The organism is Streptomyces sp. NPDC057543 (assembly GCF_042801895.1).
Classification (GTDB): domain Bacteria; phylum Actinomycetota; class Actinomycetes; order Streptomycetales; family Streptomycetaceae; genus Streptomyces.
The window spans coordinates 1-47,044 of record NZ_JBHVFF010000022.1; the positions used below are offsets into that span (position 1 = coordinate 1).

Annotated in this window: 38 protein-coding genes, 1 tRNA gene and 1 pseudogene; 23 read left to right on the forward strand and 17 right to left on the reverse strand. The window is 70.6% G+C overall.

Annotation, left to right across the window (positions count from 1 at the left end):
- Positions 1 to 56 precede the first annotated feature (56 nt).
- From rho to ACFU8Q_RS06510, 7 genes are all read right to left on the reverse strand, one after another.
- On the reverse strand, positions 57 to 2,081 hold the full coding sequence (gene rho, locus ACFU8Q_RS06480) for a transcription termination factor Rho (RefSeq protein WP_384448641.1): 2,025 nt from the start codon (positions 2,079 to 2,081) through the stop codon (positions 57 to 59).
- Between the two features lie 387 nt (positions 2,082 to 2,468).
- A complete protein-coding gene (gene thrB, locus ACFU8Q_RS06485) occupies positions 2,469 to 3,386 on the reverse strand; it encodes a homoserine kinase (protein ID WP_384448643.1) in 918 nt (305 codons plus the stop codon).
- A 403-nt stretch (positions 3,387 to 3,789) separates the two neighbouring features.
- A complete protein-coding gene (gene thrC, locus ACFU8Q_RS06490) occupies positions 3,790 to 4,860 on the reverse strand; it encodes a threonine synthase (RefSeq protein WP_384448646.1) in 1,071 nt (356 codons plus the stop codon).
- Between the two features lie 6 nt (positions 4,861 to 4,866).
- Positions 4,867 to 6,213 carry a homoserine dehydrogenase gene (locus ACFU8Q_RS06495; protein ID WP_384448649.1) on the reverse strand — a complete coding sequence of 449 codons (1,347 nt, stop codon included), beginning with the start codon at positions 6,211 to 6,213 and terminating at the stop codon, positions 4,867 to 4,869.
- A gap of 126 nt (positions 6,214 to 6,339) precedes the next feature.
- On the reverse strand, positions 6,340 to 7,731 hold the full coding sequence (lysA, locus tag ACFU8Q_RS06500) for a diaminopimelate decarboxylase (protein ID WP_384448652.1): 1,392 nt from the start codon (positions 7,729 to 7,731) through the stop codon (positions 6,340 to 6,342).
- Positions 7,732 to 7,757: 26 nt separating this feature from the next.
- Positions 7,758 to 8,753, reverse strand: coding sequence for an ArgS-related anticodon-binding protein NrtL (gene nrtL, locus ACFU8Q_RS06505; RefSeq protein ID WP_384448655.1), 996 nt, complete (start codon positions 8,751 to 8,753; stop codon positions 7,758 to 7,760).
- 55 nt (positions 8,754 to 8,808) lie between these two features.
- Positions 8,809 to 9,291, reverse strand: coding sequence for a PleD family two-component system response regulator (locus ACFU8Q_RS06510; protein WP_384448657.1), 483 nt, complete (start codon positions 9,289 to 9,291; stop codon positions 8,809 to 8,811).
- A gap of 174 nt (positions 9,292 to 9,465) precedes the next feature.
- Between ACFU8Q_RS06510 and ACFU8Q_RS06515 the strand changes: the two genes are divergently transcribed.
- Both ACFU8Q_RS06515 and ACFU8Q_RS06520 read left to right on the forward strand, forming a co-directional pair.
- Positions 9,466 to 9,537, forward strand: a tRNA-Arg gene (locus ACFU8Q_RS06515).
- Between the two features lie 340 nt (positions 9,538 to 9,877).
- Positions 9,878 to 10,348: a GNAT family N-acetyltransferase gene (locus ACFU8Q_RS06520; RefSeq protein ID WP_384448660.1), complete on the forward strand. Its 471-nt coding sequence runs from the start codon at positions 9,878 to 9,880 to the stop codon at positions 10,346 to 10,348.
- 119 nt (positions 10,349 to 10,467) lie between these two features.
- Here ACFU8Q_RS06520 and ACFU8Q_RS06525 read toward each other — a convergent pair whose 3' ends face one another.
- The 7 genes from ACFU8Q_RS06525 to ACFU8Q_RS06555 form a co-directional block, all read right to left on the reverse strand.
- Positions 10,468 to 10,860, reverse strand: coding sequence for a hypothetical protein (locus ACFU8Q_RS06525; protein WP_384448662.1), 393 nt, complete (start codon positions 10,858 to 10,860; stop codon positions 10,468 to 10,470).
- Positions 10,860 to 13,355: a DUF4132 domain-containing protein gene (locus tag ACFU8Q_RS06530; protein WP_384448665.1), complete on the reverse strand. Its 2,496-nt coding sequence runs from the start codon at positions 13,353 to 13,355 to the stop codon at positions 10,860 to 10,862. Before ACFU8Q_RS06530 ends, ACFU8Q_RS06525 begins: the two co-directional genes overlap by 1 nt.
- Positions 13,356 to 13,845: 490 nt before the next feature.
- The gene (locus ACFU8Q_RS06535) at positions 13,846 to 14,331 is read right to left on the reverse strand and encodes a phospholipase (protein ID WP_384448668.1); all 486 of its coding nucleotides are present in this window, start codon (positions 14,329 to 14,331) and stop codon (positions 13,846 to 13,848) included.
- 179 nt (positions 14,332 to 14,510) lie between these two features.
- Positions 14,511 to 15,143 (reverse strand): LuxR C-terminal-related transcriptional regulator, encoded by a 633-nt coding sequence (locus ACFU8Q_RS06540; protein WP_384448743.1) that lies wholly within the window; start codon positions 15,141 to 15,143, stop codon positions 14,511 to 14,513.
- Positions 15,143 to 16,438, reverse strand: coding sequence for a sensor histidine kinase (locus ACFU8Q_RS06545; protein WP_384448671.1), 1,296 nt, complete (start codon positions 16,436 to 16,438; stop codon positions 15,143 to 15,145). Before ACFU8Q_RS06545 ends, ACFU8Q_RS06540 begins: the two co-directional genes overlap by 1 nt.
- A gap of 250 nt (positions 16,439 to 16,688) precedes the next feature.
- Positions 16,689 to 18,068, reverse strand: coding sequence for an MFS transporter (locus tag ACFU8Q_RS06550; protein WP_384448674.1), 1,380 nt, complete (start codon positions 18,066 to 18,068; stop codon positions 16,689 to 16,691).
- A complete protein-coding gene (locus ACFU8Q_RS06555) occupies positions 18,065 to 18,709 on the reverse strand; it encodes a helix-turn-helix domain-containing protein (RefSeq protein ID WP_384448677.1) in 645 nt (214 codons plus the stop codon). The genes ACFU8Q_RS06550 and ACFU8Q_RS06555 overlap by 4 nt, the downstream gene beginning before the upstream one ends.
- Positions 18,710 to 19,037: 328 nt before the next feature.
- On the opposite strand from ACFU8Q_RS06555, the gene ACFU8Q_RS06560 reads away from it, so the two are divergent.
- Entirely contained in the window at positions 19,038 to 19,184 is a 147-nt protein-coding gene (locus tag ACFU8Q_RS06560) for a hypothetical protein (RefSeq protein ID WP_384448680.1), read from the forward strand.
- A gap of 187 nt (positions 19,185 to 19,371) precedes the next feature.
- Positions 19,372 to 21,276: an exo-alpha-sialidase gene (locus tag ACFU8Q_RS06565; RefSeq protein ID WP_384448683.1), complete on the forward strand. Its 1,905-nt coding sequence runs from the start codon at positions 19,372 to 19,374 to the stop codon at positions 21,274 to 21,276.
- A gap of 339 nt (positions 21,277 to 21,615) precedes the next feature.
- On the opposite strand, the gene ACFU8Q_RS06570 is transcribed toward ACFU8Q_RS06565, so the two are convergent.
- Positions 21,616 to 21,993 carry a hypothetical protein gene (locus tag ACFU8Q_RS06570; RefSeq protein WP_384448685.1) on the reverse strand — a complete coding sequence of 126 codons (378 nt, stop codon included), beginning with the start codon at positions 21,991 to 21,993 and terminating at the stop codon, positions 21,616 to 21,618.
- 297 nt (positions 21,994 to 22,290) lie between these two features.
- Here ACFU8Q_RS06570 and ACFU8Q_RS06575 point away from each other — a divergent pair, with 297 nt between their 5' ends.
- The 5 genes and pseudogenes from ACFU8Q_RS06575 to ACFU8Q_RS06595 form a co-directional block, all read left to right on the forward strand.
- Positions 22,291 to 22,464 (forward strand): DUF397 domain-containing protein, encoded by a 174-nt coding sequence (locus ACFU8Q_RS06575; RefSeq protein ID WP_384448688.1) that lies wholly within the window; start codon positions 22,291 to 22,293, stop codon positions 22,462 to 22,464.
- A gap of 273 nt (positions 22,465 to 22,737) precedes the next feature.
- Positions 22,738 to 24,687: a protease pro-enzyme activation domain-containing protein gene (locus ACFU8Q_RS06580; RefSeq protein ID WP_384448691.1), complete on the forward strand. Its 1,950-nt coding sequence runs from the start codon at positions 22,738 to 22,740 to the stop codon at positions 24,685 to 24,687.
- Between the two features lie 456 nt (positions 24,688 to 25,143).
- Entirely contained in the window at positions 25,144 to 26,100 is a 957-nt protein-coding gene (locus tag ACFU8Q_RS06585) for an NAD-dependent epimerase/dehydratase family protein (RefSeq protein ID WP_384448694.1), read from the forward strand.
- Positions 26,101 to 26,296: 196 nt separating this feature from the next.
- The gene (locus ACFU8Q_RS06590; RefSeq protein ID WP_384448697.1) at positions 26,297 to 27,211 is read left to right on the forward strand and encodes a phytanoyl-CoA dioxygenase family protein; all 915 of its coding nucleotides are present in this window, start codon (positions 26,297 to 26,299) and stop codon (positions 27,209 to 27,211) included.
- 74 nt (positions 27,212 to 27,285) lie between these two features.
- Positions 27,286 to 27,664: pseudogene (locus ACFU8Q_RS06595) on the forward strand (transposase); the annotation flags it as partial.
- A 71-nt stretch (positions 27,665 to 27,735) separates the two neighbouring features.
- On the opposite strand, the gene ACFU8Q_RS06600 reads toward ACFU8Q_RS06595, so the two are convergent.
- The gene (locus ACFU8Q_RS06600; RefSeq protein ID WP_384448700.1) at positions 27,736 to 28,866 is read right to left on the reverse strand and encodes a Ku protein; all 1,131 of its coding nucleotides are present in this window, start codon (positions 28,864 to 28,866) and stop codon (positions 27,736 to 27,738) included.
- Positions 28,867 to 28,927: 61 nt separating this feature from the next.
- On the opposite strand from ACFU8Q_RS06600, the gene ligD reads away from it, so the two are divergent.
- The 10 genes from ligD (at position 28,928) to ACFU8Q_RS06650 (ending at position 40,167) form a co-directional block, all read left to right on the forward strand.
- Positions 28,928 to 29,824: a non-homologous end-joining DNA ligase gene (gene ligD / locus ACFU8Q_RS06605; RefSeq protein WP_384448703.1), complete on the forward strand. Its 897-nt coding sequence runs from the start codon at positions 28,928 to 28,930 to the stop codon at positions 29,822 to 29,824.
- Between the two features lie 246 nt (positions 29,825 to 30,070).
- Entirely contained in the window at positions 30,071 to 32,275 is a 2,205-nt protein-coding gene (locus ACFU8Q_RS06610; protein WP_384448706.1) for a HEAT repeat domain-containing protein, read from the forward strand.
- Positions 32,272 to 32,601, forward strand: a complete 330-nt coding sequence (locus ACFU8Q_RS06615; protein ID WP_384448709.1) for a zinc-ribbon domain-containing protein — start codon at positions 32,272 to 32,274, stop codon at positions 32,599 to 32,601. The genes ACFU8Q_RS06610 and ACFU8Q_RS06615 overlap by 4 nt, the downstream gene beginning before the upstream one ends.
- Positions 32,602 to 32,864: 263 nt before the next feature.
- Entirely contained in the window at positions 32,865 to 33,392 is a 528-nt protein-coding gene (locus tag ACFU8Q_RS06620) for a hypothetical protein (RefSeq protein ID WP_384448711.1), read from the forward strand.
- Positions 33,393 to 33,469: 77 nt separating this feature from the next.
- Positions 33,470 to 34,780, forward strand: coding sequence for an ATP-binding protein (locus tag ACFU8Q_RS06625; RefSeq protein WP_384448746.1), 1,311 nt, complete (start codon positions 33,470 to 33,472; stop codon positions 34,778 to 34,780).
- A 167-nt stretch (positions 34,781 to 34,947) separates the two neighbouring features.
- Entirely contained in the window at positions 34,948 to 36,327 is a 1,380-nt protein-coding gene (locus ACFU8Q_RS06630; RefSeq protein ID WP_384448714.1) for an FtsW/RodA/SpoVE family cell cycle protein, read from the forward strand.
- Positions 36,324 to 36,470: a hypothetical protein gene (locus ACFU8Q_RS06635; protein ID WP_384448717.1), complete on the forward strand. Its 147-nt coding sequence runs from the start codon at positions 36,324 to 36,326 to the stop codon at positions 36,468 to 36,470. Before ACFU8Q_RS06630 ends, ACFU8Q_RS06635 begins: the two co-directional genes overlap by 4 nt.
- The gene (locus ACFU8Q_RS06640) at positions 36,467 to 37,924 is read left to right on the forward strand and encodes a peptidoglycan D,D-transpeptidase FtsI family protein (protein ID WP_384448719.1); all 1,458 of its coding nucleotides are present in this window, start codon (positions 36,467 to 36,469) and stop codon (positions 37,922 to 37,924) included. Before ACFU8Q_RS06635 ends, ACFU8Q_RS06640 begins: the two co-directional genes overlap by 4 nt.
- 4 nt (positions 37,925 to 37,928) lie before the next feature.
- The gene (locus ACFU8Q_RS06645; protein WP_384448722.1) at positions 37,929 to 39,053 is read left to right on the forward strand and encodes an amidase family protein; all 1,125 of its coding nucleotides are present in this window, start codon (positions 37,929 to 37,931) and stop codon (positions 39,051 to 39,053) included.
- Between the two features lie 232 nt (positions 39,054 to 39,285).
- Positions 39,286 to 40,167 carry an alpha/beta fold hydrolase gene (locus ACFU8Q_RS06650; RefSeq protein WP_384448725.1) on the forward strand — a complete coding sequence of 294 codons (882 nt, stop codon included), beginning with the start codon at positions 39,286 to 39,288 and terminating at the stop codon, positions 40,165 to 40,167.
- Between the two features lie 32 nt (positions 40,168 to 40,199).
- Here ACFU8Q_RS06650 and ACFU8Q_RS06655 read toward each other — a convergent pair whose 3' ends face one another.
- Positions 40,200 to 41,318 carry a ferritin-like domain-containing protein gene (locus ACFU8Q_RS06655; RefSeq protein ID WP_384448728.1) on the reverse strand — a complete coding sequence of 373 codons (1,119 nt, stop codon included), beginning with the start codon at positions 41,316 to 41,318 and terminating at the stop codon, positions 40,200 to 40,202.
- Positions 41,319 to 41,497: 179 nt separating this feature from the next.
- On the opposite strand from ACFU8Q_RS06655, the gene ACFU8Q_RS06660 reads away from it, so the two are divergent.
- From ACFU8Q_RS06660 to ACFU8Q_RS06675, 4 genes are all read left to right on the forward strand, one after another.
- Positions 41,498 to 42,433 (forward strand): diiron oxygenase, encoded by a 936-nt coding sequence (locus ACFU8Q_RS06660; protein WP_384448731.1) that lies wholly within the window; start codon positions 41,498 to 41,500, stop codon positions 42,431 to 42,433.
- A gap of 47 nt (positions 42,434 to 42,480) precedes the next feature.
- Positions 42,481 to 43,236, forward strand: a complete 756-nt coding sequence (locus ACFU8Q_RS06665; RefSeq protein WP_384448734.1) for a TetR/AcrR family transcriptional regulator — start codon at positions 42,481 to 42,483, stop codon at positions 43,234 to 43,236.
- Between the two features lie 17 nt (positions 43,237 to 43,253).
- Positions 43,254 to 43,520, forward strand: coding sequence for a hypothetical protein (locus tag ACFU8Q_RS06670; RefSeq protein ID WP_384448737.1), 267 nt, complete (start codon positions 43,254 to 43,256; stop codon positions 43,518 to 43,520).
- A gap of 81 nt (positions 43,521 to 43,601) precedes the next feature.
- A complete protein-coding gene (locus ACFU8Q_RS06675) occupies positions 43,602 to 46,352 on the forward strand; it encodes a PQQ-binding-like beta-propeller repeat protein (protein WP_384448740.1) in 2,751 nt (916 codons plus the stop codon).
- Positions 46,353 to 47,044 lie beyond the last annotated feature (692 nt).

The following is a 47,044-nucleotide window of genomic DNA, read 5'->3' on the forward strand; positions in this document are numbered from 1 at the left end:
CGTCACCGAAGTGGCGGGGGCGGCCCTGTGGGGAATCAGCCGATCCGGTACGGCGGTCAGTCGTTGCCGTTGCCCGGAGACGGCGTCGTCTTCTGGATCTGGAGCAGGAACTCCGCGTTGGACTGGGTCTTCTTCATCCGGTCCAGGAGGAGCTCGATCGCCTGCTGCTGGTCGAGCGCGTGCAGCACCCGGCGCAGCTTCCAAACAATCGCCAACTCGTCGCTGCCGAGCAGGATTTCTTCCTTACGGGTGCTGGACGCGTCGACGTCCACCGCCGGGAAGATGCGCTTGTCCGAGAGCTTCCGGTCGAGCTTGAGCTCCATGTTGCCGGTGCCCTTGAACTCCTCGAAGATCACCTCGTCCATGCGCGAGCCGGTCTCGACGAGCGCGGTGGCCAGGATGGTCAGCGAACCGCCGTCCTCGATGTTGCGCGCGGCACCGAAGAAGCGCTTCGGCGGGTAGAGCGCGGTCGAGTCGACACCACCGGACAGGATGCGGCCGGAGGCGGGGGCCGCGAGGTTGTACGCGCGGCCGAGGCGGGTGATGGAGTCCAGCAGGACGACCACGTCGTGACCCAGCTCGACGAGACGCTTGGCGCGCTCGATGGCCAGTTCGGCGACGGTGGTGTGGTCCTCGGCGGGGCGGTCGAAGGTCGAGGAGATGACCTCGCCCTTCACCGACCGCTGCATGTCGGTGACCTCTTCCGGACGCTCGTCGACCAGGACGACCATCAGGTGGCACTCGGGGCTGTTGACCGTGATCGCGTTGGCGATGGCCTGCAGGATCATGGTCTTGCCGGTCTTCGGCGGGGCCACGATCAGGCCTCGCTGGCCCTTGCCGATCGGGGCGACCAGGTCGATGATCCGCGTCGTCAGGACGTTGGAGTCGGTCTCCAGACGGAGCCGGTCCTGCGGGTAGAGCGGGGTCAGCTTCTGGAACTCCGGGCGGCCGCGGCCGGTTTCGGGCGCCATGCCGTTGACGGAGTCGAGGCGGACCAGCGCGTTGAACTTCTCGCGGCGCTCGCCGTCCTTGGGCTGGCGCACCGCACCCGTGACGTGGTCACCCTTGCGCAGGCCGTTCTTGCGGACCTGGGCGAGCGAGACGTACACGTCGTTCGGGCCCGGCAGGTAACCGGACGTCCGGATGAACGCGTAGTTGTCGAGGATGTCCAGGATGCCCGCGACGGGGATCAGGACGTCGTCGTCGGAGACGGGGACCTCGCTGGCGAAGTCCTCCCGGCCACGGCGGCCACGGCGGTCGCGGTAGCGGCCCCGACGACCGCGACGGCCGCCCGCCTCGTCGTCGTAGCCGTCGTCCTGCGGACCGCCGCTCTGCTGGCCCTGGCGCTGCTGGCGCTGGCCGCCCTGCTGGCCCTGGCCGCCGCCCTGCTCGTCGCCCTTGCCGCGGCGGTCGCGCTGCCGGTCGCGGCGCTCCCCGCGCTCGCCACGCTCCTGGCGGTCGCCCCGGTCGCCGCGCTGACCGCGGTCCTGGCGGTCTCCCCGGCGGCCCTCGGCCGTGTCGGCCGCGGCCTCGGCCTTGGCGTCGGTGCGGTCGTCACCCTTCGGCTCGGCCTGCGTCTCCGGCTTGGCCTCGGCGGCCGGCTTGCTCTCCGCCTTGGTCTCCGGGCTGCCCGCCTGAGCGGTGGCACGGCGCCGACGGCGCTCGCCCGTGGGCTGGTCGTCGCTGGCCGGCTGGCCGGGAATGTCGATCTGCTGCTGGGCAGCGGCCTTCTCGGCAGGCGCGGCGGCCGCGGACTCGTCCCCGGTGCGCGCCTTGGAGGTGGCACGGCGCTTCGGCTTGGTCTCGGCTTCCGCGGCGGGTGCGGCGGCCTTGGGCGCGGCGGAGTTACCCGCCTGCGCCTCCTTGATGACCTCGATCAGCTGGCCCTTGCGCATCCGCGCAGTGCCCTTGATGCCGAGGCCGGACGCGACCTGCTGCAGCTCGGCCAGGACCATGCCGTCAAGGCCGGTGCCGGAGCGGCGGCGCCGTGCGGTGGTGCCAGTGGCAGCACCTTCGGCGGGCGCGGCGCTGTCGACAGTCTTGTCGGCAGTCACGCCCATCAGATCGGTGGTGTCGCTCACGAAGGGTCCTTCCCTGGAGCGGACGTCGGCCTTCTGGCTCGGCGACCGGTTGTGCTGTCCGACTGCGGTCTTTTTCTTGCGGACCGGGCCGGGGCGGTGGTCCGCCGCGGGTACGGCGGAGAGATGAAAGTGTGCAAGGGTCCGGCGCGAGCATCCCCCTGCTCGGCCCACTCCTGGACAAGCGAGGGGTGTCGTGCCGGTTCCGGAGCGTGCACGAAACTGCTCAGGCAGGCTGCTCAGGCAGTTGGGGAGGCTCCCGGAAGAAATGGTGGTCCCGGAAAGGGACACGAAGCAACGCGCCACGTAGACGTCGGTTGCAGACTTGAGGTTAACACTACCGGCTCCAACAAACATTCCCCCTCTCACTCACCGGCAATCAATCCTCGGCTACGGGGCGAGCGGCAGCACACTCGCGCCCGGGGCGTCGAGAGCGAGCCGATTGGCCGCCCATCCCTCGCCCGCCAGCCGTGCGACCTTGTCGGCCGCACCGTCCTCGGCCAGTGCGAGCACGGTCGGCCCGGCACCGGAGATGACTGCGGGTACGCCGTCGGCGCGCAGTCGGTTCACGAGTTCCACGCTCTGGGGCATCGCCGGGGCGCGGTACTCCTGGTGCAGCCGGTCCTCCGTTGCGGTGAGCAGCAGTTCGGGACGGCTGGTCAGAGCCTCGACGAGGAGTGCGGCGCGGCCGGCGTTGAAGGCCGCGTCAACATGCGGGACCGTACGCGGCAGCAGTCCGCGGGCGGTCTCGGTCAGGACCGGCTTACTGGGGACGAAAACCACCGGAACGATGGAATCTGCGGGATCCATCCTGATCGCACGGGCGGATCCGCCGTCCATCCAGGCCAGGGTGAAACCGCCGAGCAGGCAGGCCGCGACGTTGTCGGGGTGGCCCTCGATCTCGGTGGCGAGCTCCAGCAGCGCGGCGTCGTCGAGCCGGGCGTCACCGCCGGTCGTCACGGCTCGGGCGGCGACGATGCCGGCGCAGATCGCGGCGGAGGACGAGCCGAGGCCGCGCCCGTGCGGGATGCGGTTGGCGCAGACGATCTCCAGGCCGCGGGGCTGTCCGCCGAGCAGGTCGAAGGCGGTGCGCAGGGAACGTACGAGAAGGTGGCTCTCGTCGCGGGGCAGCGTGTCCGCACCCTCACCCGCGATGTCGATGTGCAGTCCGGAGTCGGCTACGCGGACGACGACGTCGTCGTACAGCCCCAACGAGAGGCCGAAGGCGTCGAAACCCGGGCCCAGGTTGGCGCTGGTCGCAGGGACGCGCACCCGGACGGCGGCGGCTCGGAAGGCGGGACCGGCCATCGGTTGGACGACTCTCCTTGTGAGGCGGCGGGGGTGGTGAAGCGTTTTCTCGACGGTGGTGGGACGTCGTGACGGCAGGGAGTGGGATTCCGGGGAAACCGACGGCCACAACGACCCATGCGCCGCAGCAGATGCGGCGGGGTGGATTGAGTACAGCTTATCGAAGGAAGGTTCTGTCGCGACATAGGGCGCACAGGAGGCGCACGATGCGTGTCGCCCGCCTCCTATGCGCTCTCCGCCCCGAAAAGGGACGGTTGAGCTGGGTTCTTACCGGCGGACGACCGGGATTGACGCGACAGTGGGCCGGGGCGTCGGGGGCGTGGCGTCGGGGGCGTACGGGCAAGCGGTGATGCCGCCCGCGTCCTCCGTCCCACGCCCCCGCCCGGGGCCGGGGTCCTGGTGGTTACACGAGGCCCAGCTTCTGAGCGGCGGTGGCCGCGTCGACCGGGACCGTGACCGGCTGCGGGGCGCCCGCGACGGCCCAGTCGGGGTCCTTGAGGCCGTTGCCGGTGACCGTGCAGACGATCTTCTGGCCCGGGTCGACCTTGCCCTCTTCGGCGGCCTTCAGCAGGCCGGCGACGGACGCGGCCGACGCGGGCTCCACGAAGACGCCCTCCTGGGAGGCCAACAGCCGGTAGGCGGACAGGATCTGGCGGTCCGTCACCTCATCGATGAATCCGCCCGATTCGTCCCGCGCGTCCAACGCGTACTGCCAGGAGGCCGGGTTGCCGATCCGGATCGCGGTGGCGACGGTCGACGGGTCCTTGACGATCTCGCCGCGGACGATGGGCGCGGAGCCGGAGGCCTGGAAGCCCCACATGCGCGGGGTGTGCGTGGACATGCTGTCCGCGGCGTACTCCTTGTAGCCCTTCCAGTACGCGGTGATGTTGCCCGCGTTGCCGACCGGGAGGACGTGGACGTCGGGGGCGTCGCCGAGCGCGTCGACGATCTCGAACGCCGCGGTCTTCTGGCCCTCGATGCGGACCGGGTTGACCGAATTGACCAGCGCCACCGGGTAGTTGTCCGACAGCGAGCGGGCCAGCGTCAGGCAGTCGTCGAAATTGCCGTCGACCTGGAGGATCCTCGCGCCGTGCACGAGCGCCTGGCCCATCTTGCCGAGCGCGATCTTGCCCTGCGGCACGAGAACGGCGCAGACCATGCCGGCCCGTACCGCGTACGCGGCGGCGGAGGCGGAGGTGTTGCCGGTGGAGGCGCAGATGACGGCCTGCGCGCCTTCCTCCTTGGCCCGGGTGATGGCCATCGTCATACCGCGGTCCTTGAAGGACCCGGTGGGGTTGGCGCCCTCGACCTTGAGGTGCACCTCGCAGCCCGTGCGCTCGGAGAGGACCTGAGCGGGGACGAGCGGCGTACCGCCCTCACGGAGCGTGACGACAGGCGTCGTGCTCGTGACCGGAAGGCGGTCCCGGTACTCCTCGATGATGCCGCGCCACTGATGGGTGCCCTTGCTGGTCATGGGTCCTTACTCCCCTTCAACACGCATGATGCTGGCGACACCGCGCACGGTGTCGAGCTTGCGCAGCGCCTCGACGGTCGCCGAGAGGGCGGCGTCGGGCGCGCGGTGGGTGACGACGACGAGAGAGGCCTCGCCGCCCTCCCGTCGCCCGCCGCCTTCGACGGAGGCGACCGCGTCGCCACTGATTACATTTCTACCCTGCTGACGGACGGTATCGATCGATACGCCCTGTTCGGCGAAGACCGTCGCGACCTGGGCGAGTACGCCAGGCTTGTCGGCCACGTCGAGGCTGATGTGGTACCGCGTGACGACCTCACCCATGGGGCTGACCGGCAGGCGTGTGTACGCGGACTCGCCGGGGCCGGTGGACTCGTTGAGTTTGTTGCGGCAGACCGCGACCAGGTCACCGAGGACCGCGGACGCGGTCGGCGAACCTCCGGCGCCGGGGCCGTAGAACATGAGCTGCCCGGCCGCCTCGGCCTCGACGAAGACCGCGTTGTACGCCTCGCGGACGGAGGCCAGCGGGTGGCTCAGCGGGATCATCGCGGGGTGCACCCGCGCGGTGACGGACTGCCCGTCGGCGGCGCGCTCGCAGATGGCGAGGAGCTTGACGGTGCAGCCCATGCGGCGGGCGGAGGCGATGTCGGCGGCGGTGACCTCGGTGATGCCCTCGCGGTGCACATCGCCGATCCTGACCCGGGTGTGGAAGGCGATGCCGGCGAGGATCGCGGCCTTCGCGGCGGCGTCGAAGCCCTCGACGTCGGCGGTCGGGTCGGCCTCCGCGTAGCCGAGGGCGGTGGCCTCGTCGAGCGCCTCGGAGTATCCGGCTCCGCTCGTGTCCATCCGGTCGAGGATGAAGTTGGTGGTGCCGTTCACGATGCCGAGGACCCGGTTGACCTTGTCACCGGCGAGGGACTCGCGCAGCGGCCGTACGAGCGGGATGGCACCGGCCACGGCGGCCTCGTAGTAGAGGTCCCGGCCATGCTGCTCGGCGACGGCGTGCAGCGCGGCACCGTCCTCGGCCAGCAGTGCCTTGTTGGCGGAAACGACGCTCGCGCCGTGCTCGAAGGCGGTGGTGATGAGGGTACGGGCGGGCTCGATGCCTCCGATGACCTCGATGGCGACGTCGATGTCGCCCCGTTTGACCAGGGCTGTCGCATCGGTGGTGATCAGCGCCGGATCGATGCCTTCCCGCACCTTGGAGGGCCGGCGCACGGCGACACCCGCGAGCTCGACCGGGGCGCCGATGCGCGCGGCGAGGTCGTCGGCGTGCGTCGTCATGATGCGCGCCACCTCTGAGCCGACCACTCCACAGCCCAGCAGCGCCACCTTCAGCGGACGCGTACGCATCATCCGACCTCGTTTCCTCTACCTCTTGATGTGTGGTCCAGTCTCACTCACCGGACGGGCGTTCCTGCCACCCGTCCGGATCCTGAGACATCTATGGGGGTCCGGGGGCATACCCCGGGAAAAACGGCATCAGCCGACATCCAGACGCAGGAGATCTTCCTCCGTCTCGCGCCTGACGATCACGCGCGCCTCCCCGTCGCACACGGCGACGACGGGCGGGCGCAGCGCGTGGTTGTAGTTGCTCGCCATGGAGCGGCAGTACGCACCCGTGGCGGGTACGGCGATCAGGTCGCCGGGCGCCAGATCGGACGGCAGGAACGCGTCCTTGACCACAATGTCGCCGCTCTCGCAGTGCTTGCCGACGACGCGGACGAGCATCGGTTCGGCGTCGGAGGTGCGCGAGGCGAGCACGACGCTGTACTCGGCGTCGTACAGCGCGGTGCGGATGTTGTCCGACATCCCGCCGTCGACGCTGACGTACGTACGCAGCCCCTCCAGGGGCTTGACGGTGCCGACCTCGTACAGCGTGAAGGCGGTGGGGCCGACGATGGCGCGCCCCGGCTCGACGGAGATCCGGGGGGTGGCGAGGCCGGCCGCCTCGCACTCGCGGGTGACGATGTCGCCGAGCGCCTTGGCGATCTCGTGCGGCTCGCGCGGGTCGTCCTCGGAGGTGTAGGCGATGCCGAGACCGCCGCCGAGGTCGATCTCGGGCAGCTCGACGCCGTGCTCGTCGCGCACCTCGGCGAGCAGTTGCACCACGCGCCGGGCGGAGACCTCGAAGCCGGCCATGTCGAAGATCTGCGAGCCGATGTGCGAGTGGATGCCGATGAGTTCCAGGCCGTCGAGGGTGAGGGCCCGGCGCACGGCCTCGGCGGCCTGTCCGCCGGCCAGGGCGATCCCGAACTTCTGGTCCTCGTGGGCGGTGGCGATGAACTCGTGCGTGTGCGCCTCGACGCCGACGGTCACCCGGATCTGTACGCGCTGCCGCTTGCCGAGCCGCTGCGCGATGTGCGCGACCCGGGCGATCTCCTGGAAGGAGTCGAGCACGATCCGCCCGACGCCGACGGTGACCGCCCGCTCGATCTCCTCGACGGTCTTGTTGTTGCCGTGGAAGGCGATGCGCTCGGCGGGCATTCCGGCGTCCAGCGCGCAGGTCAGCTCGCCACCGGAGCAGACGTCGAGGTTGAGTCCCTCCTCCTTGAGCCAGCGCACGACGGCGCGCGACAGGAAGGCCTTTCCGGCGTAGAACACATCGGCGTCCCGCCCGAAGGCGTCGGCCCAGGCCCGGCAGCGGGCCCGGAAGTCGCTCTCGTCGAGGAAGTAGGCGGGGGTGCCGAACTCCTCGGCCAGCCGCGTCACTTCGATCCCGCCGACGGCGACCGCACCGTTCTCGTCGCGGGTGACGGTACGGGCCCAGACCTTCGCGTCCAGGACGTTGAGGTCGGCGGGCGGGGCCGTGTAGTGCCCTTCCGTCATGACGTCGGCGTGACGGGGCCCGGCGGGGTGTGCGGATCGGCTCATCGTGTTGCTCTGCTCTCTCGGGTCTCTCAGAGGACTTCGGGTGCGCTGATGCCGAGCAGGGACAGGCCGCCTGCGAGCACCGTCCCGGCGGCTTCGGCGAGGGCGAGCCGGGAACGGTGGGCGGCCGAGGGTTTCTCGTCACCGACGGGGAGCGGGCGGGCGCGGTCGTGGAAGTCGAAGAAGGCCTGCGCGAGCGCTTCGAGATGCCGGGCGACCCGGTCGGGCTCGCGGTGGCGGGCGGCGGCGGCGAGCACCTCGGGATGATCGGCGAGGAGCGTCCCGAGTGCGGGCGCGTCCACGCTCTCCTCGTACGCGGCACCGAACCCGAGCTGCTCGGCGTTCCGGCTCAGGGCGCGGGTCCGGGCGTAGGCGTACCGCACCCGGAACAGTGGGTTGCTCTCCCCCTGTACGAGGAGCTCGTCGCTCCCCGTGCACCGGGCGCGGTCGTGCGGGGCGGCCCGCAGCAGCGCCCAGCGCGCGGCGTCGCTGCCGAGCCGCTCGAAGAGATCACGGTCGGCGGCGGGCACGGGCAGCACATGCAGCGCTTCCCCACCGGCCGTCCGCTCCCCGACCTCGGCCCCCTGGGCCCGGAGCAGCCGCTCGACGGTCTCGGTGACGACCCGGGCGCGCAGTTCGCCGACGGGTGCGAACGAGGCGGTCACGCCGAGGAGGCCGTCCCCGTGCCCGTAGCGCCTACCGCCCGCTTCGACGGCCCGGACCACCGCGTCGACGGGGTCGGGGCCACGGAGGGTGAAGTTCAGGAACCCCGGCCCGGTGACTTCGACGCCACCGATTCCCGGCGCCCCCTGGACCCGTACCCGAAGGATCTCGGCCACTTCCCGGGCCGGCAGCGCGGCGGGCCCGGCCAGTTGGAGAGCGACGGCGCAGGCGTACTCCCCACGCCCGCCGGGCCGTGTCCGCTCCACCCGCACGCGCGCGGGCACCGGCGCGCGCAAGGCGTTCTCGTCGACCGCGCGGCGCACGGCGTGCAGCACGGCCCTGGAGAGATCGGCGGGGGTCACAGGACAAGCGTATGGGAGGACGGGGGCTGCCTCGCGACCCGGTTTCGCCATCCGGTCACCCGGCGGCGCTCTCCGCCTTCCCGGCGCCCTGTCTGCCGGCGACCGACGGCGGGTCCTCCCGGACCATCAACTGCCGTACGAGCCGCAGCAGCTCACTCGGCTCGAACGGCTTCGCCAGGAACGCGTCGACCCCCGCGGTCACCCCGCTGTCCACCTCGTAGGGCGTGCAGGCGCTGATGATCGCCACGGGCACATGTCTGGTCCGCGGATCGGAGCGCAATCTGGTGGCGGTCTGCACACCGTCCAGCCGGGGCATCACGACATCGAGCGTGATCACGTCGGGACGGACCCGATGCACCAGATCCAGACACTCGACACCATCGGCCGCGGTCACGACCTCGAAGCCCTCAAGCTCAAGATTGACCCTGATCAACTGCCGGATGACCTTGTTGTCGTCGACAACAAGCACGCGGCCACATGCCCCTGACACACCTCGAGAGTAGGCGGGGTGTAGGGGCTGCGTCCGGGTTTTGCCCATTTCCGACCCCGGACGAGTGGCACGGCGAGGTGGCCGGATGTACGCACGACGTTCCCGCCTTCCCGCTCCCCCGGAGCCCGCACGGCCACCCCCCGGGAGCGCCGAAATACCTGTTCACGGACACCCGGCGGAAGCTGGTAGTGTTTCTCCCGTCGCCGAGCAACACAGCGATACGCCCCCGTAGCTCAGGGGATAGAGCATCGGCCTCCGGAGCCGTGTGCGCAGGTTCGAATCCTGCCGGGGGCACTTCGATGGAAGTGCCTGAAGACCCCGTCATCAGCGGAAGCGCTGAGGCCGGGGTCTTCGCGTATGCGCGGGCATGTGCAGCGCTGCGCGGCCCCAGGACAGCGTCTGTGGACTATTCGTGGACAGGATCTTGGAGCGTCTGCCCAGGTCAAAGCAGCTGCCTCGGACGCGGGCACAGCCCGGCGTGCCAGTCCCGCTCCGGATCCGCTGCGTCGAATACGCTGCGAAGGCGTCCAACCTGACGCCTTGATATTGCGTACACACGACGGACTGCCGCGCGGCGGCGGCTCTTCACGTCGGCCCGGACGGCGCAGCTGCCGAATGCAGGAAGGGGTGTGGCATGCGGTCTCCAGGCGTGCAGCTTCGGGAGATCACCGACGACAACCGGGATGCCGTTCGTGCCCTCCGCGTCCGACGTGACCAGAAGCAGTTCGTCGCCTCCGTGTCCAAGTCGCTCAAGGAGGCGACAAAGAAACCAGAGGCCAATCCCTGGTACCGCGCCCTGTACCGCGATGACGAGCCGGTCGGCTTCGTGATGCTGTCGTGGAAACCGCCGGCTGGTCCTTACAAGGGGCGGCACTTCATCTGGCGCCTTCTCGTCGACAAGCGGTACCAGGGGCGAGGGATCGGCCGAGAGGCGCTCACGCAGATCAGCGCCCTGGTCCGCACGGACGGCGCCACCGAGCTGCTGACCAGCTACGAGCCCGGCGACGGCGAACCGTGGCCCTTCTATCAGAAGTTCGGGTTCGAGCCCACCGGGGAGATCGACGACGGCGAGATCGTTCTGCGGCTCACCTTCCCCACGCGGTGAGCTCATACGGAAAGCGATCGCCCCGGACCGACGTCGAATGATCACGCCTTCACGGAAGAGTCGCCCCGGTCTGATGGGCGCGGACAGGCTTGGCCTCGTCGCTGAGAAGTGCCGGTCTCTCAGCCGCCGGCGAGGGCGACGAGCTTGATGAAGACCAGGCCGGGATCGACGGTGAGATCCACGACTTCGTCCGGGTCCTCGACCTGGCGGTCGCCGGCCAGCACGAAGAACCCGTTGGCCAGGAAGGCACGCTCGGCGATCTCGGCCTGGCGCTCCCAGTCGATGTGGCGGGGCTCGCGGAGACGGTAGCCGTTCAGCTCCGCCTCGGCGTCGTCGGGGCGAACGAGACCGTTGAAGCGATCGCTCGGGCGGGCGTTGTGCCGGGCGACCTCCTCGCGGACCCGGAGCTTGATGAGCTCCCGTACGGTCATCCGTTCCGGCAGCCCGGCGACCTCCCACTCGGTGACCGGCTTGCCCGTCGCGGTCTCGTCCCGGAACGTCACGGTGGCCATCAGGCACCTCGCTCGATCTGTATGAGGATGGACTCGTCGGTGATCTCGGTGTCGGCGGCGAGCAGGAACGCCTTGCTGAGGATGAGGGAGAGCCGTTCGTCCTCGAACGGCAGAAAAACCTTGGCGTCGCCCTTGCCGCGCGACGGGACGATGCACAGGTAGGCGTTGTCCGGTTCCATCAGGATGTTGGCCGACCCGAGATGGATCTTGTACGTGCCCAGGTCCCCGCGGACGATCAGAAAGCGGCCGTCGAGCGTGCAGCGGTCGGCGATCTTCAGGCGCGGCAGGATCCGCTCCAACGCCTCGCGGCGGACCTCGGCGCTCGCCGTCAGAGCACCGAACGTGGCCGTCCGCCAGTACACGGCATAGCGGTCCTCGCCCCGGTCGGCCCAGTCGGGATCGGCGGCGATCGAGGTCACGCCCACGAACAGATCGACGTCCCGCATCGCCTCGCTGAACACCAGCGGGGGCACCTCCGCCAGCGGAACCTCCCGCCAGCGCCGGCCGTCCCTCCGCTCGAAGCGGACCTGGTCCGTCGCGGCGTGCTCGGGCGCGTAGCCGCCGTCGTCCTCCGCGGCGGGCTCGTGGTGGAAGCAGGCCCGCCACTCGCCGTCGCCGAACTCGGCCCGCGCCTTCCCGTCGTAACCGCCGTCGTGCCGGCCGAGGAAATTGGCCTGCCAGCCGCGTTCCTTGAACAGCGCGTAGAGCTGCCGGTAGTGGACGATATGCGCGGCGAACCGGTTGGAGTAGACGCCGGTCTCCTCCTCCGCCGGGGTGAGCAGGTAGATCTCCCGGAAGGCCTGTTTGAACGGCTGCCGCAGCTGCTCGGCGACGAGCCGCTCCCGCCACGCCCTCATATCGTCCGTCGACGCCCGGATCGGATGCCACAACCGGACGCGCTCGGGCCGGCCGGGCGGCTCGGCCATCGGTGCCACCGCACGCCACTCGCCGTCCGCGTCCTGAAACTCCCAGATCAGGCTGCGGACGAGAACCCCGGTGACCGGATGGTCGCGGTAGTAGCGGCACCACTCGTCGTACGGCCACTCATGCCCGGCCGACATCAGCGCCTCGACGCGGGCCCGCTCACCCGACAGCGTCCCCCGCACCTCCTTGGCCAGGGCCTTCAACTCCTGGAGCTCCTCCGGGAAGCGGTCCTTCACCGCCGCCGGAGGCGTGCGAGACGTCCCCCCGTCGGGGCGCACGAAGGTGAGCCGCACGGTCGCCGCTTCCTCGATCGCCACCCGTACCCGGTGTCCGCCCAACTCCCTTTCCAGTGAGCCGTCCGGCGCCAGGCCGTGGTCAGGCACGCTGCGCTCGATGAGCTGCTCCGCCGTGATGCCCTGCTTCCCGGCTGCCGTCACCAGCGCGGTGTCGAGCTGCTTGCGCAGAGCGCGGTGCTTGATTCGGGACTGAAGCCGCCACAGGGCCTCCAGGGCGGCCGGACCACCGGTCTCGGCCAGCGCGTTGATCGCGGCGGCCGCGAGCTTGAGGTCCACGATCACGCCGCTTCCGAGGTCGCCGGTCCGCAGAGCGAGCGCGGCGAGGTGCTGCACCGCGGCCGGGCCGCCGGTCAGCGCGGCCGCCCAGACGGCGCCGCGGGCCAGGTCCCCGTCGTTCTGGTGGACGACGTAGTGGTAGTGGTAATCGTCGTGGAGCCAGCCGGTGTGCGCACCGCTTCCCCTGCTGCACAACGGATCGCCCCCGGCCAGCACCCGCAGGACGTCGGCCACGAGGTCCCGCGCCGACGCCGCGTCCGCGAGTTCGAGGCACGTCCGCCGCCACCTCTGGGCAGGACGCGGCCCCGACAGGATCACCAAGTGCCGGACAAAGCAAGCCAGTTCCGGTGTCGGAGAGGTCTTCGCACGGTCGCTCAGCAGGGAGGCCCAGGGAGCGTCGGCGGGGATGAGTCCCTCGGGGATGTGCGCCTCGTCCACGCTCGCGAGCAGCGCGCGGAGGCGCTGGGCCAGCGACGCGCGCAGGCGCGCCTCGACAGTGGTGTCCATGAGCTTCGTGTGTGCGTACCGCAGCCAGGGCATGACCGCACGGCGGCCATCGACGTCGAGCCGATCGGCGGCGTTCAGCACCAGCCCCAGCGAATCGGCGAACCAGAAGCCCTTGTCGTACTCGGTGGCACGGAGCAGCATCACCGCGACCTCGTCGGACATCCAGCCGCGCACCCCCGAGATCAGGGGCCCGATCTCGGCGCCGTAGTGCCACAAGCTCGTGTCGTCGAAGCAGGCGGCCAGCATGAGGCACAGGACCGCGGCCCTGCCCTCCTCGTCCGTGCATGCCGCGAGCCGCTCGTCGATCTCGGCCTGGGTCGCCGCGCCCGTCGCCCTGAAGCGGCGGTGCTCGTGCCCCATGGACCGCCGGAGCTCGGTCCGCTGACGTTCCAGGAGGTCGACGAGCCAGTGGACGCGGTCGAGCGCGGCGGACCTCGCATCGTCGAGCGAGTCGTTCCTACGGGATGCGGCCACCAAGGCGTCGTACAGCATGGCGGGATGATGGCAGAGAGGACTGACAATGCGATCAACTCAAAGGATCCACACGTCTGCTCATGCGACTTCCGGGTCCAAGGACCGGCGGCCCGGGAGTGGTCCACGCACAGCGTCCGGGGCGCGAGCCGCGTCTCGTCCCGCGGCGCCCGACGTCCACACATTTCGGAAGCCGGACAGAAGCCTCCACGGGCACGACCATGCTGCCGCCTTCGCCCATCTTGGGCTGGCCGAGCCGGAGACGTTCGTCCAAGGACTACGGAAGACCAGCCTTTGCCCCGATGAACTCAAGACCCCTGAAGGCAAGTACCTCCGGCGTTGCATCGACCTGTTCATGCACGAATTCAGGCCCGGTACCACTCGGATCCATGTCCGGTCGACCATCGAACCGGCCGTGACACCGCCTCCGGCGAGCCCCGGTCCGTAGAGCACCGCGGACCGGGGCGCCGGTGGTGTCCGTGCCCCGGTCCGCGGGGCGTGCTCACACATTTCAGCGCTTGGCCGCGGCGGGAAAGGCGGCGAAGCCGAATTCGCCGACGGCCTTGTAGTAGGTCCAGGCAGTGGCGTCGCAGGAGGTCTTCTTCAGGCCGTTGTAGCCGGCGCAGACGCGCTTGAGGTCGGCGTAGAAGGCGTCGTCCAGGCGCGCCTTGTTGGCAGTCAAGGCGCCGACGGCCTTGTAGTTCCGGTAGCCGAAGTCGTGGCGGGCGCAGGAGTTCCGGAAGGGGAAGCCGAAGGGGTTGTCGGGGGCGCCCGTGCAGTAGTCGGTGGACCAGTCGAAGCCGTACGCCCTCCACGCGGACCGGTTCTGGCGGGCGGCCAGCCAGGTGTTGTAGCTGCTCGCGCTGGTGCGCGTGAAGCTGCTCAGTACCCGGGGCTTGTCGGCGGGGGCGGCCGAGGCCGGGGAGGCTGACACGCCGAGCACGAGGGGCAGGGCGAGAGCGGCGGCGGTCAGGGGGGTGGTGGGACGACGGTGCATCGGACTCCTCCGTACGGGCTGCTGAACGGTGCCCGGCGGAGGCTCCGCGGGGCTGCCCCAGCCTTGCGGAGGGTGCTACGACGCGCCCATATCGGCCGGGTGCCCGAGGGGTTGAGCCAGCCGGTCGGAGTAAGGGTGTGCGCACGGACGTTCGCCGCCGACCGTGGACGTGCCGGGCCTCACGAGCGCAGGAACGCCAGCACCGCCAGCACCCGTCGGTGCGTGTCGTCCGCCGGGGGCAGGTCCAGTTTTGTGAGGATCGAACCGATGTGCTTGCCCACCGCCGCCTCGGAGACGACCAGTTGGCGTGCGATCGCCGCGTTGGACTTGCCCTCCGCCACCAGGCCGAGCACCTCGCGTTCGCGGGCTGTCAGGCGCTCCAGGGGATCGCGGCGGCGGCGCAGCAGCTGGCGTACGACTTCGGGGTCGACGACCGTGCCGCCCGCCGCGACGTCCTGGAGGGCGGTCTGGAACTCCTCGACCTGGCCGACCCGGTCCTTGAGCAGGTAGCCGATGCCCGAGCCGTCCCCGGAGTCGAGCAACTCCGAGGCGTACGTGCGCTGGACGTACTGGCTGAGGACGAGGACCGGGAGCGCGGGCCGGTCGGTGCGCAGGCGCACGGCCGCGTGGAGACCCTCGTCCTGGAAGCCCGGTGGCATCCGGACATCGGTGACGACGATGTCGGGTCCGTGTTCAGTGGCCGCCGCCACCAGGGCGTCGGCGTCGCCGACCGCTGCGACGACCTCGTGACCGAACCGGCCGAGCAGGCCGATCAGTCCTTCGCGCAGCAGCACACTGTCCTCGGCCAGCACTACGCGGAGCGCTCGGTCTCGGTCCACTCGCAAGGAATCTCCATACGCAGCAGGGTCGGTCCGCCGGCGGGGCTGGACAGCGCAAGTCTGCCATCCAGTACGGCCACCCGGTCCGAAAGTCCGGTCAGTCCGGTGCCCTTGCCGACGTCCGCCCCGCCCCGGCCGTCGTCGCGCACTTCGATGGTCAGGCGGCCGTCCTCATGGCGGCCGGTCACTTCGGCGCGGCTCGCCCCGCTGTGCTTGCCGACGTTCGCCAGTGCCTCGCAGACCACGAAGTACGCCGCGGCCTCGACGGCTTCGGACAGGCGTCCGGGCAGGTCGATGCCCACATCCACGGGGACGGCGGACCGGTCGGCCGCGTCGGCGATCGCCTCACCGAGGCCTCGGTCGGCCAGGATCTTGGGGTGGATGCCCTGGATCAGGTCGCGGAGTTCGGCGAGGGCCGTGCCCGCTTCGTCGTGGGCCTTCGCGAGCTGGTCCGCGAGAGGGCCGGGCGGGGCGTCGAGGCGGGCCAGGCCGAGCGTCATGGTGAGGGCGACCAGGCGTTGTTGCGCACCGTCGTGGAGGTCGCGTTCGATCCGCCGTCGCTCCGCCTCGAACGCGTCCACCAACCGGACGCGGGAACGTACGAGTTCGGTGACCCGCTCCCCCAGTTCCGGCTCCAGGGGGGCGATGAGCATCCGGGTCAGTTCGACGCGTGCGACGGCCACCACGCCGAGCACGTATCCGCACACCCCGAGCATCGGCAGCCCCACGAACGCGACGCCGATCGCCTCCGGCCAGGAGGTCACCGTCCAGAGCTTGAGTACGGGTGCCTCGGTGCCGTCATAGAGCATGCCCATCGTCACGGGCGTCGCCAGCAGGCCCAGCGGCACGCTCAGCGCCATTGCGACCGCCAGCAGGTCCAGCGGCCACAGCAGGGTCGCGAACGCCAGTGTGTAGCCCAGTTCCCGCCAGGTCGCCTGCTCGCGGAAGCGGGTCCGGGCCCAGGGCAGGAGCCCCGGTTCGGCCGGTTCGTGGTGCGGGGTGGGGGCGGGCCTGCCGTCGACCAGCCGCAGCCTGCGGCGCTCCAACGCAGCCACCGGCACTCCGGCGAACGCCAGCAGCGCGAGCAGCGGCAGCCCGATCAGCACGATGGCGAGCGCACTGCCCACCGCCACCCCGATGACGATCGCCAGCAGCACCACGACGCCGACCGGCGTGCTGCTGAGCAGATAGCCGGCCGACCGCCAGGGCCAGGCGGAGAGCAGGTATCCGGGTCGGGCCATGGCCTGCCACACGTTGCGTGAGCGCATGCCACCACCGTAGAAGCCCGTTCTCTGCTCGAACCATCCCTCCAGGCCGAGGACCTGGGGTATGGCCTGCCCCACCCCAGGACTCGGTCCAGCGGTCGTGATCGGCGCGGCTCCGCACGAACCGGCCGGCGGCGAGCGGTGGCGGCGACGCTGCCGGGCGCCGTGCGAACGGGCCGTGTGTTCGCGAACAGGCGCGGCACCCTTCGGTCACCCATGCGCTTGTGCGGTCTTCCGGTTGTTGGTCCCGGCGCTACTGATCGGCATGTTGCCGACGGGAGTCGGAGTCGACGGTGCTCGGGGAGGACGACACGGTGTGCGGGTGTGGCTGAGGCATTGCCGCCGGAGTCGGGGGTGTGGGCCCGCTGCGGTGCATCCACAGGAGAGCTCCCGCAAGCAGTGCGGTGCCTCCCAGCAGCCACGGCAGCGGGCCTGACGGAAGGACACCAATAACCAAGCCTGTTAGCGCTGCCACCAGTTGCAGAGCGAGAGACTGGACGGACAGCGCGGTGGCCCGGCCCGAACGTGTGACACGGTGGTGCAAGAGGTCGTTCTCACTCGGCCCGGCTGCGCCGAGCCCGAGGTAGACCAGGCCGTAGCCGATGGCCGCGAGGACCATGGAGCCCACTCCCGTGAACGCCGCGGTGACGCCGAGCAGAAGCAGGCCGCTCGCGCTCGCGCCGAGGCAGACCGTGATCGCACGCTCGCCACTGCCCGCAAGCCGGGCGGTCAGCGGTGAGAGGTGGCTGCCGATACCCGAGCAAATGAATCCTGCGCAGGCGAGTGTGGCAAAGAGCACCGCCCCCGACTCCGACGCGCCCGTGAGGGCCGCGGCACGGCCCGGCGTGAGCAGTTCGATCACGGCCAGGGCGCTGCCGGCGGCCCCTGCGCTGAGGAGCACCCGGCGGACCAGCGCATCGTGGCCCCCCAGTCGCAGTCCGCCCACGACGGTGGCCGGGATACCTCGGAGTACCACGCGCAAGGTGGCCGCCGGTCGGGGCGGCTCCCGCAGAGCGGTCAGGACATACAGCACGAAGGCGATCTCTACTGCTGCACCGAGCAGCATCGGAACGGAAAGGGGCAGCACCAGCTCGGACGTTGCCTCGCTCAGTCGGGCGCCGAGGTCGGGGCCGAGTCCGAGCAGCCAGGGAAGGGCACCGCCGAGCAGGGTGCCGGTGGCGAGGGCGGCGGATGTCGCGGTGCCGCCGCGGGCCAGCCCGGTGTGCAGTTCGGCGTCGGGGCCGGAGTGCGCCTGGACGGTGTCGACGTACCAGGCTTCGGCCGGTCCGCTGGACAGGGCACGGCCCGCGCCCACCAGAGCCATGCCGAGGCCGAGCAACCAGGGGGCGGTGCCCAGGCCCACGAGGATCAACGCGGCCAGGTTCAGCAGGCCGGCGGAGGCCAGAACAGCGCGGCGTCCGAGGACGTCGGACAGTCCTCCGGTGGGCAGTTCCAGCGCGGCGGCGGTGAGGGAGTGCGCGGCGAAAAAGCCCGCGATGGCCGCCATGGTCATGCCTCGCTCGGTGAACAGCAGGATCTGGGGAGCGACGCTCAGCCCCAGCGGCAGCCAGAACAGAACGCAGACCGTGATGTAGCGGCGGCGTGCGGTGCGTATGTCCAGCGGGCCGGTCACGACGCGTCCTCGGCATCTGTCCCCGCAGGGGCAGAGGTGTCGGCCTCAGTGCCGGGGCCGCGCGGTGCCAAGGGCAATCCGGCGGTGAGGAGTATGACCTGCGCAGCGCGCGGATCTTCTGCGTCGCGGGTGGTCAGTTCCTCCAGCTTCCGATCGAGCACGTCCCAGAGTTCGGTGAGCGACTCGGGGGTCAGACGGGGCATCAGGTCGCTGATCCCGGACGGTTCCACCCACTCCTGGCCCAGCCGCCCATCGGCGATGTCGGCCTCGTACCGGACGAGAGAAGCCTCCAGGTGCTCGATCTGGGCCCTGCGCGACAAGCTGACGTAGGCGCGGCTGCCCGCTGCGGCTTCCATTGCCTTGCTGCTCCAGGAAGTCACGGAGTGCACCGCCTGCCAGCGGCGCTCCCGCCCGTCATGGTGCTCGGCCTCGGCGACGAACGCGTACTTCGCCAGAACCCGCAGGTGATAGCTGGTGGAAGCGGACGACTCCCCGGTCCTGACCGCGAGTTCACTCGCGGTGGCTGGGCCGTCCTGCCGCAGCAACCCGAGCAGTCGGATGCGTAGCGGGTGTGTGAGGGCCTTCAGGGCTGCTGCGTCCCGCTCGGGATCGAGTACGCGTCTCTGCTCGTCGCTGACCATGACGGGAGAGTAGAACCATCAGAGGCTTTCCAAAAGTATTTTTGCAGAAATTATTTTGGAAAGTTGGATGTCGCCAGTACGTTGGATGTCGCCAGTACGTTGTGCGGTGGTATCGCACCGCCGTCGACCTCGATCTGCCCGCGGCGCCGACACCGAGGTGAGGCTGCGCATCGAGGACGCCTCCGCGCGAGCGGCGAAGTACCGGGCCCAGACCTTCGTCAACGGATAGAACACAGGCCCATACGTCAACAACGTCGGGCCGTAGGGCGAGTTCGCCATCCCGTCGGGCTTCCTCAAGGCCCGCGGAACCGACACGGTCGCCCTCGCCGTGACCGCCGAAGAAGCCGGCGCCGGCCCGGACGCGGTGCGGCTCGTCGACCAAGAAGCCGTGCTCGGCGGGGTCGGCGGCGAACAGAACGCCTCTCCGGGCTGCCGGGCTGTTCACGGCAAGACCACATCGGTCAGAGAGGGCTGACTCGCGTTCCGTCGCCGGTGTCACCCTCGCCACCAACTCCCCCACATTCCCTGATCTTTCACGGTTCCAGCCATTGACGTGCACCCCAAGCACATCTACGGTCCGAGACATCAGACCTCCGACATCTGATGTCTAGTCCAATAGGGCCGCCGCCCATCAGTAAGCTTCCGAGGAAGGCATCTCCGGCATGAAGAGAACCGCTCCGGCCACCGTGGCAGCAGCAGTCGCCCTGGCATTGGCGACGGGCACCGCATTGGCAGCGCCCGCGCATTCCGACACGGGGACCCTCTCCCAGCAGGACCTGGCGACCGCAGGCACCGGCTCCCCCTACTACCGCATTCCCGCGCTGACCACGACGGAGTCCGGAACCGTTCTGGCGGCCTACGACGCCCGCCCGACCCTCGGCGACCTGCCCAGCAACATCGGCATCATGCTGCGGCGCAGCACCGACGACGGCCGGACCTGGCAGTCGCAGCAGATCGTCCGCAAGGACCCGGCCCCGCGCGGCTACGGCGACCCGAGCCTGCTCGTCGACCGACAGAGCGGCCGGATCTTCCTCTTCTACGCTGCCGGACAGAACCAGGGGTACTTCGGTAGCGCCACCGGCACGGACGAGAACGATCCGAACGTGCTCCAGGCCGATTACAGCTTCTCCGACGACGACGGCCGCACCTGGAAGCACCGCCGCATCACTCACGAGATCAAGGATCCCGCCTGGGCCGGCCTGTTCGCCGCCAGCGGCCAGGGCATCCAGATCAAGCGTGGCCCGTATGCGGGGCGACTGGTTCAGCAATACTCCGTCCGGTACAAGAACGGCAACTGGGCGGCCAGCGCCTACAGCGACGATCACGGTGAGACCTGGCACATGGGAGAGCTGGTGGGCCCCGGCACCGACGAGAACAAGAGCGTGGAGCTGGCCGACGGCCGTCTCATGCTCAACGTCCGGTCCAGCCCCCATCGCCTCGTCGCCTACTCTTCCGACGGCGGTGCCACCTGGTCCGGACTGCACGCCGACCCGAACCTGATCGACCCGGGTGACAACGGTTCCGTCATCCGTTGGAACCCCAATGCCTCTCCGCGCAGTCCGGAGGCCCACAAGCTGCTCTTCAGCAACAACGAGAGCACCACCGACCGCGCCAACACCACCGTCAAGATGTCCTGCGACGACGGCAGGACCTGGCCGATCCGCCGCACCGTCGAGGCGGGCCCGTCCGCCTACTCCACCCTCGCCCGTCTTCGCGACGGCTCCCTCGGACTGCTCTACGAGCGCGGTACGTCCCACCCCTACGAGAAGATCACCTTCGCCCGCTTCGGCGACGACTGGCTGAACGGCGTCTGCGCGCCTCTCACCGTGACCCCGCCGGAGTCGCTTCCCGCGGGCCGGACCAGCGGCTTCACCGTGATGGTCACCAACCAGGAACGGAACCGCCTCACGGGCGGCGAGCTTCGGCTCGACCTGCCCGACGGATGGTCGGCTCCGGCGGTCAAGGTACCCGCGGTGCCCAGCGGGGGGCAGATCTCGGTCACCGTCCCCGTGACCGTCCCGGACACGGCGATCGCCGATGCGTACCCATACACCGCCCACCTGACCACCGACAAGGGCAGGTCGTACGCCGGCGGCACAGCGACGATCAAGCCGGGCCTGAGTGGCCAGGTCCCGGTCGATCGCAAGAACATCACGATCGCCTCAGTGGACAGCGAGGAGACCGCCGCGGAGAACGGCCGCGCCGCCAACGCCATCGACGGCAACCCGGCCACCAAGTGGCACACGGCGTACAGCCCCTCCGTCGCCCCCATGCCCCATCAGCTGACCCTCGATCTCGGCACCACCCAGCCCGTCTCGGGTCTGCGTTATCTGCCCCGCCAGGACAGCGGCGCCAATGGCGACGTGGCCCGCTTCACCGTAGAGATCAGCGACGACAACGAGTCCTTCCGCCAGGTCTTCGCGGGCACCTACAGCGGCTCGAAGAATGAGAAGGAGGTGACCTTCGCCGCGCAGCAGGCTCGCTACGTACGGTTCACCGCATTGAGCGCCGTGAACGGCCAGCAGTTCGCGGCCGCCGCGGAAGTGACCGTACTCCGGGCCCCCTGACCTTCTGCGCCCACGCTCATCGACAGCGGTTCTGCCCGGTGTTCCCGTGTCGGCCACGGGAACACCGAGCAGGTCGGTCCGCTGGACCAGCAAACGAGCCGGCCCGACCCGGGGCGACCACGGCGCTGCCCAAGGCGTTCCCCCACCAGATCACTGGTCACACTGCCTCTTGCAGATCAGGCAGCACCATGCGCAGGTGCTCCGCGCCGATGGCGCCGGCGCGCCTGAGGAGGGGAACCGGGCCGGCGGGCTCGCCACCGTCATCAAGGTCTGACCGTCGCAGGTCGACGAGCCTGCGCGCGCGCCCGCCGATTCGGTGACTCGATCAATCTCGGCGGGCTACGAGTCCAGGTCGTCCGGTCCGCCGGAACCGATCTGTTCCGCTCGCAGCGCCAGATCCTGCAGTACGTCGGCGGAGGACACGTCCGTCTGCCCGGAGTCGTGCACCTGGGCCAGCATCGCGAAGGCCAGCGTGAACGCGCCGACCAGCTGCTCCACCGCACCACCGACCTCCCGGCCGACCAGGACCGCGACCTCTTCGATCGAGGCGTCCTCGGGGATCGTGATCCGGGGCATCGTCTCGTTCAGGAGTGCGGTCACCACGCTCGAATCGGTTTCCACGTCGTCACGGTCGATGTTCTCTTCGAGGAGCCGACGGATCTCCCCCGCCTCCGTGAGGATTCCCACCACACGCTTCACCACTTCGCTCTGCTCCATCCAGCGAGCATAGGCGCGGAGACGTGCGGTCGGTGATCAGTCCGCGTTTCCCACTGCCGCCGGTCCGAAACAATGAGGCCCGACTCGACCGGGTAATCGAGGAAACGGTGCCGATCCGGCCATGGCGTGTCCTCAACGGCCGCCGGGTCGGTTCGGACAGGCATGGCCTTGACGTCGTACCGCGGTGATCCCGGCGCCGTCGGGGCCTGGTCCACCACGCGCTCAGCACGGGAACACCTGGCCCGCGCGCGTCGTCGTCCCGTTCCAATGACCCCTGCAACAGGTCCAGCATCTGACATGAACCGGGCGGCGTGGCGCACAAGCAGCTACAGCGGCGGCCAGGGCGACTGCGTCGAAGTCGCCACCGACCTCCCCCGCCTCGTCCCCGTCCGCGAAAGCAAGCGCCCCGCCGGGCCCGTGATCGGGTTCGGGCAGGGCTCCTGGCAGGCGTTCGTGAGGGATCTCGGGTAGTTCTCGCCCTCGGCATCGCGTGCGGCGGACAGGAAACCCGGCCCCCGCCCCGCGGTTCCCTCTGCCTGGTCCGGCAGCGCACACGAGTGCGATACGCCCTGGTGCGTAATCTTGGAGAATCCACACCAAGTGCCCCATCGTCACGCTCACTTGGTCGATTCTTGGTGAATGCATGCCCCCTGCATGAGGCGTTCCTCGCCAAAGTGGCGCATTACATGTGCACATCATCCGGCACATGCTCCACACGCGAAGAACCACATCGCAGGGGGTTATATGAGAACCAGCCGCGCGAGAAGTCGCGCCGCGCTGAGCATGGCAGCGACACTGCCGCTGCTCGCCGGTGCGCTCGCCCTCGGGATACCGAACGCCAACGCGGACTCCGCGCCGAACGGGCGGAACGCGCTGCAGGGCACCAAGCCGGCCTGGGCGACCGCCGCGGCCGACCAGGGGGCCACGGCCGACAGCGGGAAGGTCGGCGTCCGGGTCCATCTGGCCGGGAGGGACGCGAAGGGGCTGGCCGACTACGCCGCCGCCGTGTCCGACCCGCAGTCCGCGTCGTACGGGAAGTACCTGAGCGCCAAGCAGGCGCAGGCCCGGTTCGGAGCCACGCAGGAGCAGATCGACCAGGTCAGCCGATGGCTGAGGTCGAACGGGCTGACCGTCACCGGAGCCAACCAGCACTACGTGTCGGCCACCGGTGACGTCGCCGCCGCCGAGAAGGCGTTCGCCACTCAGCTGCGCAACTACCGAAAGGGCGGGCACACTTACCGCGCCCCGGCCTCCACCGCCTCCGTGCCCGCCGCGCTGAGCGATGCCGTTCTCGCCGTCTCCGGCCTGGACAACGCGCCGCACAAGTCGACCCACGACGAGACGCTGCCGCCGCCGGACGCGGTGTTCCGCAACTCCGGCCCCTTCTCCTCGTACTTCGGCTCGAAGACCGCGTCGTCGCTGCCGAGCGCCTACGGATCGAAGGTGCCGTACGCCGTCAGGGGGTACACCGGCAAGCAGCTGCGCGCCGCGTACGGGGCGGGCGACTGGACCGGCAAGGGCGTCACCGTCGCCATCACCGACGCCTACGCCTCGCCGACCATCGCGAAGGACGCCGCCGAGTACGCCAAGCGCAACGGCGACGCCCCGTACCGTCGCGGACAGCTCAGCCAGGTGCTGCCGGCCGACTACACGAAGACCGAGGAGTGCGGGGCCTCCGGCTGGTACGGCGAGGAGACCCTCGACGTCGAGGCCGTGCACGCCGTCGCGCCCGCCGCCGACATCCTGTACGTGGGCGGCGCGTCCTGCTACGACGCCGATCTGCTCGACTCGCTGAACAAGATCGTCGACCACCGGCTCGCGGACATCGTCTCCAACTCCTGGGGCGACATCGAGGCCAATGAGACCCCGGACATCGCGGCAGCGTACGACCAGGTCTTCAAGATGGGCGCGGTCGAGGGCATCGGCTTCTACTTCTCCTCCGGCGACGACGGCGACAACGTCGCGTCCACGGGTACGAAGCAGATCGACGTCCCGTCCAACTCCGCCTGGGTGACGTCGGTCGGCGGCACCGCGCTGGCCGTCGGCAAGAACGACAAGTACCAGTGGGAGACCGGCTGGGGCACGCTGAAGGCCAACCTCGCCGGCGACGGCAAGAGCTGGACGGGCTTCCCCGGCGCGTACACCTCCGGCGCGGGCGGCGGCACCAGCTCGACGGTGAACCAGCCGTTCTACCAGCGCGGCGTCGTCCCGGACTCGCTCGCGCGGGCGAACGGGAAGAAGCGGATGCGCACGGCCCCGGACATCGCGGCCGTCGCCGACCCGAACACCGGCTTCCTGGTCGGCCAGACCCAGACGCTGCCCGACGGATCGCTCGGCTACGACGAGTACCGCATCGGCGGTACGTCGCTGGCCGCGCCGGTCATCGCCGGTGTCCAGGCGCTCGCGCAGCAGGCCCGGCACGGTCTGCCCATCGGGTTCGCCAACCCGGCGATCTACGCCCGGTACGGCTCGAAGGCATACCACGACGTCACCGACCACCCGTTGGGCTCGAAGCGTGATCTCGCGGTGGCCCGGGTCGACTTCGCCAACGGCTTCGACGCGGCGGACGGCGTACTGACCTCGGTGCGCAGCCTCGGCAAGGACGCCTCCCTCAAGGCCGTCAAGGGGTACGACGACGTGACGGGGGTCGGGACCCCGGCGCCCGGATATGTGAACTCGTACCGTCTGCGCTGACCTACGGGTTGACGCCCTGGCTGCCCCGGAGCCGCCGCTCCGGGGCAGTCGCACAGGTCCAGGGGGCCACCCCCGTCCATACAGTTGCCTTGGCTCGGCGAGCAACTGCTGCGACGTGTGCGGTTTCAAAGCTCTGGCAGAGGGATTCCGCCGCTACATCCCGTAGAGACCTCGCCGCTGGGGTAGTGGCAGGGTCTGTGCTGTCTTGAGTGCGGGTCTCCCGGCCCTTCGGCTGCTCTTCCGCTTCTTGGTCTGGTTGAGGAATCAGCGGCCAGGCTCGACTGCGTCCCGGCCGGCACGCTCCCACCAGCGCGGTCTACGGCACTGGTTGGGCAAGTAGCTGCGTCAGAAGCCGAGTTCACCACTGTTGCGGTTGCGGCGGATCACCGACCCTGCCAGTGAGATCAGGGTCAATGCTGTGGAGGCTGTGTGCACAGACCGTTACTGTGGGGTGCCATGCGAATCCTTGTACTTGGCGGCACTTCGTTCGTGGGCCGGGCCATCGTGGACGATGCTCTCCATGCGGGCGCGGAGGTGACCCTGTTCGGTCGGGGCCGGACAGGATCCGAGCTGTTTCCGGATGTGCCCAGGCGTATCGGCGACCGGGACACCGGTGACTACACGGCCTTGCGCGACGGTAGTTGGGACGCGGTCGTCGATGTCAGCGGATACGTTCCGCGCCACGTCAAGCAGGCGATGGAGGCGCTCGGCGACCGAGTCGGCAGATACCTGTTCATCTCCAGCCAAGCGGTGTATGAACGGGCAGGTGTGGAGCCGGGCTCGGACGAGGACACACCGCGTCGGCCAGCGGTCCGTGACACCGAGGAATTGACCGAAGAGACCTACGGGCCGCTCAAAGCAGCCTGCGAGGACGACGTCTTGGCCCAATACGGCTCACGGGCGACGATCGTGCGGCCGGGAAAGGTAGTCGGGCCACACGACGTGCAGGATGGGCTCACGTACTGGGTGCGCCGGGCCGCGCGTGGCGGCCGGGTGGCCCTCCCGGGCAGTCCCGAGCAGCCGGTTCAGGTGATCGACTCGCGTGACCTGGCCCGCCTTGTGGTGCAGTTGCTTGTGGACGACAGACCTGGTGCGTTCCATGCCGTCGGTCCAGCCGAGCCGACCACGATGGCCGATCTGATCAACACCTGCGCGCGGGTCGCAGGCAGCCAGGTCGAGGTCGTTCCGGTGCCCGCCGAAGCGGTGCCACCTTTCTTCCCGCTGATCCGCCCCGAATCGATGTGGTCGACGCAGCAGCGCAGCCCGGCTCGCGCCCGAGCCGCCGGTATGCCCGCGACTCCGTTGGCGGTGACCGTCGCTGACGTGCTGGCCTGGGACCGCGAACGCGGCGAGCCACCGCTGGGGCACGCGTTGTCCCCGGAAGAAGAGGCGAAACTGCTCGCTGGAACCTGATCACCGACGCGGGCCAGGCTGCCCAGCCACATCACGATCGGCTGGATCAGTGGTCCGGTCGGCTGACGGCCCGTCGGGCGTCATGGTGTAACGATGGCTTCAGCTCGATGCTGAGCGGGCAACTGCCCGGCCCAAAGTTCTACTTCGTACCGGAAAACCGCTTGCCTGCGTCGCCCGCCGTGATCAGCCTGGCCCGATGGACCTCAAAGAAGCGGCTCAGGCGTGGCGTGAAGACGGCTTCGTCATCCTCCCTGGCTTCATCCCGCACGATGAGCTGAAGCCCGCGGCGGGCGAACTGGACTTGCTCTTCCCGTCCGCCGAGGGGTTCCACGACTCAACCGATCCGCGACGCGAGCGCTTCATCGGCGACCAGTTCGCCGGGATCGACTACTTTCCGTTCGCCAGTACGGAGATCAGCCTGCTCACTGTGAACCACCGGATCCTGGCGCTCGCCGAGACGCTGCTGGAAGACGACGGTTTCCAGATCTCCGGAGCGGAGGCTTGGGCGAAGTACGCCGGCGCCAGCGACTACGACCAGGACCTGCACCGCGACTACCTGGGCCATACTCTCCTGGTGCCCAGCACGGCGCCCGGCTTCCGCCAGCTGGAGATGTTCGTGTACCTGGCGGACGTGCCCGAGGAGTTCGGCCCGGCGCACCTTGTCTCACGGAGACACACAGTTGACCTCCCCGCCGTGCCCGACAGATATCTGCGGCCAGGTCTCGAAAGCAAGAGCCGCTTCCACGACGGCAGCGGAAGCCCGCATCTGTACGGAGCGCAGGTGCCCGCAGCCGGTCCCGCCGGGACAGTCGTCGCCTTCGAGATCGGCACCGTCCATCGCGGAACGGCCATGACCGCGCCACGGGGCGCCCGCTACACCATGCATGTGAATTTCCGTCCCTCCGGCGTCCATTGGGGTCAGCGCCGGGGCTGGGCCTACTCCGCCGCACAAGAGAACTGGTTCAAGTTCGTCGAGCGGGCCACCCCGCGCCAGCTCCAGGTATTCGGGTTCCCACCGCCCGGGCACCCCTACTGGACACCGGAGACGCTGGCTGGGATGGCGCTGCGGTATCCGGGGCTCGACCTCACGCCTTGGCGCCGGTCCGGCTGATGCCCTGCCGCATTGCGCGGGGATTGTCGGTGGGGCCGGGTGCGGACATGAGCGCAGCCACCGCTGATGGCCCGATGGGGCGGGTGTCGGGCCGGTTCTCGCGGGTCGAGCCCGACGCCGGTCCGGCAGTTGGTGCCCGGGCTCCTGTCGGGCCTGTCGCGCAAGAACTTCTGGACGATCGCCGAGTGGGGTCGGGACACCACACCGGACGGCAGGCAGCACCTACTGGGACGGGCCAAGTGGGACGCCGACGCCGTCCGTGACGACGTGCGCGGCCATGTGGTGGAGCATCTCAACGATGACCAGGCGGTGCCGGTCGTCGACGAGACCGGCGACGTGAAGAAGGGCACCGGCACGTTCGGCGTCCAGCGCCGGTACACCGGCACCGGCGACGGGATCGAGAACGCCCAAGTAACCCTCAGGCACAGAGATTTACGCCATTCGGCGGCCCGACTTCCTTGGGCGCAGCCCCTGTTCCGACCGGCCCCGGCAACGTTGCGGACGTCCTCTGTGAGCGAGCCTCGTCAGGCCGAGGCGCGCTTACGGGGGGATGCCTTCTTCGCCGTCGGCTTCGCATCCGACTTGGTGCCCGACTTCGCGGTGGACTTCTTCGCCGAGGCCGCCGAGGCCGGGGAATTCCTCGAAGTCCCCGAGGTAGCCGAGGACTTGGCGGCCGACTCCTTCGTCGTCGACCGCGCGGCGGGCTTCTTGGCGGGCGCCCTGCTCGGCGTCGACTTCCTCGCGGCCGTCTTCCTGGTTGACGCCGTGGCCTTCTTCTTCGCTCCGGTTCCGCCCGACTTCTTCCGGCCGGTGAGCGAAGTGACCTTGGCAACGGGGGCGTTCGCCGATTCTTCCTCGGACTCCACCGACGGCTCCTCGCCCCGGGCCTCCTTCGCCGCCCGGACGCTGCTCTCCAGCGCCGCGATCAGGTCGATGACCTTGCCACCGGCTTCCGCCGCCTCCGCCGGCGCCACGCTCCGGCCTTCCGCCTTCGCCGCGATGAGCTCCTCGACCGCCTCGCGGTAGTCGTCGTGGAGCGAGTCCATGTCGACCTCGCCGAGTGTGTTCATCAGCGCGTCGGCCAGGTCGAGTTCGGCGTCGCGGACCTTGACCTCCGCGTCCGGGGCGACACCCTCGGGGCTGCGGATCTCGTCCGGCCACAGGAGGCCGTGCATGGCGATCACATCGTCGACCACCCGCAGCATGCCGAGCCGTTCGCGGCCGCGGAGCGCGTACTTCGCCAGGGCGACCTTCTCGCTCCGCTTCAGCGCCTCACGCAGCAGGACGTACGGCTTGGCCGCCGGGACCCCGTTGGCGGAGAGGTAGTACGCCGCGTCCATCTGGAGCGGGTCGATCGAGGCGGCCGGCACGAAGGCGACGATCTCGATCGTCTTGGCCGTGGGGAGCGGGAGCGCACTGAGGTCCTCGTCGGTGATCGGGACCACCGAGCCGTCGGCGTCCTCGTACGCCTTGCCGATCTCGGCCGCGGTGACCTCCTCCTCGTCGATCTCGCAGACCTTCCGGTAACGGATCCGGCCGCCGTCGGCGAGATGGATCTGACGGAAGGAGATCGAGTGGTTCTCGGTGGCGTTGACCAGTTTGATCGGGATGCTGACCAGCCCGAAGGAGATGGCGCCGTTCCAAATGGACCTCACCGTTCACCCCTTGTGTCCACATAGATGCCTATAGATCCATGAAACATGTGATTCTTATCGTATGACGCCGATCACAGAGGTGGAGGGGCGGCGGCTGGCGCTCAGCAATCTCGACAAGGTGCTGTATCCGGCCACGGGAACCACCAAGGGAGAGGTGCTCCACTACTACGCGACCACCGCGGCACAGGCCCTGCTGGCGCATCTGCGCGACCGGCCCGTGTCCTTCCTGCGCTATCCGGACGGGCCGGACGGGCAGCTCTTCTTCACCAAGAATCCGCCGCCGGGTACGCCGTCCTGGGTGCGGACCACGCCGGTGCCGCACCAGGAGGACAAACAGGCCAGACAGGTGGTCGTGGAGGATCTGGCCTCGCTGATGTGGGCGGCCAACCTGGTGGTGGAGTTCCACACTCCGCAGTGGCGGGCCGAGGCGCCGGGGATCGCCGACCGGATGGTGTTCGACCTGGACCCCGGCGCGCCCGCGACCGTCGTGGAGTGCTGTGCGGTGGCGTTGTGGCTGCGCGAGCGGCTGGCGGCGGACGGGTTGCCCGCGTACGGGAAGACCTCCGGGTCGAAGGGGCTGCACCTGCTCGTACCGCTGGAGCCGTCCCCCGCCGATCGGGTGTCCGCGTACGCGAAACGGCTGGCCGTCGAGGCGGAAAAGGAGCTTCCGGCGCAGGTCGTGCACCGGATGAGGCGGGCGCTGCGACCGGGGAAGGTGTTCGTCGACTTCAGCCAGAACGCGGCGGCGAAGACGACCGCGACCCCCTACACGCTGCGCGCCCGGCCCGAACCGACCGTCTCGGCGCCCGTCACCTGGGCGGAGATCGAGGCGTGCCGGACGCCGGGGACGCTGGTCTTCCTCGCCGCCGACATGGCGCCGCGGCTGGAGCGGTACGGGGATCTGCTCGAGCCGCTCGTCGATCCGGACCGGGCGCGCCCGCTGCCGGCTGCGCGGTAGTTGTAGTGGTAAGGGTGCTCCGTGGCGGGCATGGGTGTTCTGCGCCAGGGTTCGGGGCTGGAGCGGGTGGTGTGTCGTACCGGCCGTCGAGGCGGCCGGAATTCGCCCCCGCGGCCTCATAGCCCATGGCGGACGATCTTGTCGTGTCCGTAAGGAAATGACCGCATGTGGCGGGCGGAGCGTCCGAACCGTGGTGCACACTCCTCGCAGACACTGCTTCGTGGAGTTGCGTGGGGAGGCGATAGCGTGTTCGCAGGGATCGACGAGGTCGACTGGGCCTCGATGGAGCATGCCTACGGGCCTGCCGATGATGTGCCGGCGATGCTGCGGGGCCTCGCGTCCGACGATCCGGCGGTGCGCGAGGCGGCGCTGGACGGTATGTACGGGGCCGTTCACCACCAGGGCGATGTGTACGCCTGCACGCTGGCCTGCATTCCTTTTCTGTTCGAGCTGGTCGTGGATCCGGGGATTCAGGACCGGGGCAGCATAGTCGAGCTGCTGACCAGCATCGGCGGCATCGATCTGGACGGGGACGACGACGAGATCGACGAGGAGGAATTCGACGAGGAGGAGATCGAGGGCGCGGCGAACTACGCGATGGCGGCGACCGCCGTCACCGCGGGCGCGGGGGTGTTCTGCGAGCTGATGGCCGACGAGGATCCTGGGGTGCGGCTCTCCGCTCCCCTGGCGCTCGCCACCCTCCACAACCGCCCGGCGCGGGTGCTCGCGCTGCTGCGGGAAAGGCTGCCGGTGGAACCGGCCGAGGAGGTGCGGCTCGCCCTGGTCGAGGCCGCCGGGCGGGTCGCTCTGCGCCACCGCGGGCTGGCCGGGCAGACGGCCGGCTGGCTGTCCCGGCTCGCCGGTGAGGGGTTCCCGGCGGGGCTGCGGCTCGCCGCCCTGGCTCAGTTGGCGCGGTGCGCGCCGGACGCGCTGCCGGGCGATGTCGTACGGGTGGTGACGGGGCTGCTGCGGCAGCTGCGCTCCGCACCCGCGCGCCGGTCCGGGGCGGCCACCACGACCGACGACCGGAACGACGCGGCCGGCGCCCAGGCCGAGGCGGTCGCGGCCGTCGACGCGCGCGCCGAGTCGGCCGGGGCCGGAGAGCCGCCCGCCGAGGAGCGGGCCGCGCCGGTGACGCTGGTGGGGCAGTTGCGGGCGCTGTCCGACGAGGAGACCTCGGGGCGCACCGCCCCGTGGACGGCTGATCTGCTGCGGACGCTGCACGTCGGGCTCGACGACCGGGTCGCCGAGCGGACGGCACTGCTGTCGGACCAGCTGCGCAGCCCCGACCGGTGGCAGCGCATCGACGCGCTGCGGATGAGCAGCGGGCTGATCCGGGCCTGGCGCGGCTCGTACGAGGAGCTGGTCCGGCTCGTCGGTGAACAGCTCGCCACGCCGGAGCCACAGCTGGCGAGGGCGGCCGCGCATGTGCTGGAGGAGCTCTTCGGGCTGGCCGCGCCCGCCGCCGACGCGCTGGCCGCGCGGGTGGTGGCGGACCTGGATTCCGGGGTGCAGGCCTGGCCGAGCGGCCCCGACGGGCTCGGCAGCGCGGTGAAGGCGCTGGCCCGGCTGGGCGATGCGCGAGCCGTGCCCGCACTGGCCGCGGCACTGGAGCGGCCCGAGGTGCCGCACGACCTGGGGTTCACCATCGGCCACCTGGGCGCGGCGGCGGCCCCGCTGGCCACGGCGCTGCGCCGCAGGCTGGGCGAGGTCCGTCTCGACGAGGCGGCGTACGACCTGGCGGGCCCGCTCCTCGCGGGGCTGACCGCGCTGCGGGCGGGCGAGGCGACGCCGGAGGTGCTGCGGGTGCTGCGCGGCGCGCCGGAGTACCGGGGCGAGTGGCTTCGTACGGCGGCGCTGCGGGCGCTCGGCTCGTTCGGGCCCGCCGCGCACAGCGCCGTACCGGAGCTGCGTGCGCTGCTGCGCCGTCCCGGGTCCACCTCGGCGACCGAGGCGGCTCAGGCGCTGTGGGCGGTCGACGGGGATGCCGACGCCGTGCTGCCGGTGCTGATCGAGGGCCTCCAGGCGGAGCGCGTCCACGAGCGGCGCTCCGCGGTGAACGCGCTGGGCAGGCTCGGGACGCGGGCGGCGGTGACCGCGCCCCGGCTGCGCGCGCTGCTCCGGCACGAGGAGCCGTGGTTGCGGGTGGACGCGGCGGTCGCGCTGTGGGACGTGTCCGGACGGGCCGACGAGTCCGTGCCGGTGCTCCTGACGGCCTGGGAGCAGCATCGTCATGTTCGGGTCCGGGTGGCGGAAGCCCTGGCGCGGACGGGGGTCACTGGTGCAGGGTCGGACGTGGCGCACACGCTGCGCGCCGAACTCGCCTCCGTACGCCGTCACAACGCGATGGACGGCGGATACGGCAGCCACGACACATACGAGGACGAAAAGCTGCTGGCGCTCTGTCGGCAGGCTCTTCTGGGTGATACGGGGAAGGGACCCACAACATGATCATTTTCGGTACGCGGGGTTATCTGTACCAACTGGCCATCCTGACGATGGTCTGCGGCTGGTGCGGAAACCCGGCCGCGCACACGCTGCGCAAGCGGGTCACCAAGTTCACGCTGTTCTTCGTGCCGCTGTTCCCGTTCTCGACGAAGTTCGCGACGCAGTGCACGTTCTGCGGCGGGGAGCAGCAGATCCCGAAGGAACAGGCCGAACAGCTGCTGGCGCAGCATGCCGCCTCGCAGCACGGCAACCCGTTCGGGCAGGGGCAGGGACCGGCGCAGGGGCAGCCGGGGTACGCGCCGGGTGGACAGGGCCAGAACCGTTCCTAGCCGGTGTGCATGAGTACATCCTGCGGTGCGGGTGGCCAGTGGCTGCTGCCAATGCTGGGCACCCCGCACAGAGGTGTGGGCCCGGTGCCTTCGACCGCAACGCGCGGCCAGGATTCGGCAGTGCGCGCGCTCAAAACGCACTTCGGTTCAGCAAACCGACAGCAGCTCACAACTCCACCAGCACCAACCAAAACTAAATGCGCATAACGGACTTCCCTCCGAATAAGGTCTATGGGGTATGGACCGCGGGAAGGAGGGCTGTCATGCGTCCGCAGCGCGGGGTGCGGTGCCGCACGGCGGCGGCCCTCGGGGTCGTCGTCGGCGCAGCGCTGTCGGCCGGCTGTGGTGTCGGCGGCGGACTGCGGAGCACCGGACCTGCCCCGAACGCCGTCGGGCCCGCCCGGCTCCAGCCCGAGCTGCCGCCCGCCTCCGCCGCTCCGTACGACTACGGCGAGGGCGAGACCGCACACATCCCCGGCATCGAGGCGCCGCACGACGATGTGCACCGGGTCTACATGCCGGAGGGAGGCGGTCCGACCCGGATCCTGTCGACCGCGGACGCCGTGATCAGCGTCGAGCCGGCCGGGCGGGACCTGATCCTGCGGGTCCCGTCCGCCATCACGGGGTGCGAGTACCGCACCGCCTGGTCCTGGGACGACCGGCGGCGCGCGATGCTGCCCACCCAGGACGAGATCCTGCGGATTCCACCGACCCGGACCGCGCAGCCGCGCCCCACCGCCACCCGGCCGGCCGCCACCCCGTCCGCCCGTGTGTCCGCGGAGCGCCGATGAGACGGCACCGGACCCAGCGGCAGCGAGCCGATCAGGGCGGGCCCGGACAGCGGAGCAGCGAGCGGCGCGGGCCGCGGATGCCTTCCTGGACCGCGACGCTCACCTGGAAGTCGGCCGTCTTCATCACCGTGATGTGCTGCGCCCTCGCCGCGCTGCTGAGCGTGCTGGTCCACATCGAGGTGACCCGTGCGACCGTCGGCCAGGCGCGCGAGGAGGCGCTGTCGCGACTGGCGGACGTCAGTGCCGCGTACGAGGCGGGCGAGGAACTCCCGCCGGGTTCCGGCATCGATCCGCCGGGGCTGCCCGCCTCCCTGCGCGCGCTGGCCGCGCACGGCCGGCGCGGCACGCTCGTCGCCGTTCACAACGGGCGTCCCGCCATGTGGGCGGCGGCTCCGGCCGACGGCCGCGCACTGGCCACGCAGGTGGACTACAGCCAGAGCGCCCGCACGATCAACGACCTCGACGGGGCGATCATCGGCTCCTCCCTGCTGGCCACCGGCGCCACTGTCCTCGTCGGCGCGTTCGCCGTCACCCGGGTCACCCGGCGGCTGCACCAGACGGCCCGGGTGGCACGCCGGATCAGTGCCGGCGACCTCGACGCCCGCGTCGACGACCCGCGTACGGCGGACCCTTCGCGCCCGCAGGACGAGGTGGCGATCGTCGCCGGAGCGCTGGACACGATGGCGTCCACGCTCCAGCGCAAACTGCTGACCGAGCAGCGGTTCACCGCCGATGTGGCGCACGAGCTCCGCACGCCGCTGACCGGACTGTCGGCCGCCGCCGAGCTGCTGCCGCCGGGGCGCCCGTCCGAGCTGGTGCGGGACCGGGTCCGGACGATGCGGGCACTGACGGAGGACCTGCTGGAGATCTCCCGGCTGGACGCCCGTACCGAACAGGTCGAACTCGATGTGCACGAACTGGCGCCGCTCGTCGAACGCGTGGTGCGCGCGTCCGGAACGGACACGCAGATCCGTTTCGTGGACACCGGCCCGGGGCCGCCACGGGCGCCGGTGCGCGTCGAGACCGACAAACGGCGCCTGGAACGGGTGCTGGACAATCTGATCACCAACGCGCACAGGCACGGCCGCCCCCCGGTGGTGCTGACGGTCGACGGGCCGACGGTGACCGTACGCGATCACGGACCGGGCTTTCCGGACTATCTGCTGGAGGACGGTCCGCAGCGGTTCCGTACCGAGGGCGGCGGCAAGGGGCACGGCCTCGGGCTGACCATCGCCGTCGGGCAGGCGGCGGCCATCGGCGCCGACCTCGCCTTCCGCAACGCCCCGGACGGCGGCGCGGTGGCCCGGCTGACGCTCCCCGTGTACGCACGACCGGACGACGAGGCGGCGGAGCGCCGGGACGATCCGGGATCCGGGCGGCAGCACTGAGGTGACAGTGCGTCAATGTCACGCAGCCGCGACACCCGCCGCCGGACAGACCGCACGAACAGATCGACCGGGCACGTCGGCATCGGTTGTCCGTCCGTCCCATCCCGACGGACATACCCGCTATGACATAAGGGAAATAGACACCACCTCTTGCTACGTTGCGTGGCATGACCGCAACGACGGCGGACGCACCCCCGCCCGATCTACGTCTGCCCAAGCGGCGCGGAGTCGAGCTGCTGCTCCTCATCGGGGCCGTCCTCATCCCCGTCTGCGGCTACGCCGCCGTCGGTCTGGCCCGCAACGGCGCGGTACCCCCCGATGTGGCCGGTTACGGCGCCGGCCTGGGGCTGCTCGCCCTCGTCGCCCATCTCGCGGTCCGGTTACGTGCCCCGTACGCCGATCCGCTGCTGCTGCCCATCGCCGTACTCCTCAACGGTCTCGGACTGGTGCTGATCTACCGGCTCGACCTGGAGACCCCCAAGGACCAGGCGGCCCCCACCCAGCTGATCTGGTCCACGCTCGGCGTGGCGCTCTTCATCGCGGTGGTCGTCTTCCTGCGCGACCACCGGGTGCTCCAGCGGTACGGCTACCTCTCGGTCGCCACCGCCCTGGTCCTGATGATCGTGCCGATCTTCTTCCCGGCGGTGAACGGCGCCAAGATCTGGATCCGGGTCGGCGGATTCTCCTTCCAGCCCGGTGAGTTCGCCAAGATCCTGCTTGCGGTGTTCTTCGCCGCGTATCTCGCCGCGAACCGCAATGCCCTCGCCTACACCGGCCGCACCATCTGGAAGCTCCAGCTCCCCACCGGCCGGGTGCTCGGCCCGATCGTGGCGATCTGGCTGCTCAGTGTCGGCGTACTGGTCCTGGAACGCGATCTGGGGACGTCTCTGCTCTTCTTCGGCCTCTTCGTGATCATGCTGTACGTGGCGACCGGCCGGACCGGCTGGATCGCCGTGGGCCTGCTGCTCGCCGCCGTCGGCGCGTTCGTCGTCGGCTCCTTCGAACCGCACGTGCACAGCCGGGTCCAGGACTGGCTCGATCCGTTCGCCTCCATCAAAGCCGGTCAGGGCCCCAGCCAGCTGGCCCAGTCGCTGTTCGCGTTCGCCGCCGGCGGGATGCTCGGCACGGGGCTGGGGCTCGGCCACTCGATCCTCATCGGTTTCGCCGCCAAGTCCGACTTCATTCTGGCGACGGCGGGCGAGGAGCTCGGCCTGACCGGGCTGACCGCGGTCTTCCTGCTGTACACGCTGCTCGTCGCCCGCGGCTACCGCGCCGGGCTCGCCCTGCGCGACCCCTTCGGACGGCTGCTCTCGATCGGTCTCGCCTCGATCCTGGCGCTCCAGGTGTTCGTGATCGCGGGCGGGGTGATGGGGCTGATCCCGCTGACGGGCATGGCGATGCCGTTCCTCGCCCAGGGCGGTTCGTCCGTCGTCACCAACTGGATCATCGTGGCGCTGCTGATCCGGGTGAGCGACCAGGCCCGCAGACCGCACCCCGGCCAGGTGGAGACCGGGATCATCGCGCCGGTGACGGAGGACGAGCCGTGAGCCCGTACGCGCGCACCGCGAACCCGTACCCGGGCACCGCGAACCCGTACCCGGGCACCGCGAACCCGTACCCGGGCACCGCGAACCCGTACCCGGGCACCGCGAACCCGTACCCGTCGCGAGCCCCGGAGGTCAGGCCGTGATCCGCTACATCCGCCGGGCCGCCGCGCTCCTGCTGCTGCTGCTCGTTGCGCTGCTGCTGAACGCCGCCCGTGTCCAGGTCCTCGACGCCGACAGCCTGGACAACAACCCCGCCAACCGCCGTCTCACGATCACCCGTTACCACCAGCCGCGCGGCAACATCCTGGTCGGCGGCAAGACCGTCACCGGCTCCCGGGACACCGGCGAGCAGCTCAAGTACGAGCGCACGTACAAGAACGGCCCGCTGTACGCCCCGGTGACCGGCTACGCCTCACAGACGTACGGCACGACCCTGATCGAGCACGCCGAGGACGGCATCCTGTCCGGCACCGACCCGATGCTCGCCCCGTTCCCGCTGTGGAACGAGATCACCCGCAGCCAGCAGCCCGGCGGCAATGTCGTCACGACCATCAAGGACTCGATGCAGCGCGCCGCCTACGACGGGCTCGGCGGGCGGCGCGGCGCGGTCGCCGCCGTCGAACCTTCGACCGGCAGGATCCTCACGCTGGTCTCCACCCCCTCGTACGATCCCGGCCGGCTGTCCGGAACCGGTTCGACCGTCACCGACACCTGGCTGCAGCTGAACGCGGCGACGAACCAGCCGATGCTCAACCGGGCGATCCGGCAGACGTATCCGCCGGGCTCCACCTTCAAGATCGTGACGGCGGCGGCGGCGCTCGACGCGGAAGTCGTCACCGATCCCGACGCCGAGACGGACACTCCGTCCCCCTATGTGCTGCCGGGTACGACGACCACGCTCCCCAATGAGGCGGAGGGCTGCGAGAACGCCCCGCTCGCCGAGGCGATCCGGGTCTCCTGCAACACCGTGATGGCGGAACTCGGGGTGCGTGTCGGCCTGAAGGGCATGGTGGACGCGGTGCGGAAGTTCGGCTTCAACGACACCGGGCTGAAGATCCCGTCGGGGGTGTCGAAGAGCAACTTCGACACGAAGATGAGCGACGACCAGCTGGCACTCTCGTCGATCGGGCAGTTCGACACGTCGGCGACACCGCTCCAGATGGCGATGGTCGCCTCCGCCGTGGCGAACGGCGGCGACCTCAAGTACCCGTATCTGGTGGACCGTACGACCACGAGAAGCGGTTCGACCGTCCACCGCAACGGCTCGCGCACCTACCACCGGGCCATGAGCCCACGGACGGCCGTGCAGCTGCGGCGGATGATGGTCGACGTCGTGGAGCAGGGCACCGGGTCCAACGCCGCGATCGACGGGGTGACGGTCGGCGGCAAGACCGGCACCGCACAGCACGGCATCGACAACTCGGGCAGGCCGTATGCCTGGTTCATCTCCTGGGCGCAGGCGCCGAACGCGGGACAGCCGGCCGTCGCGGTCGCCGTGGTCGTCGAGGACGCCGCCGCGAACAGGGCCGACATCAGTGGCGGCGGCAGCGCGGCCCCGATCGCCCGTTCCGTCATGGAGGCGGCCCTGCGAGACTGACCGCGTGGCGGATGGGGGCGAGGCGGGCCGGGCGCTGGAGCGGATCGGGCGGGAGGATCCGCGCCTGTGCGCGTTCATCGAGGTGTGGCCCGCAAGAGCGCTCGCCGAAGCGGAACGGGCCCGGCAACTCCCCTTGGGAGGAATGCCGTTCGCTGTCAAGGGACGGACCGGTATCCGTTCGTACGCGGCCCGGCGTCTGATCGCGGCCGGTGGTGTCCCGGTCGGCGCGACCTCCGTGCCGGGCCCCGGTACGCCCTGGCAGACCTGGGGGCTGGGCGCCCACGGCCGTACGGTCAACCCGTGGCGCCCCGACCGCACCCCGGGCGGCTCCTCGGCCGGCTCGGCGGTAGCGGTCGCGGCAGAGCTGGTGGAGCTGGCGACCGGCAGCGACGGGGCGGGGTCGGTGCGGATTCCGGCGGCGTGGTGCGGGGTGTTCGGGCTGAAGACGACGAACGGCCTGCTGCCCTCCCCCGACCGGTCCGGTCTCGCGTCGGCCGGAGTGCTGGCCCGCTCGGCGGTTCACGCCGAGACCTACCTGCGCTGCGTGCTGGGCGGCTGCGAACCGACGACGGCGGACGACCCGGCGGCGGGCGACCCGACGACGGACGTCCCGACGACGGCGAAGCTTCCGGACCTTCCGCTCCCTGCCGTGTTCAGCCCCGGTCTGGGCTACGCGGAGGTCGACCCGGAAGTCGAGTCGATCGTCCGGCACGCGGTGCGGCGGCTCGTCGGCGCCGGGGTGGTGCGGCTCGTGGACCGTACGTGCGCGCTGCTCGACCCACGAGAGGCGTGGCAGGCGGTCCGGAGCGGGGAGTCGTCCCCGGCCGCCATGGAGATCCGGCGCGAGAACGACCTCCGGCTCGACGCCCTGTTCGCCCGTGCTCCGCTGCTGCTCACCCCGACCACCCCCAACCGCCCGCACGGCCACAACGGCCCGGGCGAGCTCTACTCGACCGCCCTGACCTGGGCGTTCAACCTAAGCGGCCATCCCGCCGCGAGTGTGCGCGCCGGATTCACGGCGGACGGCTGCCCGGTCGGGCTCCAGCTGGTGGCAGAGCGCGGGGCGGACGTCTCGCTGCTCGGAATGGCCCGCGCGGTGGAGGACGCGCTGATCGCCGTGCGGCCATGACACACAGCGACCGGCAGACCGGCCATGAACCGGCCCAGGTGAAAGCAGACCTTCCCGCCGCCGAACGCGACGGACCGACCGAGCGGGGCGGGGCGAGGCGGGCCGATTCGTCCTACGTGCCGGGCTTCCTTGGCCGGCGGACGGCGTACATCCATCATGGCCGTCGCGAGCGCCCTGTTCCATCATGCTGTCGAACGATCTCGGGCTGCTTTTCGCGTCCTACCGTGGCCCCATGACCGTTCTTCACGTACGCGACCACGATGGCCCCGACGACGGCCGGCCCGCCCTTCTCCTGCTGCACGCGGCCTCGCGCTCCCTCGCCGACTGGGACGCCGTCGCCCCGCACCTCACCGCCGGACACCGGGTGCTCGCCGTGGACCTGCCGGGGCACGGCCTGAGCGCCGCCCCGTCGTGGTCGTTCGACGCGGTGCTGAACGACCTGGACGAGACCCTCGCCTCCCTGGGGGTCACCGGTGCCGTGGTTCCCGTCGGGCATTCGCTGGGCGGGATGGTCGCCGCGCTGTACGCCGCCGAGCGGCCGGGCCGGGTGCCGGGGGCGGTGAACCTGGACGGTTTCTGGTGGGGCACGCCCGCGCAGTACCCAGGGCCGGACCCGGACGAGGTGGCGCGGCGGCTGGCCGATATCGGGGACATGGCCCGGGCGTCGGCGGGCCGGCGGATGCCCCCGGAGTACGTCGAGCAGCAGGCCGCGTACAGCACGGGGCTGGGCATCCCGTACGAACGGGCCGAGGCGTCGTTCCGCGCGAGCGTGCGGGAACTCCCTGATGGTGGCTGGCAGTTGCTGCCCGAGCGGGAGTGCGCCCTGGAGATGCTGGATGCCATGGACGCCCTCGACCTGTTCGCGCTGTTCCGCCGCGTCACCTGCCCCTTGCTGCTGGTCCGGGCGCTGCACCGGGTGCCGCCGACGCCCGGCCTGGAGTGGCTGGACGAGCTGATGGAGGCGTACGGCCACGGCCTGGCCCGCGATCTGGCGGTGCTGGTGGCGGAGCGGGAAGGTGTCACGGCCGAGGGCATCGGGGCGACGCACGCGATGCTGCTGGAGGTGCCGGAGCAGGTGGCGGAGCTGGTGCGGGGATTCGTCTCGCGGCTCTGAGACCCGGGTCCCCCCGGCGGGCCGCTTCGCCCTCAATCTCCCGACGGGCTCGTTCCGCCCTCGGCTATCGCCTCCTCGACCTCGGCGACCCTGGCCTGTTCCTCCGCCGCGAAACGGTCCCGGTCCAGTTGCTCGGCCAGCTCCTCGTCCTGGGCCATCAGCAGGTCCAGGCTGGAGTCGCCGAGTTCGAGGACGCCCATGTCGACGTATGCCTTCTGGAGCCGTTCGCCCCACAGGCCGATGTCCTTGACGCACGGCACTATCCGGCTGAACAGCAGCTTGCGGAAGAGTTGCAGGAACGGTGACTGCTCGGAGAGTTCCTCGGCCTCTCTCTTGCCGATGCCGAAGTTCTCCAGCACCTCGACGCCCCTGAGCCGGTCGCGCATCAGGTAGCAGCCCTCGATGACGAACTCCTCGCGTTCGCGCAGTTCGGCGTCGCTCAGCTGCTTGTAGTAGTCGCGCAGCGCCATCCGCCCGAAGGCGACGTGCCGGGCCTCGTCCTGCATGACGTACGCGAGGATCTGCTTGGGCAGCGGCTTGGTCGTCGTGTCGCGGATCATGCCGAACGCGGCCAGGGCGAGGCCCTCGATGAGGACCTGCATGCCGAGGTACGGCATGTCCCAGCGGGAGTCGCGCAGGGTGTCGCCGAGCAGCCCCTGGAGGTTGTCGTTGACCGGGTAGAGCATCCCGATCTTCTCGTGCAGGAACCGGCTGTAGATCTCCGCGTGCCGGGCCTCGTCCATGGTCTGGGTCGCGGAGTAGAACTTCGCGTCAAGGTCGGGGACGGACTCCACGATCCTGGCCGCGCAGACCATGGCGCCCTGCTCACCGTGGAGGAACTGACTGAACTGCCAGGCGGCGTAGTGCGTGCGCAGATCACCCCGGTCCTTCTCGGTCATCTTCGCCCAGTGCGGCGTGCCGTGCAGGGTGAGGACGTCGTCCGGGGTGCCGAGCGGGTCGGCGGGGTCGACCTCCAGGGACCAGTCGATGCGCTTGTTGCCGTCCCACTGCTTGTCCTTGCCCTTCTGGTAGAGGGCGAGCAGGCGTTCGCGGCCGTCGTCGTAATCCCAGCTGAAGCGGGCCGCACCGGAGGCGGGCACCTGCCAGAGCGGTGTGTCCGGGGCGGTGGTGTAGAGGTCGTGTGTCGACACGGACGGCTCCTATTCGCCTTCATGCTCCGACAAGTTCCATGGCAGTTGCGTCAGTTGGCAGGTTCACACGTTGGTAGACGCCGGGTCAACAAGTCGCGCGCAAGGGATTGACGGCATTGCTGACAGGGAGTCTCATAAGGAGTGACCGCCGGTAACCCCTGGGTGAGGTGCCTCCAGCCATGACGACCGTGACCGAACGCGACGTGCAGTTGCTCCATGACGCACTCGGCCCGCTCCGGGACCGCGAAGAGATCGCCGAGCGGCTGCTCGCCGCCTCGGCCAAGCACTCCTTCGACCCGGACAAGGAACTCGACTGGAACGCGGCGGTCGAGGACGGCAAGTGGTTCTGGCCGCCCGAGCTCGTCTCGCTCTACGACACCCCGCTGTGGCGGCGGATGTCCGAGGAGCAGCGGATGGACCTGTCCAGGCACGAGGCGTCGTCGCTGGCCTCGTTGGGCATCTGGTTCGAGATCATCCTCATGCAGCTGCTGGTCCGCCACATCTACGACAAGCGGGTGACCAGCAACCACGTCCGCTACGCGCTCACCGAGATAGCCGACGAATGCCGGCATTCGATGATGTTCGCCCGCATGATCACGTGGGGCGGCTCGCCCGACTACCCGGTACCGCGCGTCTATCACAACCTCGCACGCGTGCTGAAGACCGTCTCCACCACGCCCGGTTCGTTCGCCGCGACGCTGCTCGGGGAGGAGATCCTCGACTGGATGCAGCGGCTGACGTTCCCGGACGAGCGCGTCCAGACGCTGGTGCGCGGCGTGACCCGCATCCATGTCGTCGAGGAGGCGCGGCACGTCCGGTACGCCCGCGAGGAGCTGCGCCGCCAGATGGTGACGGCCCCGCGCTGGGAGCGTGAGCTCACCCGGGTGAGCTGCGGCGAGGCGGCCCGGGTCTTCTCCGTCTGTTTCGTCAACCCGCAGGTGTACGAGAACGTCGGCCTGGACCGCCGCGAGGCCGTCGCCCAGGTGAAGGCGAGCGGCCACCGGGCGGAGGTCATGCAGAGCGGTGCGAAGCGGCTGACGGACTTCTTCGACGACATCGGGGTACTCAACGGAGTGGGGCGCAGGCTGTGGAAGAGCTCGGGCCTGCTCGCCTGAGCCGACGCCCCGTTGCCCGGGTGGCCGCAGCACTTACGCTTCATGGCATGACCACTGCCGCGCCGCCGACCCGCGCGTACCGAAGGCTCAGCGTCGAGGAGCGCCGCACCCAGCTCCTCGGTGCGGCCCTCAGCCTGTTCGCGCACCGGGCCCCCGACGCGGTCTCGCTCGACGAGGTGGCGACGGTCGCCGGGGTCTCCCGCCCGCTCGTGTACCGCTACTTCCCGGGTGGGCGGCAGCAGTTGTACGAGGCGGCGCTTAGGTCCGCCGCCGAGAAGCTGATCCTGTGCTTCAGCGAGCCGCCCGTGGGCCCGCCCACCGAGCGGGTGCAGCGGGTGCTCGACCGTTATCTCGCGTTCGTGGACGAGCACGACACCGGTTTCAGCGCACTGCTGCGCGGCGGGAGCGTCGTGGAGACCTCCCGTACGACGGCGATCGTCGACGAGGTACGGCGGGCGGCGGCCGAGCAGATCCTGCTGCACCTGGGCCGGGGCGACGTGGGGGCGGGAGGCGGGGCCGGGCCCCGCCTGCGGATGATGGTGCGCACCTGGATCGCGGCCGTCGAGGCGGCGTCCCTGATGTGGCTGGACGAGGGGAAGCAGCCCGCCGCGGCCGATCTGCGCGACTGGCTCGTCGACCAGCTGATCGCGCTGCTGGCCGCGACGGCGGCGACGGACCCGGATACCGCGTCGGCGGTGGCGGAGCTGCTGCCGCTGGAAACCGCGGCGGGTCCGGCCGGACGGCTGGCGGAGCGGCTGATCCCGGTCGTCGGCGGAGCGGCCCATCTGCTGCCCGGCGGCTGATCGGTCAGACTGGCGCGGTGAGAAGCGAGAACACCCCCTTCACCGGCGGCCCTCTCGACGGACGGGTACTGCCCGTCCTCGTCGGCCCGACCGGCCATCCGCCCAAGTGGTACGAGGTCCCGGTACCGGCCGCAGACGGCGGGCCCCCCACCGTGTACGCGTACCGTCGGGTCCCGGCCGGTTACACCAAGCGGCTGGGGATTCCGCGCGGCTGGGTGTACGAGTACGCCCCGGAGGGCCGTGTGCGGCACAGCCCCAAGTGGCCCTGGTCCAAGCCGGACTGAGGGTACGGCGCCCGGTGCGGCCGAGGGGCCGGTCTAAGATCGACGCTCTGGTGCCGGGCACGGTCAGCAAGGGGGTGCGCCATGGAGGCGCTGCGTCAGGACGATCCACGCCGCATCGGTCCGTACACCGCGCTGGCGCGGTTCCGCGAGACCGCGAGCGCCGTGCAGTACGTCGCACACGACGCGGCCGCCGACCGGGACGGGGATGCCACCGGCCGGCCCGTGCTGCTCACCGTCGCCCGTCCCGAACTCGCGGCGCTGCCCGCCTTCCGGCGCCGTTTCCAGGCAGAGGCCCGCACGGCGGAGCGGCTGGCCGGTGGCTGGGTCCAGCCGCACCTGGACGCCCCGGCGGACGACACGGACGACGGCCTGCTGTGGACGGCCGGCCCCTACGTACCCGCGCTGACGCTCTCCGAGGCCATCGAGCTCATGGGCCCGCTTCCCGAGCGTGCCGTGCGGATACTGGGCGCGGGCATCGCCGAGACCCTCTCCCGCGTGCACGCCACCGGAGCCGTGCTCCAGGGCCTGGCCCCCCGGACGGTGCTGCTGGCCGAGGACGGACCGCGGCTCACCGCGTTCGGCCCGCTGGCCGCCGCGGCCGCCGCCGAGGCCCGCCCAGGCGGGCAGTTGTCCGTACGGCTCGCCTACCTCACCCCGGAACAGGTCGAGGGCAAGGAGCCCGCACCGGCCTCCGACCTGTTCGTGCTGGGCCTGCTGCTGGCGTACGCGGCGACCGGCACGACCCCGCTGGCCGACGGCCCGGCCGCCGAGGGCGCCGAACGGATCGCCCGCACGGACCCCGAACTCGGTGCGGTCCCGGCGGAGTTGCGCGACCTGATCGCCGGCTGCCTGGCGAAGGACCCGGCCGACCGGCCGACCGCGGGAACGGTGGCGGCAGAGCTGGCCCTGGAAGGGGCGGCGGGTCTGGCGAAGGGCGGCTGGCTGCCGGAGCGGCTGGTGGCCGAGTTGGCGGACCAGGGGCTGCGCGTACGGGAGTTGGCCGAGGTGGGGCAGCCGGCGGATGCGCCGGTGAGCGGCCCGACGGACGGGGCCGTCACCGAGCCGGCCGCCGGACCCATGGACGGACCCATGGACGCGGCCCCGACCGATGAGCCGACCACCGCACCCGCCGCCGCATCCGTCGACGGCCCCGTGGACGGACCCATGGACGCGGCCCCGGCCGATGAGCCGACCGCCGCACCCGCCGCCGCACCGTCAGGCACATCGGCCGGGGCACCGGCCGGCGGAGTCGCCCTGGAACCCGCGACCACCACCTCCCCCGCGCCCGCCGGGGACACCCGTACCACGCAACTCGGGGACATCGGGCGCCACGTACCGACGACCGACCGGCCGACGACCCAGTTGTCCGTCCCACGCGAACTCACCGGCCCGCCTGCCGGGCCCTCCGCCGGGGCCGCCGCCGGGCTCCCTGCCGCGCTCCCGCCCGTCGCGCCGATGCCGCCCCGCCCGCTTCCGGTCCCCGTGACTCCGGCACCGTCCCCCGCCTCCCCCACTCTCGGTCGGCGCGGCATCTTCATCGGGCTCGCCGCCGGGGCCGCCGGGCTGGTGGTCGGCGGAGGCGGGGTGCTCGCGTTCGGATCCGGGGACGGAGGCACGACCGACGATCCCAAGCCCGCACCGAGCCACAGCGGTGCCGCGGTCGCGGGACTGCCGCCGCAGCCGCGTTGGGTGTACCGGCACCCGGCGGTCGAACCACCGCCGCTCACCGCCACCCTCTGGAACGACCGGCTGCTGGTCGTGACCAGCGAGCAGGGGGCGGCCGGCATCGATCTGCGTACCGGCCGCCGGGTCTGGGAGAGCGCGGACGCCGCGAAGGGGCGCGCCGCCCTGCCGGCGGGGAAGGACCTCTGCTTCGTCGCGGGTCCGACCGAGTTCCTGTGGCTGTCGCCGAAGGACGGCAAGGTCGTGCACCGGGCGGGCTACGCGGACCAGTTCACCGACACGCCCGGCCTCGTGGTGTCGCACATCGTCGGCACAGTCGGTCCAGTGGTCTGGTTCACCGGGTCCCACAAGGTCACGGTAAAGGCCCCGCCCCCGAAGAAGGGCAAGAAGCGCGGCAAGGACACCCAGGTCGTCAGGTCGTACCTCTTCGCGTACGACGTACTCCAGCGCAAGGAACTGTGGCGGACACCTGTACCCACCGGGCGCGGACCCGCCGCCCCCGTGTACCGGCTGATCGCGACCGGGCAGGACGAGTTCGTCGTACGCCAGAGCACGGCCACGCTCACCCCCGGCGATGTGAAGGCCGCAAAGGGGAAGGCCGTCTTCCGGAGCTTCGACCAGAGGACCGGGAAGCAGCTGTGGAGCCGGTCGTTCGGCACGATCACACCGGACGCGGCGGCTCTGGGTGACGACCGGGACGTGCTGTACGCGGCGGTGGGCGACGACCTCCAGGCGTTCGAACTCCCTGCGGGCAAGCCGAAGTGGACGCTGAACGGCACCACGGGGACCCCGTACGGAACCCCCGTGGCCACCGGCACGCTGCTGCACACCACCAACCGCAACCAGGAAGTCGGCGCGGTCGAACGGGAGACGGGCCGACTGCGCTGGCGACGCTCCACAGAGGCCGCCCCCGGCAGCGCCGCCCCCGCGGTGACCCTCAGTACTACCGGCAGGACCCTGCTGGCCGCGGACACGTCCCAGGTCACCGCGTTCACGGCAGAGGACGGACGCCGGCTGTGGAAGTTCCAGGACATCGGCGCCCAGGACCCGAAGGGCCCCACGGTCACCGCCCCGTACCGGGTGCTGGCGTCCGGTACGACCGTCGTCATCCAGCGCGACCGGATCTTCTACGCGTTCCCGGTCGCCTAAGGGCTGTCCGAGAGGGCCGGGACGGGTGGGCGTTCGTCCTGGCTGCCATGAGGCGCGTCAATGCTGGTCGGCTACCTCGCGACTTCCCTCGGTCTGCTCACGGTCAGGGAGCAGTACCACTGGAGTGCCGGTCATGGGCGACTTCGCGGACGACTTCCACCACCTGACTTGCCCCGCTACACCGTGGCAGTGACGATCCCCGTCGGGGACCACGAACGCTGTTCAGCGATCCGGGACTGGCGCCTGGGAGACGTGGACCGTTAGGGCCAGGAACTCTCCGGCACCGGCCGGTGGTTGCACAGAGCTGCGGTCCGCGACGGCCACGAGACGTCGGCCGACGGAATCGGCCACCTCTTCGGCAAGGCCGAATGCCCTCGTTGTGCCGGCGTGTGCAACATCGCGGACGAATACACACCTGCCGATCTCCCCGTCCTGCGGTAGGTCCCGGCGAGTCGGACATCGGGGCGGGCTCGGGAACGGACACAAGGCCGCCCGCCCGTGCACCGGCCGCTGCCCGATCAGGCAACGTTTCCGCGCTGTACGGCCCAGCGGGCGCTGCCCCCGGCCTCGTCCCGGCGTGCTGCGTACGCGATCCATCGCCCCCGCACCCTGGGACGGTGGCAGGGCCGGAGTGCGTCGAGTGCCGAATGTCCGGGGAAGTGGTGGGCCGGGAGGGCGGATGAAGGCGGTTC

Excerpts from the sequence above, each read along its gene's own strand:
- thrB (WP_384448643.1), bottom strand. The coding sequence starts at position 3,386 with ATGGCCGGTCCCGCCTTCCGAGCCGCCGCCGTCCGGGTGCGCGTCCCT.
- thrC (WP_384448646.1), bottom strand. The coding sequence starts at position 4,860 with ATGACCAGCAAGGGCACCCATCAGTGGCGCGGCATCATCGAGGAGTAC.
- ACFU8Q_RS06495 (WP_384448649.1), bottom strand. The coding sequence starts at position 6,213 with ATGATGCGTACGCGTCCGCTGAAGGTGGCGCTGCTGGGCTGTGGAGTG.
- lysA (WP_384448652.1), bottom strand. The coding sequence starts at position 7,731 with ATGAGCCGATCCGCACACCCCGCCGGGCCCCGTCACGCCGACGTCATG.
- ACFU8Q_RS06510 (WP_384448657.1), bottom strand. The coding sequence starts at position 9,291 with ATGGGCAAAACCCGGACGCAGCCCCTACACCCCGCCTACTCTCGAGGT.
- ACFU8Q_RS06520 (WP_384448660.1), top strand. The coding sequence starts at position 9,878 with ATGCGGTCTCCAGGCGTGCAGCTTCGGGAGATCACCGACGACAACCGG.
- ACFU8Q_RS06525 (WP_384448662.1), bottom strand. The coding sequence starts at position 10,860 with ATGGCCACCGTGACGTTCCGGGACGAGACCGCGACGGGCAAGCCGGTC.
- ACFU8Q_RS06530 (WP_384448665.1), bottom strand. The coding sequence starts at position 13,355 with ATGCTGTACGACGCCTTGGTGGCCGCATCCCGTAGGAACGACTCGCTC.
- ACFU8Q_RS06535 (WP_384448668.1), bottom strand. The coding sequence starts at position 14,331 with ATGCACCGTCGTCCCACCACCCCCCTGACCGCCGCCGCTCTCGCCCTG.
- ACFU8Q_RS06545 (WP_384448671.1), bottom strand. The coding sequence starts at position 16,438 with ATGCGCTCACGCAACGTGTGGCAGGCCATGGCCCGACCCGGATACCTG.
- ACFU8Q_RS06555 (WP_384448677.1), bottom strand. The coding sequence starts at position 18,709 with ATGGTCAGCGACGAGCAGAGACGCGTACTCGATCCCGAGCGGGACGCA.
- ACFU8Q_RS06565 (WP_384448683.1), top strand. The coding sequence starts at position 19,372 with ATGAAGAGAACCGCTCCGGCCACCGTGGCAGCAGCAGTCGCCCTGGCA.
- ACFU8Q_RS06570 (WP_384448685.1), bottom strand. The coding sequence starts at position 21,993 with ATGGAGCAGAGCGAAGTGGTGAAGCGTGTGGTGGGAATCCTCACGGAG.
- ACFU8Q_RS06575 (WP_384448688.1), top strand. The coding sequence starts at position 22,291 with ATGAACCGGGCGGCGTGGCGCACAAGCAGCTACAGCGGCGGCCAGGGC.
- ACFU8Q_RS06580 (WP_384448691.1), top strand. The coding sequence starts at position 22,738 with ATGAGAACCAGCCGCGCGAGAAGTCGCGCCGCGCTGAGCATGGCAGCG.
- ACFU8Q_RS06585 (WP_384448694.1), top strand. The coding sequence starts at position 25,144 with ATGCGAATCCTTGTACTTGGCGGCACTTCGTTCGTGGGCCGGGCCATC.
- ACFU8Q_RS06590 (WP_384448697.1), top strand. The coding sequence starts at position 26,297 with ATGGACCTCAAAGAAGCGGCTCAGGCGTGGCGTGAAGACGGCTTCGTC.
- ligD (WP_384448703.1), top strand. The coding sequence starts at position 28,928 with ATGACGCCGATCACAGAGGTGGAGGGGCGGCGGCTGGCGCTCAGCAAT.
- ACFU8Q_RS06615 (WP_384448709.1), top strand. The coding sequence starts at position 32,272 with ATGATCATTTTCGGTACGCGGGGTTATCTGTACCAACTGGCCATCCTG.
- ACFU8Q_RS06620 (WP_384448711.1), top strand. The coding sequence starts at position 32,865 with ATGCGTCCGCAGCGCGGGGTGCGGTGCCGCACGGCGGCGGCCCTCGGG.
- ACFU8Q_RS06625 (WP_384448746.1), top strand. The coding sequence starts at position 33,470 with ATGCCTTCCTGGACCGCGACGCTCACCTGGAAGTCGGCCGTCTTCATC.
- ACFU8Q_RS06630 (WP_384448714.1), top strand. The coding sequence starts at position 34,948 with ATGACCGCAACGACGGCGGACGCACCCCCGCCCGATCTACGTCTGCCC.
- ACFU8Q_RS06650 (WP_384448725.1), top strand. The coding sequence starts at position 39,286 with ATGACCGTTCTTCACGTACGCGACCACGATGGCCCCGACGACGGCCGG.
- ACFU8Q_RS06660 (WP_384448731.1), top strand. The coding sequence starts at position 41,498 with ATGACGACCGTGACCGAACGCGACGTGCAGTTGCTCCATGACGCACTC.
- ACFU8Q_RS06665 (WP_384448734.1), top strand. The coding sequence starts at position 42,481 with ATGACCACTGCCGCGCCGCCGACCCGCGCGTACCGAAGGCTCAGCGTC.
- ACFU8Q_RS06675 (WP_384448740.1), top strand. The coding sequence starts at position 43,602 with ATGGAGGCGCTGCGTCAGGACGATCCACGCCGCATCGGTCCGTACACC.